Genomic DNA, 47962 nt, shown 5'->3' on the forward strand with positions numbered 1-47962 from the left:
ACCCCGGGGGGTGTTGCCCACCCCCGGCGGTGGGGGTACCACCCCGGGCCGGCGGGCCCCGGGGGGCCCCGCACGCCTGTTTCGTTGCGGACCGGTTAGTGGCTGCGCAGCACGGCGACGGCGTTATGCCCGCCGAAGCCGAAGGAGTTGCTCAGCGCCACAATATCGCCGCCGCGCAGCTGACGGCTGGAGGTTACGACGTCGAGCGGGATCTCCGGATCCTGGTTGTCCAGGTTGATGGTTGCCGGTGCCTGGCGTTCGTAGACCGCCAAAGCCGTCAGAACGGCTTCGACTGCACCGGAGGCACCCAGGAGGTGTCCCATCTGTGACTTGGTGGCGGATACGGCCACACCGTCGAGGGCACTGCCCAGGGCGGCCTTGAGTGCCGTGTATTCCGGCTTGTCGCCTACCGGGGTGGACGTAGCGTGCGCGTTCACGTGGACAACGTCCTCGGCCTGTGCCCGCGCATCAAAGAGGGCGGCTTTCAGGGCACGGGTGGCGCCGAGGCCCTCGGGGTCCGGCGCGGTGATGTGGTACGCGTCGGCGGTGACGGCAGTGCCGGCCAGCTCGGCGTAGATCCGGGCACCGCGGGCCAGGGCGTGCTCTTCGCTTTCGAGTACCAGTGCGCCGGCGCCCTCACCCATCACGAAGCCGTCGCGGTCCTTGTCATACGGGCGGGAGGCACGCTGGGGATCATCGTTGCGCTTGGACAGTGCCTGCATGGAGGCGAAGGAGGCAAGCGGCATCGGGTGGATGCAGGCCTCTGCACCGCCGGCCACCACAATGTCAGCCTTGCCGGAGCGGATCATCTCGAGGCCCTGGTGGAGTGCCTCGGTTCCGGAGGCACAGGCGGACACGGGCGTGTGGGCACCGGCACGGGCACCCAGGTCGAGGCTGACCGCGGCGGACGGGCCGTTGGGCATCAGCATGGGAACGGTCATGGGGAGCACGCGCCGGGGTCCCTTTTCGCGCAGGGTGTCCCACGCATCAAGGAGGGTCCAGATGCCGCCAATGCCGGTGGCAAAGGACACGGCGAGCCGGTCGTGGTCAATGTCAGAGAGGCCGGAATCGGCCCAGGCCTCGCGGGCCGCGACGACGGCAAACTGGGTGGAGGGGTCCATCCGCTTGGCTTCGACGCGGGAAAGGACTTCCGAAGCGGGAGTGGTGACCCGCGCGGCGAAGGTGACGGGCAGCGAATACTTCTCCACCCATTCGTCTTCCAGCGTGCGGGCGCCGGAGACACCCTGCAGTGCGTTCTTCCACATGGTGGGAACGTCCCCGCCGATCGGCGTGGTCGCTCCGAGTCCTGTGATGACTACTTTGCGGGCCATGATTCACTCTCTTGAAGCAGTTGCTGGTGCTGGTGCCGGCGGCGCCGGGCGGCCGCCGCCTGGCAGCGGCCGCCGTGGGGTTAAGCCTGGGCGTTGGAGATGAAGTCCACGGCGTCGCCGACGGTCTTCAGGTTCTTGACCTCTTCGTCCGGGATGCGCACGCCGAACTTCTCTTCGGCGTTGACGACGATGGTCATCATGGAAATGGAGTCGATGTCCAGGTCATCGGTGAAGGACTTGTCCAGCTCGACGGCCTCGGGGGCCAGGCCCGTCTCTTCGTTGACGATCTCGGCGAGGCCGGCCAGGATTTCTTCGTTGCTAGCCATGTTGGCTCCTTTTCTTGTAGTGCCGGTACGGGACCGGTCCGGTATTCCAACCGCCGGGGCGGTGTGGTTCTGTGGGCTGCGCCGGTGTCCCCGGAGCAGCGGGCAATGCGGCTAGGGGAGGACAACAACCTGCGCGCCGAACACCAGGCCGGCACCGAAGCCGATCTGCAGCGACAGCTTGCCGCTCAGTTCCGGATGCTCCTGCAGCAGGCGGTAGGTGGCCAGGGGAATGGATGCGGCGGAGGTGTTTCCGGCATCGGCGATGTCCCGGGCAATGATGACCGACTCGGGCAGCTTCAACTGCTTAGCCATCTCGTCGATGATGCGCATGTTGGCCTGGTGCGGCACGAAGGCGGAGAGATCCTCAGCGGTAATCCCGGCGGCGTCGAGCGCCTGCTGGGCCGCCTTGGCCATTTCCCATACGGCCCAGCGGAACACCGTCTGGCCGTCCTGTCGAAGGGTGGGCCAGAGTTTGGTCTCCCGGGCGGAGAGGTCCGCGGGGGCCAGGCCGCCGTCGGCTTCGGCGGCGAGCGAGAGTTCACGCACGTCCAGCATCGAGTGGGTCATGCCGATGGCACCTGACTTGCTGCCGTCCGAGCCCCAGACGGACGGCGCAATGCCGGGGGTGTCGGAGGGACCGACGACGACGGCGCCGGCACCGTCTCCGAGCAGGAAGGAGATGGTGCGCTCGGTGTTGTCGATGAAGTCGGAAAGCTTTTCCACGCCGATGACCAGCACATAGTCGGCGGCACCGGAGCGGACCAGTGCGTCGGCCTGGGCAATGCCGTAGCAGTACCCGGCGCAGGCAGCCGAGACGTCGTAGGCCGGTGCCGGCGTTGCTCCCAGCCGTTCGGTGATCTGGGTGGCGGCGGACGGCGTGGCGAAGGGATGGGTCACCGTGGAGACGATCACCGCACCCAGCTGGGATCCGTCAATGCCGGCGTTCTCCAAAGCCTCTCGGCCTGCGGCTTCGGCCATGTCCACCACGGACGTGCCCTTGTCCGCACGGTGCCGCGTCACGATCCCCGTGCGCTGGCGGATCCACTCATCGGAGGAATCGATCCACTGGCAGACATCCTCATTGCTGACAATGACGTCGGGGCGGAAGGCTCCGATGCCGTGGATCCGGCTGAATTCGTTGACGGGTGACTGTTTCAGGGTGGGCGTGCTCACGCGTTACCTTCTCCGGTTGTTGCCGGCGTTCCGGAATGCTCACGGATGAACTCCCGGGCCGCGGTTAGATCTTCTGGGGATTTGAGGGCCAGCGTCGGAATGCCCTTCATGCCGCGGCGCGCCAGCCCGGTGAGGGTGCCGGCAGGCGGCAGCTCCAGCAGCCCGGTCACGCCCATGGCGATCATGTTTTCCATGCAGAGGTCCCACCGCACCGGGCGGGATACCTGGGCGATGAGGCTGTCCAGGTTGGCGTCGCCGGACACCACTGCCGCGCCGTCGCGGTTGGACAGCAGGGTGGCCAGGGGTGCCTGCGGGGTAAGGGAAGGGCGCAGGGCTTCCAGCACGGTGACTGCCGGGGCCATGTGGGAAGTGTGGAAGGCTCCGGCGACCTTGAGCGGAATAACCCGGGCCTTGGCCGGCGGGGCGGCAGTGAGGACTTCGAGCTGGTTGTGCGTTCCGGCCGCGACGATCTGCCCGCCGCCGTTGGCATTCGCCGCGGTGAGCCCGGCTGCCTCCAGCACGGCGGCGACGTCGTCGGGATCCCCGCCGAGGATGGCGCTCATGCCGGTGGGCTCGACGGCTGCGGCCAGTGCCATGGCATTGGCCCGTTCCCGGACGAAGACCAGGGCGTCCCGTTCCCCAAGCGCACCGGCGATGGCCGAGGCGGTGATCTCTCCGACGGAGTGGCCGGCCAGGACGGTGGAGGAAGTCAGTGCCGCCGGCTCCAGCAGCAACCGGGCGGCCATCAGTCCGGCAGCCACGATCAGGGGCTGGGCGACGGCGGTGTCCTTGATGGTTTCCTCGTCGGAGACCGTGCCGTGGGCAATCAGGTCCAGCCCGGCGACGTCGCTCAGTGCGGAAAGGTGATCCCGTACGCCGGGCAGTTCCAGCCACGGCGCGAGGAATCCTGGCGTTTGGGACCCCTGGCCGGGGCAGGCGATTGCAAGCACGTATACAGCTTTCCAAACATAGGGGACGGTACCGGGTGTTTGCGTAGACCAAGCTCCCCGGGCGGCTTTGTAGGAAGTCTACAAGCCGACGGCGGAACACGGACAGGGTTCAAAGCCGGGCGGCAGGCTTCTCGGGGGCTGCCTTTCCGGCGGGGGCCAGGCGTCCGACCACCAGCGCTGTCTGCAGCACGAAGGCTTCCCGGGGCAGCATCGGGTCCCAGCCGGTGACATCGCAGACGCGCCGCAGCCGGTACCGGACGGTATTGGCATGGACAAAGAGTTCGCGTGCCGTGGCCTCCAGCGAATGGCCCAGTGAAAGGTAGGCGCTGAGGGTTTCGGCCAGGCCGTTGGACGCACCAAGCAGCGGAGTATAGATGCTCTGCACCAGGGCCTTGCGCGCGGTGTCGTCTCCGGACATTACCCGTTCGGGCCACAGGTCGTCAGCGGCTACCGGGCGGGGGGCAGCGGGCCAGGCGCGGGCGGCGGTAAGCCCCGCGAACGCGGCCTGGGCCGACGGGCCGGCCTCGACCAGCGACAGTGCCGGCGGGCCGTACACCACCGGTCCCGGACCGAACAGCTCCGACAGGCGGGTGTAGGAGAACGCCTTGTCTTCCAGGCCGCCCAGGACCAGGATCAGCCGTTCGCCCTGGATGCCGACGAGGGTGTCTTCCGCCAGCCGGCCCGTGGCCCGGCGCAGTTCATTCACGAAGGTGGCATTGGCTTCGGCGGGGGAGCCGCCCACCATCACGGTGACGGGCGCCGTCGAGGTCCACCCGACGGCGGCGATCCTGGAGCGCAGCGCATCGGAACTCTCGCCGCGCAGGATGGCATCGACAACGAGTGCCTCCAGCCGGGTGTCCCACGCGCCGCGGGTTTCGGCCGCACGGGCATAGACGTCCGCAGCGGCAAACGCCACCTCGCGGGAGTAGCGGAGCACCGCTTCGCGCAGCTTGGACTGGACTTCGCTGCCGGCAAGCTCCGGCACCCGGTCCTCCACCACCTGGACCACCACCCGGATCAGCTGCAGGGCCTTCTGCAGGCTGATCGAACGGGTAAGTTCGGTCGGCGCGGTACCGAAGACATCGCTGAGGACCCAGGCGGGCGAGGCAGGACGCTGGTACCAGTTCACGAAGGACGCGATGCCCTTCTGCGCAACCATGCCCAGCGCCGAGCGCTCGTCCGGGCGCAGCCCCCGGTACCAGGGCAGGGAGATGTCCAGCTGCTGCAGGGTGGCGGTCGAAAGCTTGCCGATATTCGCTTTCAGTCGCTCGACTGTGGGTTGGTCTGCTTCGGGCGGCGCTGAGGCAGCGGACTTAGGGGGACGCACTGGCATACCTGCGAGCTTACGGCCTGCACCGTTCAACCGCTATTTTGTGTGAAGGCTACAACTTCGCTAGGCCGGCAGTATCGGCGGCACTACAGCGCCGACCCCAGCCGCTGGAACCGCCCGGTGCGCCGGGCCAGCCGCTCGGCCGCGGGGACGGTGCGCTGTGATGCCAGCTCGTATTCCACGGCCCGGGCCATCCGCCGGCAGAAGGCCGGGGCCTCGGCGGCGGCATCGGGAAGTTCGGCCACTGTATGGTCCACAATCCCGTGGGAGGCCAGCGCGAAGGCCGTCACTCCCTGCTGCTCGGCCATTTGGGCACCGTGCAGGGTGTCCCGGTACACGATGGCGCTGGCGCCCTCCGGCGGCAGCGAGGACAGCCAGGCATGCTGGGCGGCGACCGTGCGGTCCGCCGGCAGCAGCGCCAGCGCCCCGCCGCCCGCCCCCTGGCCCAGCAGCACGGAGACCGTGGGGCAGTCCAGACCGACCAGGTCATTGAGGCAGCGGGCGATTTCCGCGGCGAGGCCGCCTTCCTCGGCCTCCTTGGAGAGTGCCGCACCGGCAGTGTCGATCACCGTAAGCAGCGGAAGGTCCAGTTCTTCGGCCAGCCGCATGCCGCGGCGTGCCTCGCGCAGCGAAGCAGGTCCCAGGGCGGCCTGTTCCGGTCCGCGCTGCCGGTCCTGGCCCAGCACAACGCAGGACGTCCGGCCGAAACGGGCCAGGGCCAGGATCAGTCCGGGATCTTTTTCGCCCTGCCCCGTACTGTTCAGCGGCAACACATCCGCGGCCCCGAAGTGCAGGAGCTGGCGCACGCCGGGACGGTGCCGGTTGCGGGAAATGCTGATGGACTCCCAGGCCGGAACCCGTTCCGGGCTGGTGCGGAGGGAGGTGGGAGCGGGAACTGAGGGAGCCGGGCCGGGCATCAGCATGGACAGGGCGCGGTGGACGGTGCCGGCCAGTTCTTCCGGGGGCAGCACCGCATCCACCAGTCCGTGGTCCCTCAGGTTTTCTGCGGTCTGCACGCCCTCCGGGAACGGTTCCCCGTATAGCGCCGCATAGACCCGCGGTCCCAGGAAACCCAGGAGCGCCCCGGGTTCGGCCACGGTGATATGCCCCAGTGAGCCCCACGAAGCCATCACCCCGCCGGTGGTGGGGTGACGTAGGTAGACCAGGTAGGGCAGGCCTGCTTCCTTGTGACGGCGGACGGCGGCGGTGATCTTGACCATGGACAGGAAAGCCAGGGTGCCTTCCTGCATCCGGGTGCCGCCCGAAGCCGGTCCGGCCAGGAGCGGCAGCCCTTCCCGGGTGGCGCGTTCGACGGCTTCGGTCAGCCGGTCCGCCGCGGCTACTCCGATGGAGCCGCCCAGGAACCCGAACTCGCAGACAACCAGGGCCACACGCCGCCCCTGGACGAGGCCTTCACCGGTCAGCACGGATTCGTCCTCACCGGTCTTCCGCCGGGCCGCTTCCAGGTCCTTTTCGTACGCTTCGCTGTGCGGGGTGTAGGACACCGGGGCGTCCCAGGAGCTGAAGGACCCCGGATCAACAACCAGTTCGAGCAGCCCCCTGGCATCCAGCCGGCGGCGCTGCGCCTGCACGCTCACGTTTCACTTCCTTGCGGCCCGGCCAGCCAGCTGCGGATCCCGCTGCCATGTTGGTCGAGCAGGGGCGGGGCGGAGTGGGAGCGGTTAGTGGTTTCAGTGCCCTGACCGGCGTCGAAAAAGCGCAGCGGCGGGCCGGGGAGGGCCACGGTGCCCAGGACGGGATGCTCCACATGGACCACCAGCCCCTGCGAGTGGACCTGTTCCCAGCCATACACCTCGTCCAGGGTGCGCACTTTTCCGGCGGGGATGCCGGCGGCCCGGAGTTTTTCCAGCAGGGGTTCGGCCTCCATGTCAGCGAAGGCCTCCTCGATGGTGTCAATCACCGCCTGCCGGTTGCGTACCCGCTGCGCATTGCCGGCAAACTCCGGGCGGGAAGCATCGATACCGAATGCCGCGGCGAAGGTAGCCCACAGTTTTTCACTGCCGACGCTGATCTGGACCTTCCCGCCCCGGCAGGAGAAGAGGCCGTAGGGGGCAATCGACGGGTGGTGGTTGCCCTGGGCCGCGGGGACCTCGCCGGCTACGGTGTGCCGGGTGCCCTGGAAGGCATGCACGCCCACGACGGCGGCCAGCAGCGAAGTGCGGACCACCTGGCCCTTTCCGGTGCGCTCGCGTTCCAGCAGGGCTGCCAGCAGTCCGAAGGCACCATACATACCCGAGAGCAGGTCCGCGATGGGGACGCCCACCCGCTGCGGATCCTCCGCCCCGGACCCGGTCAGCGACATGAGCCCCGCCTCGCCCTGGACAATCTGGTCGTAGCCGCTGCGGGTGGCCTCGGGCCCGTCATGGCCGAAACCGCTGATGGAGAGGATAACCAGCCCGGGATTGAGCCCGTGCAGCCGGGCAGGAGAGAAGCCCAGCCGGTCCAGCACGCCGGGCCGGAAGTTCTCCACCAGCACGTCTGCCCGCAGGACCAGGTCCTGCAGGACGGCCGCGCCGTCATCGGACTTCAGGTCCAGGGCGATGGATTCCTTGTTCCGGTTGCAGGAAAGGAAGTAGGTGGCCTGCTGGTCATCGCCAGGACCGACGAAGGGCGGTCCCCAGCTGCGGGTATCGTCGCCGGTCCCGGGGGTTTCGACCTTGATGACGCGTGCGCCCAGGTCCGCGAGCATCATGCCGGCATGCGGCCCCGCGAGGGCGCGGCTGAGGTCGACGACCAGATATCCGTCGAGGGGACCGCGGGAAGCGGATTCGGTGCTCATGGGGAACTCTTTTCCTGATGAGTAGGGCTAGAGCCAGCCGGGGACCACCATGATCAGCCAGGCCACCAGCGGTCCCGCCACTACGACGATGCCGCTGTAGGCGAGGATCTGTTTGTAGAAGCGATCCTTGTCCAGCTCCTCCGGGGCGTTGGCCAGCACCAGGGCGCCGTTGGTGGAAAAGGGCGAAACATCCACGATGGTTGAGGAAACGGCCAGTGCGCAGATGAGGCCCACGGCACCGATCTCCCCGGAGGAAAGGAACGGCACGGCCAACGGAATCAGCGCCGCAAGAATGGCGGTTGAGGACGCGAAGGCGGACACGACGGCGCCGATGTAGCAGATGAGCAGCGCCGCCAGCAGCGGCATGCCCAGGCCGGCAACGCCGTCGGACACATACTCGATAGTGCCTGCCTCCTGCAGGACGCCGACGAAAGTGAGCATGCCGCAGATCAGCAGGACAGTGGTCCAGCTGATTTTGTTGACTGCCCCTTTCTGCGCCTGCGGGGAGACGAGGGCGAGGACCATGGCGATGGTGATGGACACGAAGCCCACATCCACCTTGAAGCCCAGTGCAACCACGGCCAGGGTGATCAGCCCGGCGATGGTGGCAATCTGGGGGAGGGTCTCGCTGCGTGTCTTCGTGGCGGTAAGCCCGTCACCGGCGGGATCCCGTGGACCGTAGATGCCGGAACCGGTTCCCTTGAAGGCGACGTCGGGACGGCCGGCCACACTGAGATTCATCCGGGCCTGCGCGACCTGCTCCGTGAAGGCACCCGCGGTGCTGCGGCGCAGCCTGCTGCCGCCGAGGACGAAGAACAGGATCAGCGCGATGAAGGTGTTGAAAAGCAGGCTCGACATAAAGACGGCAAAGGGGCTGGACTCCAGGTCCGTCTCCGCGATGATGCCGTTGACCGTGACGCCATAGACGGCGATCGGGGAAAATCCGCCGGCCTGCGCGCCGTGGATGACCATCATGCCCATCATCAACGGGTTGATCTTGTTCTTGGCGGCGAAACCCAGGGCGATCGGTGCCACGATCGCGACGGCGGCCGGGGACAGCGCGCCGACGGCTGTGATCACGGCGGTGACGGCGAACATGATCCAGGGAATCAGGGCCACCCGGTTGCCGACGAGCTTTACGGCACCGCGCACAAGCAGGTCGATGGTGCCGTTGTTCTGCGCAATGGCGAACAGATACGTCACCCCGACAATCGTCAGGAACAAACCGCCGGGAAAGTTGGCCAGGATGTCCTCGGTGCTCATGCCAAGGAACACGAAGCCCAGCAGGAAGGCCCCCACAAAGGCCAGCGCACCCATGTTCAGGGGCAACACGGTGGCCAGGATGAACATGGCCACCAAAATCAGGATGGAGAGGACTGGAGCGGACATCGTTGTCCCTTCGTCGACGGTCGCAGCCTGCCTGGACCGGCAGCCAAGACACCGTGGGCCGGGCCCCGGGTGCACTGGATCAGCCTGCGGGACTGCGTCCCTTTGTCAACGAGTGGTTTCCGAACTAACGGCACGAAATGTCTTCGCGTGCCGGGGCGGCAGCCAAAAAAGGAACCGCCGCAGATGCGGCGGTTCCTTTTTGGTTCCCGAGGGATGGAAAACCGGCAGGACGCCTAGGCGTCGCCCCCGGCGTTTCCGCTGGTGCCGGCGTTGACATCCAGCAGGTGGTACTTCTCGATTGCCTCCTTGGGGGCATTCGCATCGACTTCACCGCGGCGGGCGAGCATCTCAAGTGCCCGCACCACCATCGAGTGGCTGTCGATCTTGAAGTACCGGCGTGCAGCTGCACGGGTGTCCGCGAAACCGAAGTCATCGGCACCGAGGGTGGCGAACTCGTTCGGCAGGAACTGGCGGATCTGGTCCGGGACGGCCTTCATGTAGTCCGTGGAAGCGACAATCGGGCCGGTGGCGCCGGCCAGCTGCTGGGTCACGAACGGCACCCGCGGCTCGGAGCCGGGGTTAAGGAAGGCTTCCTCCTCGGCGGCAAGGCCGTCGCGGCGGAGCTCGTTCCAGGAAGTCACGGACCAGACATCGGCCGAGACACCCCAGTCCTCGGCCAGGAGCTTCTGGGCTTCCAGGGCCCACGGCACGGCAACGCCGGAGGCCAGCAGCTGCGTGCGCGGGCCGTCGATCTTTGCCGGTGCAAGCAGGTAGATGCCCTTGATGATGCCTTCCACGTCCAGGTCCTCGGGGGCCTTGGGCTGCTGGATCGGCTCGTTGTAGACCATGAGGTTGTAGATGACGTTCGGATCCTGGGAATCCGGGCCGTACATTTCCTCGAGGCCGTGCCGGACAATGTGTCCGATCTCGTAGCCGTACGCCGGATCGTAGGTCTTCACCGCGGGGTTGGTGGAGGCCAGGATCGGGGAGTGGCCGTCGGCGTGCTGCAGGCCTTCACCGGTCAGGGTGGTGCGGCCGGCAGTAGCCGAGATCAGGAACCCGCGTGCCATCTGGTCGGTTGCCGCCCAGATGTAGTCGGCGGTGCGCTGGAAACCGAACATCGAGTAGAACACGTAGACCGGAATCAGGGGCTCGCCGTGGGTGGCGTAGGAGGTGCCGGCCGCGGTGAAGGCCGCGATCGAGCCTGCCTCGTTGATACCCACGTGCACGATCTGGCCCTGCGGGGACTCCTTGTAGGCCAGGACGAGGTCCCGGTCCACGGACAGGTAGTTCTGGCCCTTGGGGTTGTAGATCTTAGCCGTGGGGAAGAACGAGTCCATGCCGAACGTGCGGGCCTCATCGGGAATGATCGGCACAATGCGCTTGCCGAATTCCTTGTCCCGCATCAGGTCCTTGAGCAGGCGGACGAACGCCATGGTGGTGGCTGCCATCTGCTTGCCGGAGCCGCGGTTGGCAACTTCGTAGGCCTTCTCGTCCGGAAGGTGGACCGGTTCGTGCTTCACCCGGCGCTCGGGGACGTTGCCGCCCAGTTCGCGCCGGCGTTCGAGCATGTACTTGATCTCGGGGGCGTCCGCTCCCGGGTTGTAGTACGGAGGCTGGTACGGGTCGGCTTCGAGCTGCTCGTCGCTGATCGGAATCCGCAGGTGGTCGCGGAAGGCCTTCAGGTCGTCCAGGGTCAGCTTCTTCATCTGGTGGGTCGCGTTGCGGCCCTCGAAGTGCGTACCCAGGCCGTAGCCCTTGACCGTGTGGGCCAGGATGACCGTCGGAGCGCCCTTGAATTCCATGGCGGCCTTGTACGCGGCGTAGACCTTGCGGTAGTCATGGCCGCCGCGCTTGAGGTTCCAGATCTCCTCGTCCGTCAGGTTGGCAACCAGTTCCTTGGTCTCCGGGCTCTTGCCGAAGAAGTGCTCGCGCACGAACCCGCCGGACTCTGCCTTGTACGTCTGGTAGTCGCCGTCGGGGGTGGCATTCATGATGTCCACCAGCGAGCCGTCCTTGTCACGGCTGAGCAGGTCATCCCACTCGCGGCCCCAGACAACCTTGATGACGTTCCAGCCGGCACCGCGGAAGAAGGCTTCCAGTTCCTGCATGATCTTGCCGTTGCCGCGGACCGGGCCGTCGAGGCGCTGCAGGTTGCAGTTGATCACGAACGTCAGGTTGTCGAGCTTGTCATTGGCTGCAAGCTGCAGCAGGCCGCGCGATTCCGGCTCGTCCATTTCGCCGTCGCCAAGGAACGCCCACACGTGCTGATCGGAGGTGTCCTTGATGCCGCGGTTCTGCAGGTAGCGGTTGGACTGTGCCTGGTAAATGGCGTTCATGGGACCGATGCCCATGGAAACCGTCGGGAACTCCCAGAAATCCGGCATGCTGCGCGGATGCGGGTAGGAGGACAGGGCATGCCCCTCGCGGGACTTCTCCTGGCGGAAGCCGTCCATGTCCTCTTCGGACAGGCGGCCTTCGAGGAAGGCGCGGGCGTACATGCCGGGGGAGGCGTGACCCTGGAAGTAAATCTGGTCTCCGCCGCCCGGATGGTCCTTGCCCCGGAAGAAGTGGTTCATGCCCACCTCGTACAGGGTCGCCGCTCCGGCGTACGTAGAAATGTGCCCGCCGACGCCGATCCCCGGGCGCTGGGCCCGGTGCACCATGATGGCCGCGTTCCAACGCAGCCAGGCACGGTATCGCCGTTCGGTTTCCTCGTCGCCGGGGAATTCAGGTTCCTGATCAACCGGGATCGTGTTGACGTAGTCGGTGGTGGTTACCATCGGCACGCCCACGCTTTGGGAACCGGCACGCTGGAGCAGTGAACGCATGATGTACTGCGCACGTTCTGTGCCCTGCGAACGGATCAGCTCATCGAGCGATTCGATCCATTCTGCGGTTTCCTCGGGATCACGGTCCGGCAGCTGGTTTGTTAACCCGCTCAGGATGTCCGTTGTGTCTTCTGCGGCCACGGCCAACCTCTCTCATGTACAGATTGTGTCTGCGACATTGTTCTGTGGAATCCGGCCGGTGTCCGCCGGATCTTCGCTTGCGCGTATGCGCGCCAGCACGCCCCTTGTATTCCACTCTAGTCCCGAGCCGCCGTCGATGCGTAGCCTGCACAGCAGTCATCGCTGACGGCGTACAGTCCCCGAACCCTTGAAGCCTGCGGGTTTTAGGTGTTTCGTTGAGACTGAGACCGCGCAGATCAGGCAAATGTGTGATTCCCTTGTATTTATGCAGTCAACCAGGAGGAGTGAAGTGAGCGAGGCCGAGGCCGTCACTGAGGAAAACGTGGCGAGCAGATTGGGTTTCAAGGACGGTGACCTGGTCCAGGAGTACGGCTACGACGAGGATGTGGACTTCGACTTCCGCGAGGACCTTGAGGACCTCATCGGCGGCGAGCTCCTGACCGAAGAGGACCACGACGTTGTGGACGGGGTCATCCTCTGGTGGCGGGCCGACGACGGAGACCTCGTGGATGCGCTGGTGGACTCGCTGACCACGCTCGACGACGGCGGCGTGGTCTGGGTCCTGACTCCGAAGTCCGGACGGGACGGCTACGTTCCTCCGGCCGACATCGAGGAAGCGGCCCCCACGGCGGGGCTGCACGTCACCACGTCCCCCGGCGTCACCGATGATTGGGCGGCCACCCGCCTGGTGAGCCGGCGCAAGAAGTGACTGCGCACCTGCCCATGGCAGGTGCTGCGGTCCCGGATTTCCGCCTCCCCAACCAGTTCGGCGAAGAGGTCCGGCTGGACGGTCTGCGGGGCTCCGGCGTCGTGCTGGTCTTTTTTCCGTTCGCGTTCTCTTCGGTCTGCCGCGGTGAACTCGCGGAACTGCAGGCGGAACGTGCGTTGTTCGACGACGCCGGAGTGCGCCTGCTGGCCGTTTCGTGTGATTCGAAATACACCCTGCGAGCCTGGGCGGAGCAGGAAGGGTTCGGCTTTGACCTGCTTTCGGATTTCTGGCCGCACGGGGCGGCGGCCCGCGCCTTTGGTGTCTTTGATGCCCGGCGGGGGCTCGCATCACGGGCCAGCTTCGTTATAGACGGGGAAGGCGTTCTCCGCGCCTGCATCCGTTCCGAGCCGGGGGCCGCGCGCCCGCTCGAGCAGTACCGCACCGCTTTGGAGGAACTGTGAGCGAACAGCCGGAGCCGAAGAACTCCCGCCCGGGCCTCGGACTCACGGGCTTTGCAAGCGGCGGCGCCCTCGAATCCGTCCCCGCGCCCACGGAGGCTGAACTGCGGCTCCTCGAGCGCGCCGTCGACTACCTGGGCGGGCGGCGCCTGGCACTGTTGACCGGTGCCGGGCTGAGTACGGACTCCGGCATTCCCGATTACCGGGGGCCCGACGCGCCGCCGCGCAACCCCCTTACCTACCAGCAGTTCGTCGGGGACCAGGACCTGCGCCGGCGGTACTGGGCCCGCAACCACGTAGGCTGGCACCACCTGCGCCATGCCGAGCCCAACCCCGGCCACGCGGCAGTCGTGGACCTGGAACGGCGGGGACTGCTCTCGGGCCTGATCACCCAGAACGTGGACCGGCTGCACACGGACGCCGGCAGCGTCAACGTCATCGACCTGCATGGACGTTACGACCGCGTGGTCTGCCTGGACTGCCGCTCGGGCTTTTCCCGGTCGGAGGTTGCCGGGCTGCTGCAGGAACTGAACCCCGGCTATCTCGAGCGGGCGCGGCTCGGCGGTGGGATCGCCCCGGACGCCGATGCCGATATTGCCGATACCGAAGACTTCGTGGTGGCGGACTGCCCCGTCTGCGGCGGAATGCTCAAACCGGACTTTGTGTACTTCGGGGAGAACGTCCCCAAGGATCGCGTGGCCCGGGCCTTCGCCATGGTGGACGACGCCGGGGCCCTGCTGGTCGCGGGCTCCTCACTGACCGTGATGAGCGGGCTGCGGTTCGTCCGGTACGCGGTGAAGGCCGGCAAACCGGTGGTCATCATCAACCGGGGGACCACCCGGGGGGACCCGCTGGCAACCCTCAAGTTGGATATGGGGGTCAGTACGGCCCTGACCTGGCTGGCGGCAAACCTTCCGGACCTGCCGGCCGGGGCGCAGGAAACCGCCGATTAGGCATCCGCCGCGGTTTTGCGGTAACGTAGTTCCTCGTGATGCAGGGCCTGCGGAAAACTTTTCCCCCGGCCGGGCAACATGTTTCGGGTCTTTAGCTCAGCTGGTAGAGCGCCACGTTTACACCGTGGATGTCATCGGTTCGATCCCGGTAGGACCCACAAGACAGGCCGCCGTTATTTTCCGCACATGCGGGAGGTAACGGCGGTTTTTTGTCGTTTAACCCAGAGGACCTCCACTCGAGGAGGGAAACGGAAGAAGGCAAAACAGGACAAAGGGGGAAATGGCTGAGTCATTGAAGGGGCAAAAGACCGTCTGCTCGGTGCTGGCCGGACTGCTCCTGCTGGCGGGCTGCGCCGGGCCGGAGGAGGCACCGGTGGCGGAGTCCGCCGGCCCGGACCCGGAGGGCATTGCTGCCACACCGGCGGCTCCGCCCGAGACGGTTGCCGCCGAGCTTGAACAGCTGGCCGCGGACACCGGGGCGGACTTCTCCGTCGCCGTCCAGGATAACCGTACCGGCGCTTCCTGGAGCTATAACCCGGACGGCCGCTACCTTGAAGCGAGCCTGGTCAAGGTTCCCATCCTCCTCACACTGGTCCGGCAGGCGACCGCGGAACAGCGCAGCCTCACGGCGGAGGAAGAGAACCTGGCAGCGATGATGATCGAATACAGCGACAACGGCGCCACCAGCGAGCTATACCGCCGGGTGGGAGGCCGGACGGAGCTGAACCGAACCTACGAACTCATCGGCGTTTCGGATACGGAAGCCGGTGAAACCTGGGGCGCCAATGAAACCACGGCTCAGGACCAGCTGCGGATCGCCCGGACCGCCGCACAGGGTGCCGACTGGCTGGACGCGGACCTGCTGGAGTTCGCCGTCGGACTGATGGAAAACGTCTGCCCGGAGCAGAACTGGGGTATCAGTGCAGGGGTTCAGGATTACGGTGCCGAAGTGGCACTGAAGAACGGCTGGCTGCAGGACGACGACGCCGCGTGGAACGTGGGCAGCGCCGGTTTTGTCCGCACCGGCGGCAGCGACTACAGCATCGTTGTGCTCAGCTCCCGGAATTCCACCCTCCCGGAAGGGATCGAGGCCGTGGAGGGTGTTGCCTCAACGGTCAACGGCTACGAAGCCGGCGGGTGAGCCCCGTGCCAATGTGGCGGCAGGCAGGCGAAGAAGCATAGGCTGGAGCGTGAACACGGCGCGCTTCTTCTGCGCCGGCCCCGTGCCCACCGGGCACCCGACCATCCCTGGAGAGAACTTGAGTGCACAAATTGGTGTAACCGGCCTTGCCGTCATGGGTGCGAACCTCGCCCGCAATCTCGCCCGCAACGGTTACACGGTGGCCCTGCACAACCGTTCCATCGAGAAAACGGACGCCCTGCTTTCCGCGCATGGTGACGAGGGAGACTTCATCCGTACCGAGACGCTGCAGGAACTGGTCGACTCGCTGGAGAAGCCGCGCCGCGTCCTGATCATGGTCAAGGCCGGCGCGCCCGTGGACTCGGTCATCAGCCAGCTCGTGCCGCTGCTGGAGCCGGGCGACATCGTGATCGACGGCGGCAATTCGCACTTCGAAGACACCCGCCGCCGCGAGGCCGCACTGGCCGAAAAGGACCTGCACTTCGTGGGCGTCGGCGTTTCCGGCGGTGAAGAGGGCGCCCTCCTGGGCCCCTCGATCATGCCCGGAGGCTCCCGTGAGTCCTACGACTCCCTGGGTCCGATGCTGGAGAAGATCGCAGCAAAGTACGACGGCGAGCCCTGCTGCACCTGGATCGGCACCGACGGCGCCGGCCACTTCGTCAAGATGGTGCACAACGGCATCGAGTACGCAGACATGCAGGTGATCGGCGAGGCCTATGACCTGCTGCGCTCTGCCGCGGGCATCGAGCCCGCCGAGCAGGCCGGGATTTTCAACGAGTGGAACACGGGCCAGCTCAGTTCCTTCCTGATTGAAATCACGGCCGAGGTCCTGGGCCACGTGGATGCCCGGACCGGAAAGCCCTTTGTGGACGTAGTGGTGGACTCCGCCGGACAGAAGGGCACCGGACGCTGGACGGTCGTGTCGGGCCTGGACCTGGGCTCCCCGGTCTCGGCGATTGCCGAGTCCGTCTTCGCACGCGCGCTGTCCTCCCAGCGCGGCCAGCGCCAGGTGGCACAGGAAACACTCCAGGGCGCGGAATCCGCCGTCGAGCTTCCCGCTACGTTCGTGGACGACGTGCGCCAGGCGCTCTACGCGTCCAAGCTGGTCAGCTACGCGCAGGGCATCGACATGCTTAACGCTGCCGCGAAGGAATACGGCTGGGAACTGAAGCTGGATGAAATCGCCTCGCTCTGGCGGGCGGGCTGCATCATCCGCGCCGAACTGCTCGATGACATCATGAAGGCCTACGCAGGCAGCGAAGCCCCCGCCAATCTGCTGTTCGCCCCGGCCTTCGCGGAGTCCATCGCCGCCGCCGTGCCGGCCTGGCGCCGCGTGGTGTCCGTAGCCGTGCAGCTGGGTATCCCCGTTCCGGTGTTCTCCTCCTCGCTGGCCTACTACGACGGCCTGCGCCGCAAGCGCCTTCCGGCGGCACTCACCCAGGGTCTGCGCGACCTGTTCGGCGCGCACACGTACAACCGGGTTGATGCCGAAGGAACGTTCCACACCATGTGGGGCGAGGACCGCGCCGAAGTCGAGGCAGTGGACACACACTAAGGTCCACCGGCACGAAAAAGGCCCGCAGCGGATGCTGCGGGCCTTTCCTTTGCCGAGTCCGGCCGGATACCGTCCGGCTAAATGTAGATGGCCGGGTCGATGTACTCGGCGGGATCGACCGCGGGCTGGGTCATCTTGGTGTCGCGGTGCCGCCACTTGGCGGGGATGCCGGTGATGATCGAATCCGCCGGAGCGTCCTTGACCACCACGGCGTTGGCACCCACCGCGCTATTGGCGCCGATGGTCACCGGTCCCAGGATTTTTGCTCCTGCGCCCACGGTGACGCCGTCGCAGATGGTCGGATGCCGCTTGACCTTGGCCAGTGACCGCCCGCCCAGCGTCACCCCGTGGTAGAGCATCACGTCGTCGCCGATCTCGGCGGTTTCGCCGATGACCACGCCCATGCCGTGGTCAATGAAGAACCGGCGGCCGATGGTCGCACCCGGGTGGATCTCGATGCCGGTGGCGAAGCGTGTCACCTGCGACAGCACTCGGGCCGGGAACCGCAGCGCCGGACGGGCCCACATGCGGTGCGTCAGCCGGTGCATCCAGATTGCGTGCAGGCCGGAGTAGACAACGAGGTTTTCGAGCGAGCCCCGGGCCGCCGGATCGTGCGATGCGGCGGCGTCGAGGTCTTCACGCAGTCGGGCTAACAGACTCACAGAGAACTTTCTGCTCGGATGATCCGTCCGGCAAGGGGCGGAACGCGGACTATCCGCGGATGTCGTCGTAGAGGACGGTAGAGATGTAGCGCTCTCCGAAGTCGCAGACGGTGGCAACAATCAGCTTACCGGCGTTCTCTTCGCGCTTGGCGAGTTCCAGCGCCGCCCAGACAATGGCTCCCGAGGAAATGCCGCCCAGGATGCCTTCCTGGGTGCCCAGTGCACGGGCCGTCGCGACGGAATCCTCGATGGAGGCATCGAAGACCTCGTCATAGACGGTGGTGTCGAGGATTTCGGGTACGAAGTTCGCACCGATGCCCTGGATCTTGTGGGGGCCGGGGGAGCCGCCGTTGAGGATGGCGGAGTCCTTGGGCTCCACCGCCACGATCTTCACGTCCGGCTTGCGTTCCTTGAGGACCTGACCGACGCCGGTGATGGTTCCGCCGGTGCCGATGCCGGCAACGAAGATGTCCACCCTGCCGTCGGTATCGGCCCAGATCTCTTCAGCCGTGGTGGCGCGGTGTACCGCCGGGTTTGCTTCATTGGCGAACTGCTGGGCCCAGATGGCGTTTTCAGTGGTGGCCACGATTTCCTTGGCCTTTTCCACCGCGCCGCGCATGCCCTCGGCGCCCGGGGTAAGGACAATTTCGGCACCGTAGGCGCGCAGCATGACCCGGCGCTCGGTGGACATGGTCTCCGGCATGGTCAGGATCACCTTGTAGCCGCGGGCGGCGCCCACCATGGCCAGGGCAATGCCGGTGTTGCCGGAGGTACCCTCCACAATGGTGCCGCCGGGCTGAAGCGCGCCGGCCTTCTCGGCGGCGTCGACAATGGCCACGCCGATCCGGTCCTTGACGCTGTTGGCGGGGTTGTAGAACTCCAGCTTTACGGCCACCTGGGCGGGGAGCCCGGCGGCGAGCCGGTTCAGGCGGACCAGCGGGGTGCCGCCTACGAGCTGGGTTACATCGTCATAAATACGAGCCATGGTTTCCTCTATTCCTTCAACGTTGCTCAAAAAGCCGGACTTAAAAAGCCGAACTCAGTTCTGCCTTCCAGCCTATCGGGGCGGCTGCACGGCCCTAGTCCTGAAGCCATTCGGAGTAATACTTGCGGGCCTTCGCCAGTTTCGGATTAATAATCACCTGGCAGTACCCCTGGCCGGGGTGTTTTGCATAGAAATCCTGATGGAAGTCCTCCGCCGGGTAGAACCGGGGAAGGGGTACGATCTCGGTCACAATGGGGTCCTTCCAGTTCTCCCGGGCCCGCTCCAGCGCAGCTTCGAATTCCTTGCGCTGGTCCTCGTCCCGGTAGAACATGGACGACCGGTACTGGGTGCCCACATCGTAGCCCTGGCGGTTCAGGGTAGTGGGATCATGCTGGGAAAAGAACATGTCCAGGATGACTTCCGGGGGGATGACATCCTCGTCAAAGGTCACCGCCACCACCTCCGCGTGTCCGGTGATCCCGGCGCTCACACTGTCGTAGTCGGGATTGTCCGCAGCTCCGCCGGTATAGCCGGAAACTACGTCGGTTACGCCGCGGACCTTGCGGTAGAGGGCATCGAGGCACCAAAAGCAGCCTCCGCCTAGTACATACGTCTTCATGCCCTTAACAAGGCGCCCGGGCCCGCTTTGATTCCCGGTGCCCGGCAACGGGGTCCGGTGGTGTTCCCTCCGTCACGGCAGGCGCGGCGGAATTGAGCCCGGCAACAGCCGCAGGGTAGAACTAAAGTTATGGAAGCCGATCACCCCCACGAGCCCGCCGGCGCGGACACTGACCAGGCGCCGGAAACCGACGTTCCCACCCTCGGCGACATACTGCTGGCAGCAGAAGAATTATGGCCCGAATCGCTGGCCGAGGACTGGGATGCCCCCGGCCTCGTGGCCGGCCGCGCCGACCGTGAGGTCCGGCGGATCCTGTTCGCGGTCGATCCCACGCGCGAAGTCATCGACGAGGCCCTTGAATGGGGCGCCGATCTGCTCGTCACCCATCATCCGCTGCTGCTGAAGCCGGTCAATTCCGTGGCCGCCACAACGTTCAAGGGCGACACCGTGCACCGCCTGATCGAGGGCGGCTGCGCCCTGCTGACCGTGCACACCAACGGTGACAGTGCCGTTGGCGGAGTGTCCGACGTCCTTGCCGACGCCTTCGGGCTCCGGGATGTCACCCCGCTGGTTCCCGCCGGCGATGGCCTGCCGGAAGAAGGAATCGGCAGGGTGGGAGATCTTCCCGAGATGCTTTCCCTGGCGGACTTTGCCGAGCGTGTGTTCGCCCTCATGCCGGCCGTCGCGGGCGGCGTCCGTGTGGCCGGGGACGCCCAGGGCCTGATCCGCAGGGTGGCCGTGTGCGGAGGAGCCGGCGACAGCCTGTTCGACGCCGTCCGTGCCCAGCGCGCCGACGTCTACGTCACCGCGGACCTGCGCCACCACCCGGCGTCGGAACTTCGGGAACGCGCCGTCACCGGGAACGGCCGTCCCTACCTTATTGACGTCTCCCACTTTGGCAGCGAGTGGCTGTGGCTGACGCCGGCCGCGAACGCCCTCGAAAACGTCCTGACAGACCAGGGTTTCGCCGCTGACGTGCGCGTCAGCGGGGTGAACACCGATCCGTGGGACTTCGTACTGACTCCCTAGGCTGAAGTGATCCCCCGCGGTGGCATAGGCTTAGGAGAGCCGGGCCAGGCAGGCCCGGATATACACGGAGGTAACCGGTGGCAAAAGCATCGCCCGCGGAGCAGCTGAGGCTGCTGGATCTGCAGGCCCTGGACAGCAGGATCAAGTCCCTGCGGAACCAGGCCCGCAACGTTAGCAACAATCCCGAGATCGCGTCCCTTGCCGGTGCAGTTGCCGCCGCCGAGAGCGCACGTGTGTCGGCCGGCACGGAAGTGGCGGACATCGAACGTGAGCTCACCCGCGCCGAAGCGGACGTAGCGTCGGTTGTTGCGCGCATGGCCCGTGACCAGCAGCACCTGGACAGCGGTAAGGGCGGCTCCAAGGAGCTCACCGCCCTGCAGGCGGAAATCGTTTCCCTGGAACGCCGCCGGTCCGACCTCGAAGACGTTGAACTCGACGTGATGGAACGGCTGGAAGCTGCCCGCACCCGCGAAGGCGAAGCCGGCGCAGCGCTGGCCGCCCTGCACGAGAAACGCCGGGAACTGGAGGAGAAGCGCGACGCCGAACTCGCCGTCATTGCTGCGGACAGCTCCGACGCCGAAGCCCGCCGTGAAGAGCTTGCCGACAGCTTCGACCGGGCACTGCTCGCGGTGTACGAAAAGACCCTGTCCAAGCACGGCATCGGCGCCGCCCGGCTGTTCCACGGCACCTCGGAAGGATCGGGGATGCAGCTGAGCCCCGGTGACCTGGCGGATATCCGCAAGGCAGCGGATGACGAGATTGTGTTCTGCCCGGATTCGGGCTGCATCCTGGTCCGCTCTGCCGAGTGGGGCAGCTGAGCAGTGACATTGTTTGACCCGGAGCCGGACTCCGGCGAGGAACCCCCGGCTGCCCGCATCCCGGCCGGCGGATCCCGCCGCACCCTGATTGTGGAAGCCGACGGCGGCTCGCGCGGCAACCCGGGTATCGCCGGCTACGGGGCACTGGTCCGCGATCCCGACACCGGGCGCATCCTGGCGGAGAAGGCCGAATACGTGGGCCGGGTGTCCAATAATGTCGCGGAGTATTCCGGCCTTATCGCAGCGCTGGAACTGGCCCACAGCATCGATCCCGACTGCTGGATCCTGGCCAAGATGGACTCCAAGCTGGTGGTCGAGCAGATGAGCGGCCGCTGGAAGATCAAGCATGCAGACATGCAGAAGCTGGCGGCAAAGGCCCGGTCCATCGTTAATCCGCAGCGGGTGAAATACCAGTGGATTCCGCGGGAACTGAACAAGGACGCCGACCGGCTGTCCAATGAGGCGATGGACGCCGGAACCGCGGGAGTCCCGTGGAAGCCGCGCGCCGGTGCCGACATGAAGGCAGCGGCTGCCGCGGCGGTGCTGGAAGCAGCCTCGTCTCCCGCTCCTGCGGCCGTACCCACGGGGCGCCTGCATCACGCGGAGATCTGGGTCAACGACTTCGCCGCGGCGGAAAAGTCCCTTGGCTGGCTGCTTGAGCGGCTCGGCTACGTCCGGAAGGACACCTGGACCACCGGCGCCAGCTGGCAGGGCGCCGAGGGGTACATCGTCCTGGAGGAAGGCCCCGACGTCGAACGGGGTCCCTATTCCCGCATGCGGGCAGGCCTTAACCACCTGGCGTTCCGCGCCGGTTCGGAGGCCGACGTCGAGCTTCTGGCACGGCGGGCAGCCAGCCACGGCTGGACCCTGCTGTTCGCGGACCGGCATCCCCACGCCGGGGGAGAAGAGCACTACGCCGCCTACCTCGAAAACGACGAAGGTTTCGAAGTGGAACTGGTGGCGGGCTAGCGTCTACTCCGCCAGGATGAGGTTGAGCTGGTATGGCTTCCGGCCTACCGGGGGTACCAGTTCGGCCTCCCATTTTTCCTGTGCGGCGGCCAGGAGCTCCTGCGGCGTTGCCGGCTCGGTGCCGGCGCGCAGGAGCAGATGCCGGGCGAGCTCGCCGCGGGTGTGCTTGGCGAAGTGCGAAACCACTTTGCGCTGGCCGTTGCGGACGGAAAAGACGTTCACTGCGGCAGTGTGCTGCGGGTTCGGCGTCCAGGCAGCGGCGTAGGTGCTGGAGCGGCAGTCCACCACCAGCGAATCGCCGGCGTAGTCATCGAGCGGACCCGTCAGGTGCTGCTTCCAGAACGCAGCCAGGCGTCCGGTTTCCGGAAGCCGCACCGACATCGAGAGCCGGTACGCCGGAATCGGGTCTGCAAAGCCCAGGGCGCCCCACAGGGCGGACATCACCAGCACGGTATCGTCTGCGCGCCGCTGCACCTCGGCCGGCAGGGAAGGGTAGCCCAGCGCGTCGTACAGGACCCCCGTGTAGACCCGGTGTGCTGGGGCGCAGGGCTCGGTGGCCAGGGCGGTGTTGCGCCGCACTTCCGGAGCGAGGGTCGCACCCACCCCCAGGACCGCCAGGGCATCCCCGGAACTGCTGGCTTCCGCCAGGGCCTTGAGTACCAGCGCGCGGGGTTCGCCAAGCAGCGGGAAATGCAGCCGGGAGGCGTCAAGAACCGGCCCGGACGCGGCGGGGGTTTTTCCTTCGGAGGGCGGGAGCAGAATCAGCACCGGTTAATCCTACGCGAGTCGGCTGTCGCCGGTGCGGGACCGGGCAGCGCCCGCGGGACGGTAGAGTTGACCGTGGACGGGTTGGCCAGGCAATCGCGTCGGCGCGGGTTCCTTTTGGGGAAACCGCTGCCGCCGAGGAAAGTCCGGGCTCCGCAGGGCAGGGTGGTGGGTAACGCCCACTCGGGGAAACCCGCAGGCCAGTGCCACAGAAAAGAAACCGCCGGCGGCTGCTTTTCGCAGTCCGCAGGTAAGGGTGAAAAGGCGGTGTAAGAGACCACCAGCGTCCCGGGTGACCGGGACGGCTAGGTAAACCCCACCCGGAGCAAGGCCATACAGGACACGTTTGAGGGCTGCCCGCCCGATGTGTCCGGGTAGGCCGCTTGAGGACGCCGGCAACGGCGCCCCTAGATGGATGATTGCCGCTCCCGGTCCGGTAACGGTCCGGGCGTACAAAACCCGGCTTATCGGCCAGCCCGTCCACATACTTCCGCATAAAGACCGCGGTGCCGTACCGCAGCCAAAGAATTACGCAGCACCGGCTCAGCTTTGGCGCAATATCCCGGATTCGGTTCGCGCCCGGTTATATTTCGCCGGTGCTGGGCTAATCTGTGGCAATGTCCCAAACCGAGGCGGCAAAGAAGCCATTGGTTCTGCGAAACACCAATTTTCGCCGACTGTGGTTCTCGTCAACCGCCGGAATATTCGGCACTGCCGTCACCAGCGTTGCCCTGCCCGTCATCGCTGTGACGGAACTGGATGCCTCGAACGCCACGGTTGCCGTCCTCTCCGGCATGACCTTCCTTCCCTGGCTCCTGTTCGCCCTGCCCATCGGCGTACTGGTGGACCGCCACCGGCGCCGGCCCCTGATAGTCGTTTCGCTTACTGTGCGGACGTTGTTGCTCGCGAGCCTGCCCGTGGCCTGGTGGCTTGGGGTCCTTACGGTTGCCCAATTGTTTGCTGTGTCTTTCTGCGCCGGACTCGCAGCAGTGTTTTTCGCCCTCGCCGAGCAGGCACTCCTGCCCGCCGCCGTGGACCGCGAGGAGCTGGCGGAAGGGAACGGACTGATGACGGCCTCCGGTGCCCTCGGCGACGCCGGCGGCCGCGCCGTGGGCGGCTGGGTGATGGACGCCTGGGGGGCATCCAACGCGCTGCTGCTGCAGGTGGCGGCCTCCCTTGCCTCCCTGGGGGCGATCCTGCGGCTGGACATCACCGAGACCCGCCCCGACAGGCCGAAGGACCGGAGGGTTCTGCGGGAAATGGGGGAGGGGCTGCGGTACACCTTCAGCACCGTCCCCCTGCGGATGCTGCTGATCACCGGGGCGCTCTGGAACCTTGGCGGCAATATTGTGGTGTCACTGCTGGTCCTTCTGGTTCTCCGCTCCCTCGGGGAGTCCCCCGGAATGCTGGGCCTGCTTACGGCTGCTACGGCCGTGGGCGGAACCATCGGCGGCTTGTCCGCCAAGTGGATCACGGGCCGTCTCGGCTCCGGTCGGGTGTGGCGGTATTCGATGTTTCCGGTAGTGGCCGGATATGCGACCCTGCTGTTCATTACGCCGGGGTGGGGAATGACCGCCGGCTTTATCGGCCTTTTCATCGCGGGCTTTTCCATTGCCTTGAACATTGTCGTCTCCACCACCTTCCGGCAGCGGGTGTGCCCGCCGCAGATGCTCGGCCGCCTCGGGTCCGCCCAGCGGATGGTGACCTGGGGCATGCTCGCCGTCGCCGCTTTTGCCGCCGGCCTGCTGGTTGAGGTGATGGATATCCGCGGGGCCATCCTGACCGGGATCCTGGTGGCCGCGCTGGCCCCGTTGGCGGCTGCCTTCGGTCCGCTGCGCCGGGTCCGGGAGCTTGCGGACCTGGAACCCCCGCGTACGGAAGCGCCGGCAGGCAACCGGGCCATCCCAGCGAATGGGGCGTGAGGGACTCCTGTGGTCCCACTGATAACACGGGCACCACGTGGTGGGACCCTGTGCTGGGACCGCCCCACCTCCCGGACAGCTAAGGGGCTTCAGTCCCCGTGCAGGCCGCCTTACCTGTCCGCAAGCGGTCGGTGCAGACGCATCCGGGACCGGCCTGCACACCTCCTGAATGTGACAGATCTCTCAGCGCCGGAGCGGGTGGGGTTGATGTGTCCTAATACACTTGTAGGGATTACCACCAACCGGCACAACGCAGTGCCGGCTGAGAAAAGGATGTGAAGTTCTGTGAGCTCCAATTCGGATACCTGCCTTGACGCCTGGATGGACCGGGAGGCCCTCGCCGAGGCCATGATTCCGCTCATCGGGCGGCTCTACCGGGAAAACAGCGTGGTCACCTCGGTTTACGGGCGTCCACTCGTGAACAAGTCGGTTATCGACATTCTGAAGGCGCACCGGTTCGCCCGCCAGATCGACGAAACCGAACTGCCGGTTGCGGAGACGTACCCCTTGCTCCTGGCCTTGACTGAACTGGAACTGGGTGCCGCGTCCGTGGACCTGGCCAGGCTGAGCAACAAGTACAAGGAGCAGGGCGGGGACCTCAGCGAGTTCCTGCGGACCGAACTGGCCGACGTCGCCGGTAAGCGCGGGGCGGATGAGCGGACGAGCACCGACGTCGTCCTCTACGGCTTCGGCCGCATCGGACGCCTCCTCGCCCGGATCCTCGTGGAGAAGGCGGGCGGCGGGCAGGGCCTGCGGCTGCGCGCCATCGTGGTGCGGAAGGGATCCGAAAACGATCTCGTCAAGCGTGCCAGCCTGCTGCGCCGGGATTCGGTGCACGGGGCCTTCAACGGCACCATTACGGTGGACGAGGAAAAAAACACGATCCTCGCCAACGGCACCCTGATCCAGGTCATTTACTCCAATGATCCGGCCACCGTGGACTACACCTCCTACGGCATCAGCAACGCGGTGGTGGTGGACAACACCGGCCGCTGGCGCGATGAGAAGGGCCTGTCCCAGCACCTCGCCGCCAAGGGCGTATCCCGGGTGCTGCTGACCGCGCCGGGGAAGGGCAGCCTGAAGAACATCGTGCACGGGATCAACCACGGTTCCATCACTGATGAGGACCGCATCGTCACTGCCGCATCCTGCACCACCAACGCCATCACGCCCGTGCTCAAGGTCCTCAACGACAAGTACGGCATTGTGAACGGGCACGTGGAAACGGTGCATTCCTTCACCAATGACCAGAACCTGATCGATAATTTCCACAACGGCGACCGGCGCGGACGTTCGGCCGCGCTGAACATGGTCATCACGGAAACCGGTGCCGCGAAGGCGGTTGCCAAGGCACTGCCGGAACTGGAAGGCAGGCTCAGCGGCAACGCGATCCGCGTTCCCACCCCGGACGTATCGATGGCCATCCTCAACCTGAACCTGGAGAGCGCCACGACCAGGGACGAAGTGAACGCCTTCCTGCGCGAAACCTCGTTGAACTCGCCGCTGCACAAGCAGATCGACTACATCGCCTCACCCGAGGTGGTCTCCAGCGACTTCGTGGGCTCCAAGCGGGCCGGGATCGTGGACGGCCTGGCGACCATTTCCAACGGGAAGAACCTCGTGCTGTACGTCTGGTACGACAACGAATTCGGCTACAGCTGCCAGGTGGTCCGTGTATTGGAGGAGATGGCGCACGTCAACCCGCCGGCCTTCCCCAAGGCACAGTCGCTGGCCGCCATCGCCGGCTAGCAGCGCGCAGCGCGGCTCACGCGCGAAGGGCCCGCAGGATGATCTCCTGCGGGCCCTTCGCCCGTTAACGGCGGGTCGGTACGGAGGAACTCAGTGGCCGAACGGGTCCGGGTCCACACCCGGCATCCAGGAATGCCCCGGGACGGTCCAGCCCTGCGCCTTCATCACCTTCCGCGCCTTGCGGCTCCACCGGTCGGTAAGCCGGTCCACGTAGAGCTTGCCGTCGAGGTGGTCGTACTCGTGCTGCAGGACCCGGGCAAACCAGTCGGTCGCCTCGAACTGCACGGGCGCCCCGAACTCGTCGAAGCCGCTGATCTTCACCCATTCGGCCCGGTTCACCGGGAAGTTCTCGCCGGGTACGGAGAGGCAGCCTTCGGAGGTCTCGTCCGGATCGGGAGCGGAGCCCGGGATCTTGGACGTGATCAGGACCGGGTTGATAACGACGCCGCGGTCGGGGGCGTCGTCGTCGTTCTCATACGCGAACGTAAACAGGCGCAGGCCGACGCCGATCTGCGGTGCCGCCAGGCCCACGCCGTTGGCGACGTCCATGGTTTCGAACATGTCGGCAACCAGGGTGCGCAGTTCATCGTTGAACTCTTCCACCTCGGCCGCCCTGCGGTGCAGTACGGGTTCTCCGTGGATGACGATGGGACGAACGGTCATTACTGTCTTTCTCTCGTGGTCGTGGTGCCGGGAAGCCGGGCTCAGCGGACGATGCCGCGCCCGATGACTTCCCGCATGATTTCGCTGGTGCCGCCGAAGATGGTCAGCAGGCGGGCCGCCAGGAAGGCCTGGGCAACCGGGTATTCCAGGATGTAGCCGTAGCCGCCGTGCAGCTGCAGGCAGCGGTCGGTGATGGACTTGGCGCGTTCGCTGGCCCAGAGCTTGGCCTTGGCGGCCGAAACGGCGTCGAGCTTTCCTTCATTGAAGGCGAGGACGGCGGAATCGACGTAGGATTCGGTGACTTCAACCTCAGTGAGGATGTCGGCCAGGGCGAACCGGCTGTTCTGGAAGTCGGCGATCCGGTCCCCGAAGGCATTGCGGTTCCTGGTGTATTCCACCGTGGCTTCGTAGATCTGCCGGGCGACGGCGGAGGAGGCGACGGCGATGGCCAGCCGGCCCTGGGGGAGCTGTCCCTCGGCGTACTCCAGCCCGCGGCCGACTTCGCCCACGAGGTTTGCCGCCGGGACATGCACATCGTCGAAGAACAGTTCAGCGGTGTCGGAAGCCTTCAGGCCCATCTTGTCCAGCTGGCGGCCGGTGCTGTAGCCCTCGGTTTTCTCCACCATGAACATGCTGAAGGAATCGCGCTGTCCGCGCCCGGTGCTGCCGTCCGTGCGGGCAAGGACCAGGGACGCATCGCCGCTGATGCCGTTGCCGATGAAGGTCTTCTGGCCGCTGAGGCGCCAGTCGCCGTCGTCGGTGCGGACCGCCTTGGTGCGGATGCCGCGCAGGTCGCTGCCCGCCCCGGGCTCGGTCCAGGCCACCGAGGTGACCAGGTCTCCGGACACCATGCCGGGCAACCAGTGTTCCTTGAGCTCATCGGAGCCGTAGGCCAGCAGGTGGGGGAGGACCATGTCGTCATGCAGATGGAAGGCGAGGCCGACGGCGAGGTGGTTGGAGCGGGCAAATTCCTCGTCCATCACGGCGCGGAAGCGGTAATCCGGCATGCCGGCACCGCCGAACTCTTCGGGGACGGCCAGACCGAGCAGGCCCTGTTCGCCGGCGGCTTTCCAAAGCCGGCGGGGCATCATGTGCGCGGCGTCCCAGTCCGGGTACCCGGGGGCTACTTCACGGGAATCGAATTCCCGGACGACTTCCCGGAACAGCTCATGGTCCTCTTCGAACAGTCTGCGCTCCAAGGCGGCGCCTCCTCATTGATAAGCCACGCATAGGCGTAAGGGGTTCAGTGCGGGCCATTGCCCGCGGGCGCCGTGCGTCAGGCACTGCACCGCTAACAGTGAAACACAAACATAAAAGGCCGCCCCGGACTAATCCGAGGCGGCCTTTCGAAGCTGGAACCGCCAGCCTCATTGGGGTGAGTAACGGGGGTTGAACCCGCGACCTCCTGGACCACAACCAGGCGCTCTGCCAACTGAGCTATACCCACCATGTGCCTCAAACGTTCATCCGCGAAGTCCAGGCGAGTGGTCTTGCGGACTCATTTATCTGAGGCAGCGGAATCAAGCTTACACGGTTTTTGGAGTGCTTTTGACACGTCCGGGGCCGGGCAGCTGTTTTGTGATGGAGCTAACTCGAAATCCCTGCCGCAATCTTCTTGGCAGTCGCGGAATCCGGCCCGGGTGCGGGGACGAAAACAGCCTCGCGGTAGTAGCGCAGCTCATTGATGGAATCACGGATGTCGCCGAGGGCACGGTGTCCGCCGCTCTTCGCCGGAGCCTGGAAGTAGGCCCTCGGATACCAGCGGCGGGCCAGCTCCTTGATCGTGGACACATCGATGATCCGGTAGTGCAGGTAATCGATCACCTCGGGCATGTCGCGGGCCAGGAACATCTTGTCCGTCCCCACGGAGTTGCCGGCGAGCTGCGCCTTCTTGGGCTCGGGCACCCACTTGGTGATGTATTCGACGACGGCGGCCTCGGCTTCCGCCATGGTGATGCCGTTGGGCAGTTCATCCAGGAGCCTGGAGGTGGTGTGCATCTGGCGCACAAAGTCACCCATCTGCGCCAGTGAGGCGTCATCGGGCTTGATGACCACGTCCACGCCGTCGCCGAGGATGTTCAGCTCGGAATCCGTGACGAGGACGGCCACTTCGATCAGGGCGTCGTTCTTGATGTCCAGGCCGGTCATTTCGCAGTCGATCCAGACCATACGTTCATTTGTTATTGGCACTTCTCCAATGTACCGCTTTCGACCACCTGGTCCCTGGAAAGGGTACGGGGCTAAAGGCTGGAGTGGCTGCGCTGGCGCCGGTCCGGAAGATCGTTGTCAGCAGTGGCGTAGCTTGCCGGCACACCGGACAGGTAGGGCTGCAGGGGGATCTGGCCGGTGTCGGGCGGTCCGAAGGTGCGGGTCCAGCGGCTCGGTTCGGCGGGCGTCACCACCGGAGCCCCGGCAGCCCGACGTCCGTGCGGTGCGTTTCGGGTCCGGGCTGCGGGGCGGGCGCCGGGATGGGTGGAGGCCGGGCGGGCAGCAACTGCGTCTGCAGCCGTATGCGGGACGGGGGCGACAGGAGCGGGTGCCGGGGCTGCCGGAGCCGGAGCCGGCGGGGCCGGAGCGGGAACCGGGGAGGTCGCCGCCGTCGTCGTGCGCGGCGGCGCGAAGAACCAGCTGAGCCCAAAAGCCAGGAACAGAAGGGCCGACGACGCCGCTAAGGTGCCGTGGGGCACCTCGACCCACAGCATCCCGCCGGCGGCAACGGCAGTAAGGAAGACGCCCCACGCCAGAAGCTCCGGGCTGCGCCGCTGCGGCAGTGCGGGCCGCGTTGCAGCTTTCCCTTCGGGTTTGCTTGTCTTTATTGGTTCTGCCCGGTGGCGCCCCACAGCCAATACCGCCTTGCCTCGTTTGTCACAACAGAAACATCAGTGTAAGCGACCGTGGGCCGGCTCACAGGATTGACAGCGGCCGCGTCGCCTTGCGGCCCGGGCAGACGCAGGGGCCGGTGCTAATATCAGCCTGTTACGGTACCCGGGCATTCTTGTGCCCGTATTCGAAACCGGTACCGGACCCTGACTGCCGACGGGCCCGCAGGACTAAGTTTTCACCCAGAGATTGGAACCACGAAGATGACCGCCCAGGTCCCCGCGACCGAGCCTTCGTCTCCGGGCACGGAGATAGCGAAAGCCGACCGCCCCAACATCGCGATCCTGCAGGGGTTCATCGGTTCCCTTTTGATCCTCTTCGGATCATTCGGCGTGGGCTGGCTGTCGCTCGATTCCGCGGATCTCCGGAGCAATCCGCTGATTATCTGGATGCGCTTCGATCAGCCCATCGGTGCCGTTGCCGCTGTCCTGATGCTGGCAACGGGCGGGATGCTCCTCGTGCGGTCCTGGCTTCGCCTGGGCCAGCGGATGAAGGGCTGCTGGGGTCCGGAGTCCCGGCCGGTGGTCCTGCGTGCCGTGATCGCCTGGTCGGCACCCATGTGCTTTGCCCTGCCGCTGTTCAGCCGCGATGTCTTCGCCTACATCGCCCAGGGACTGGTTATGGTCAGCGGGTTGAACCCGTACAAGGACGGCTACTCCCAGATCTCCAACTACCTGCAGCTCGGCGCGGATGATCTTTGGGCACAAAGCCCCACCCCGTACGGGCCGGTCTTCCTCTGGATCGAAGAACTCGTGGTCCGGATTACCGGCGGGCAGCCTGAGTTCTCGATCCTGTTGTTCCGGCTGATAGCACTGATCGGCGTCGCGCTCTGCGTTTACTACGTGCCGAAGCTGGCCGAGCTGCACGGCATCAACCCGAACCGCGCGCTCTGGCTGACCGCAGCCAACCCGTTGTTCCTGGTCAATTTCATTGCCGCCGTCCACAACGATGCCCTGATGATCGGCCTCGCGCTGGCCGGGCTGTACCTGGCCGCGACCAACCGGGCCCTGGCCGGCATCCTCCTCGTGACCCTGTCCATCGGGATCAAGCCGATCACCGTCATTTTCCTTCCGTTTATCGGCCTGCTGTGGGCCGGAAAGAACGCGTCGTGGCGGCGGAAGTTCGGCTACTGGTTCATGACGGCGGGTATTTCCCTGGGCCTGCTGTGGATCATGGGGCTGATCAACGGATTCGGTTTCGGCTGGGTGGGCGCCCTGAGCACCCCCGGCAGCGTCTGGATCTGGTACGCGCCGGTGGGCTTCGCCGGCATGCTGGTGGCAACGCTGGGCAATGCCCTGGGGCTGCCGGGCTGGACCCTGGCCGACATAGTGCACACCATCGGACGCGTGGCCTCCGTGGCCATTGTGCTGTGGCAGATGTTCGTTGGACAGTACAGCCGCATGATCCGCCGGCTGGCGCTGGCCTTCGCCGCCATCGTGATGCTGGCACCGATGATCCAGTCCTGGTACGTCGTGTGGCTCATCCCGCTGTTCGCGGTCACGGGCCTGCGGGATGACTGGCAGGCGAAAACGCTGTACCTGTTCGTTTCGTTCTTTATGGTCTATGCCATCAGCGACCAGCTGGATATCTGGCCCTACTTCGAGCTCAGCCTCAGCGCGGCCCGCCAGATCGCCGCCGTCATTGCGCTGGCCTTTGCCCTCTACCTGATTTTCCTGGATCCCAAGACCAAGGTCCTGTTCCGCAAGAAGCTTACGGAGCCTGCTCCGGGCGAACTGCGGATGCGCTGAGCCTGCCGCCGCCGGCCCGGGTCAGACGGATGACCCGGGCCAGCGACCAGCCGAAGAGCACCAGCAGCAGGATGTTGCGGGCGGTCAGGAGCAGGGCCACGGCAATGTTCAGGTCGTTGTACAGCGCGGAGTAGAACATCGGATAGACCAGCGTCGTCAGCGCCGCAATCACAGGCATAAGTATCCCGGGGACCTTCCAGGCCGTGCCTTCCCAGGCCAGTCCGACGGCGACCACGGCGCCCAGCCAGAGCATGAACTGCGGCGATCCCACCTTGTTGAACACAATGAACGCGCTCACCAGTGCCAGCGAGCCGGAGATCAGCAGGGCACGGGAATCGGCTCCGCGGCGCAGCGCCCAGATCAGCAGTCCGACGACGGCGAGGGCGGCCAGCGCCAGCAGCGGCGTCATCAGCGCGGCCACGGGCTCGCCCAGGGCTCCGCGGACTTCGCGGGTGTTGATGACCTTGTCTTCGAAAATGTACGCGTCTGAGGATCCGAGGATCGCCTGCCAGAGCCCCGGCGTGGTGAACGGCGCTTCCATCTGCATACCGCGGGCGCCCTGTTCACCGATGAAGCTCAGCAGGTGGGCAAGGCCGCCGGACAGTGCCACGGCGGCGGCAATGACCGCCGAGACAACGGCACCGGTGGCCAGCAGGGTGAGGCGTTTCTTCCACGCTACGAGCACCGCGAGGATGACGGCGGCGGGCCAGACCTTGATCCAGGTGGCCAGCGACAGCAGGGCCGATGCCAGGACGGGACGGGTGGCAAGGAAGAGCAGGCCCATAATCACCAGGGGTGCGGTGAGTCCGTCCACGCGTCCCACGGCAACCGGGCCGAGCAGTGCCGTGACGGCCAGCCACCAGTAGGCGGCCGCGATGCCCCGGGTCCCGGCACGCCGTGCGAGGACCGCGACGCCGCCCGCATTCAGGGCGGTAAAGAGCAGGAACCACGTGAACTGGTAGGCACCGTAGCCAAAGACCGCTGCCAGGACCATCGGTACCAGCGCAGCAATGGGATAGACCCAGCCGCCGTCAATCCCGACCCAGTAGCCGTTCTCGATTCCCGAGAACGCCCAGAGCCGGTAGAAGCCCACGTCGCTAAGGACATCGCCGCCGAGGATACGGGTCGCGAGGGCGGCAAGGAAGCCCAGATGGACCACGGCAAATACCGTCCAGAGGGTGGCGGGACGGAGTAACCGATGGTGCTGGAAGGCCAATTTCCGGGTCATGCGAGGGTGGTGCTCCTTAGGTAAATCCGTTGCCGTGCCGCGTCCGTGCACAGCGATAAGGCTACCCAAGCGCGGCACCCGGCATGCAATCCGCCGCCGGACACGGGATACTGGAGTAATGACCGACCTAACTGAAGAAGTGATTGTGGCGGATTTCGACGTTTCGGAGTGGGAACCCACCCCGTACCAGGTGGAGGGAACCAACAGCGAACTCTCCACGGTTCGGGCGGTGAAGATCTACGAGGGCGACATCACCGGAACTTCCGTCGCGGACCTGATTATGGCCGGTAATTCCGTGGGGGCGGGCTATGTCGGTTCCGAGGTCTTCGCCGGGACCATAGCGGGCCGTTCCGGAACCATGGTTATCCAGCACTGGGGGCTGGCCGAGGGAACGGCGACGGCTAGCTCCGGGCACATTATTCCCGGCTCCGGCACCGACGACCTCGCCGGCATCTCCGGCAAGGCCATCTACACCCAGGAAGAGGACGGCCAGCATCGGCTCGAACTGCGGGTGACCTTCCCCGCTCCCCAGAGCTAGGCCCCCGGGCGGAACCAGCTGCCCAGCGCGGCGAACACCGCAGCCGCCAGCGAAGCGGCGATCACAAGGGCAAATCCCGCCAGCCACAGCGCAGCGGGAACCCCGGTACGCCGGGAGAGGATGTAGGCGTCGGAGCTTTCCAGGTTCCGGCGCCGGCGTGTGTGGACGCTCAGCACGTTGAACCAGTCCCGGACAGCGCCCACCAGGAGCGCAATGCCCGTGCACATCGCCACGTAGCCTGCAACGGGCGGGGCAGCGAACCAGACCAGCAGCACCGAAACTCCTGCACAGCCGAAAGCAATCACGAACCCCTGGCCGTTTCGGATGAACAGCAGCGCAGCCAGCAGCACCAGCGCGCTAAGCGACAGTGCCGCACCGGCCCAGCCGCCCAGCGCCGCCAGCACCAGCACGGCACCCACCACTGCCGGCACCGGGTATCCCCAGAATCCGGCCCAGGCTGCGGGGAAACCACCCCGGCCCAGGGACCGCATGTCACCGGAGTGGTCAAAGCGCAGGCGAATGCCCTTGAGCACCTGCCCGGTCATCAATGCCGCGAACGCATGGCCGAGTTCATGGACGAACGTCACGAACAACCCGAACCACCGCCACGTTCCCCGGGGGATGCTGAGCAGGGCGGCGACGGCGGCAATCATCAGCAGCACCCCCGGATCGGGTTCCACCGCCGGAACGCGGTCGAAGCCGGCCAGGACCCGGGACCACCACTCGGCGGCCACAGCCAGCGGCTCAGCCACGGCCGGCCGGTCCCGGGCGCCGGCAGCAACGGGTGGCCTTACGGGTCGAGGACTCCGCGCAGGATCGAATCCCCCGAATGGGTGGGGTTGCCGTCAAACGGCTCGTCCGAGATATCAACAATTGGGTACTCATCGAGGTCAAGGTTAGCCGGGATGGTGAACCGGCCTTCCGTGCCCTCCATCGTGCCGAGGCTGACCATGCGCTGCACGTCCGGGGCGATCAGCCAGACCTCGCGGAAGCCCCGGGCCCCGGATCCGCTCGCCGTCACTACCAGCTCGCGTCCGCCGTCGGAGCGCTGGTCCACCTCGGCGCGGCCGGTGTCCGAGTAGGCAGGCAGGGGGGCCAGCTCCACCGCCGCAATGACCTCGCTGCGGTCGGCCAGGATCCGGGAAATGCCCCAGACACCGGCGGCAGCCAGCACCACGGCCGCTGCGGCTGCGCCGAGGACCTGCGGGAGCCGGCGCCGTGCACGCCGCTTCCGGGCGTCCTCCAGCGGCACCGGGGATGACCCCGCGGGGGAGACCCGCTGTGCCGGGGACGGGGCATCCACCGCTGCCGGGGGCGTATCAACTGCGTCAAAGGGATCGGCGCGTACCGCATCGCTGAGCCCGAGCCGGGCGTGGATTGAGTCCCAGACCGACGACGGCGGCCGGGGGAGTCCCTCAGATTCGCCGGCGTTCCGTCCGGCCGTTACGACGCGCCGGAGCGCGGTGACCTCGGCGGCGCATTCGGCGCAGTCCGCGAGATGGGCAGTGTCGCCGGGTTCGGCCTCGCCCAGGGCGCACAGGGCCAGCGTCTCAGGTGGCAGATGCTGCATCGCTGACCTCCAATCGCTGGCGGAGTTGGACAAGGCTTCTTCGGATGTGGCTCTTTACGGTACCCAACGGCAGCTTCAGTGTTTCCGATATCTGTTGATGTGTCAGGTCTTCATGGAAGGCCAGGCGGAGGATGGAACCCTGCGGCTCGCCGAGCCGGGCCAGCTCGGCGTCGAGCACCACGCGGTCCGCTACGCCGTCAGGATCCGGACCGGCAGGCGGACCCGGGTTCCTGCCCGGCTCCGGACTTTCCATCAGGGTTTCCGAGGAGCGGACCCGGGAGGTGGCCATGCCGGCCGCCACATTGCGGCCAATCCCGACCAGCCAGGCGGCGAGGGTGGAACGTTCAGGGGCGTAGCTGCCGCGGTATTTCCAGGCCCGGATGAATACTTCCTGCACGGCGTCGTCGGCCGCGCCCTGATCGAGCAGCCTGCGCAGCGCCAGGGCACGGATCAGGGGCGAGAAGCGGCGGTACGCCTCCGCCAGCGCCGCTTCGTCCCCCGCCGCGAAGGCATGGTCCATCGCGGCGTCGTGATCTGGGGCGCCCGTGGGCATCAGTGGCGCTCTCCTGCCGTGCGGGGCTGCATCCGGTATCCGGCAGCTCTCTGGGGTAGCCACTATGGTACGGGTACGGCGGTGAGCACAACGTTGTCCTCATAGTCACCTGCGGTTTCCAGCCATTTACCGCCGCAGGTTACCAGTTGCAGCCGCGGCGCACCGTCGCGGTCGAAAAGATTAAAGTCGTCGAGTGCGGCCTTGGGGATGTTCTGCACGTTCTCCGTGGCGTAGCGCAGGACGCTTCCGTCGCTGCGCGTCACGGTCACGGGGGTGCCTGCAGGCACCTCGTCCAGCCCCGCGATGGGAAGTGCCTCGGTGCGGGAGTCCACGTGGGCCGCGAGCACCGCCGCTCCGCGGGAAGATCCGGGTGCAGGCCCGTAGCGGTACCAGCCGGCCTGGTAATGGTTGTCCGGCAGGGTCATGGCGCCGTCGGCTTCCTGGCCCACCGGGACCACCTCCAGTTCGATGCCGGTCCCCTCCACACTGACGCGCACGGGTTCGGGAACGGTTTCGGGCGGCGTCGGTGCTGCCGGCCGAACCGGGATCCCGGTGGCGGGCGCCGCGGGGGCCGCGGTCGACGTCGGTGAGGGTACCGCCGAAACGGACTCGGACGGGGAAACGGCCTCGGGCGCACCGCTGCAGGCTGACGTGCCGGCAAGGACGGCGGCGGAGAGGCAGGCCGCTGCCGCGAACCGTCGCAGGGGAACAACGGGCATGGATGGAACCTCCGGGAAAGGGTGGCCCCGGTGCTGCGGCGCGGAAAGGGGTGTCGGGAGCGCCGCAGCACCGGGGGGATCGGGTGGGTGCTGCTTAGCTGTCGCTGACCGTGGACCGGCGGCGCAGCAGGACGGCACCCAGGGCGAGCAGCGCGACGCCGCCGGTGGCGGCAGCCGCCGTCAGGGCCGAGTCGTCCCCGGACCCGGCAACCTGCTCCAATGCGCCCGGAACCGCGTGCGGCGCGGAGTGCAGCCCCTCAATGGTCTGAGTGGCGAGGGCCAGGTTCCCTGCTTCGAGCGAACCCCACGCGTAGACAATCGTGTTCGTCCCCTCGGCCAGGGCAAGGTCCGCCGGGCCGATCACCGGCGTGGTGGTACCGGCTGCAGCCACAGAAGCGGAGACCGTTCCGGCATCCACGGTCAGCGCCTTCTCGTTGGGGTTGGTGAGGCCCTCGATTACGGGCGTACCGCCTGCCAGGACGTCAACGGCAGGTGCGGCTGCCACATGGCGGACGGTCAGGCGGGACTTTCCAGCCTCGACGGGGGCCGTGTCATTGGTGAACAGGTTCGCCGTCGGCGTGCCCGAGGCATCCAGGTTGGCGGTTGCAGTGTAGTTGCCGCCTGCTGCCAGGTCCGCGGAGACCGGGCCGATGATCGGGGCGGAGGCGTCGACGGCGTCGGCGGCAGTGATTGCCAACTGATAGTTGCCGCCGGGCAGGTCCAGCGGTCCGGCAAGCTCGCCGGGCATGAAGTCATCCAGGGTAAGCGTGCCGTTGACGTAGACGTCCACCGGAGTGTCCGGAACGCCGTGCAGTACCGACAGTTTTGCCGTGTCGGAATCAGCGGCGGATGCCGGTACAGCCGAGAAGGCTGCGGCGGCACCCAGTCCGAGGGTCGCGAGAGCGGTAGCGGTCTTGCGCATGGTCTGAGCTCCTTGATCTGCCGCACCTTCCGGGTACGGGTTTGTGACTTACACCCCTATTACTTCCGGGATGTCTGTCTTGGATGCAGACCGGCGGTATTTTCCAAAAAGATCCGGGAGGCCCGGGACGGCTGCGGCAGGCGTTTGCCGGGAGACGGCGGCCCGTAGCGGCGGGGTGCCGCGGAACGGCTGCCCGTGCCGTCCGTAGTATCATCGTGTGGTTGCCCCCGTAGCTCAATGGATAGAGCAACGGCCTTCTAATCCGTAGGTTGCGCGTTCGAGTCGCGCCGGGGGCACTCAAAAGGACTGTCTCAGGGCAGGTCCAGGCGGCGCATGGCGCCTACCTCCGGCCGGGAGCTTCACAGGCCTTCCTCCACAGGGCCGGCAGCGGCGTTTCGGGTCCGGACTGATCCACAGAATCCCCGGTGGCGCGGCCTCGGGGATGCAGGCCGGTGGATGCTTGCCTGACCGGCGGACCAGCCGGAACCCGTGCGGTTTGACACTGCACCTTTGACTTTGCTGACTCTGCGCAGTGTCAAAGGTGCAGGCACCGCGGTACCGAGCCGAAGGCAGGAAACCATGAGTGACACCATTACGCTCCGGGGCTACGTAGCCACCGACCTCCGCCGGAACACCACTGACAACGGACTCGCAGTGGCCAGCTTCCGGATGTGCACCACCGAGCGCCGTTATGACCGGGACACCGGCGGCTGGCTGGACGGGCAGACAAATTGGTACGCCGTCAGTTTGTTTCGGCAGCTGGCCACCAACGCCGCGTTCAGCATCCACAAGGGGGACCGGGTAGTGGTTACCGGCCGGCTGCGCCTGCGGCAATGGGTCACGGAAGACGGCCGCAGCGGCACCAGCGCCGATATTGACGCGGACACGGTGGGCCATGACCTGATGTGGGGGACCGCAAGCTTCCGGCGCACCACGTCTGCGGGTACCGACGGATCCGCGGGCGGGGACCGTACCGGGGTTAGGCCGGACGACGCCGACGGGACCGGCTCCAACGGCGATCCGGATCTCATGGAGGCCCTGGGCCGGGTTGATCCGCTGACCGGCGAGCTGCTTGAAACGTCCGGGGACGACAGCGCCGGGACGGAGGACGAGGAGGCAGTGACAACGCAGGGAGCCCGCGAAGGGGCGGCCGCACCCTTTTGACCGTGCCCCTGATTCATCCGGTGACCCTTTTGTCCCGGGGGTATGGCCCATGGCACAATCGCCGCATGAGCCCCCGCCGCAGAGCCCGACAGACTCCGCCCGCCGCTGCCATGGCGGCGGTGTTCCTGGCGCTCGCCGTCGGGCTTTCCGGCTGCGGATCATCGGGGGATCGCAGCACGGAATCCGCGCCGGCGGAACCCGGTGCAGCGGAGTCAGCGCCGGCGGAACCCGGTGCAGCGGAGTCAGCCCCGGGGGAACCCGGTGCAGCGGAGTCAGCCCCGGGGGATGCTCCCGCCGCCCATGCCGCCGTCATCGATGCACTGGAATCCGAGCTGGGGAAGCTGGCCGATTCGGATTCGCTGCCGGACGGGGAAGCCGTGGCGGCGGCGTTTGCCGCTGCCGGCTTCCCGGCAGGATCCGTGGAGGTATCGGCCGACCGCACGCCCACCGGACTGGAGGTTGACTCGATCCAGGCTGCGTCCGTGAAGGACGGGGACTGCATTTTCGGGGAGGTCCGGGACGGGTCGGCCTACGTCACGGTGTTGCCGGTGCTGTCCGGCGGGGGATGCTTCGTCGGCAACTGAGCGGGACGAAAGGGTCGGGAACGGGGCTGGAACTGAAAGCCCTTCGGTTTGTCGCGATCCCAGCGGTTTGTGACAGTTCCTGCGCCGCGCGGTGCAGGAACCCGGACAAACTGCAGGAACCCGGACATACCGCAGGGATCCGGACACCTGGCGGGGACAATCTGCAGGGAGCCGGACCACGTGAACCCGGTATCCCAAGCCTCCGCGTAGGAGTAGCTGCCGGGGCCGAAAGCCGGAAAATGGTATATATCGGCGCTGACACACTAGCCTTGTAGCTATGGCGGAATTTATCTACACGATGACCAAGGCCCGCAAGGCCGTTGGCGACAAAGTTATCCTCGACGACGTAAGCATGTCCTTCTACCCCGGTGCCAAGATCGGCGTGGTGGGTCCCAACGGTGCGGGTAAGTCCACCATCCTCAAGATCATGGCCGGACTGGACACCCCCTCAAACGGCGAGGCCCGGCTCAGCGCCGGCTACACCGTGGGCATCCTGCTCCAGGAACCGCCGCTGAATGAGGAAAAGACCGTACTCGGCAACGTCCAGGAGGGCGTCGGCGAGATCTACGGCAAGATCCAGCGGTTCAACGAAATTTCAGAAGAGATGTCGCAGCCGGACGCGGACTTCGACAGCCTGCTCGAGGAAATGGGCAAGCTGCAGGAAGCCATCGACGCCGCCGATGCCTGGGACATTGATTCCCAGCTCGAACAGGCCATGGACGCCCTGCGCTGCCCGCCGCCCGAATCCGACGTCACCCTCCTCTCCGGCGGTGAGCGCCGCCGCGTGGCCCTGTGCAAGCTGCTGCTGCAGAAGCCGGACCTGCTGCTTCTCGATGAGCCCACCAACCACCTGGATGCCGAGAGCGTGCTCTGGCTTGAGCAGCACCTCTCCGCCTACCACGGCGCCGTCCTGGCCGTGACCCACGACCGGTACTTCCTGGACCACGTGGCCCAGTGGATCGCCGAAGTGGACCGCGGACACCTGTACCCGTACGAGGGCAACTACTCCACGTACCTGGAAAAGAAGCGCGCGCGCCTGGAAGTCCAGGGCAAAAAGGACCAGAAGCTGGCCAAGCGCCTCACTGACGAGCTGGACTGGGTCCGTTCCAATGCCAAGGGACGCCAGACGAAATCCAAGGCCCGCCTGGCCCGCTACGAGGAAATGGCAGCCGAAGCGGACCGCACCCGCAAACTGGACTTCGAAGAAATCCAGATCCCGCCGGGCCCGCGCCTGGGTTCCCTGGTGCTGGAGGCCAAGGGCCTGCAGAAGGGCTTCGGCGACCGGCAGCTGATCGACGGACTGTCCTTCTCCCTGCCGCGCAACGGCATTGTCGGCGTCATCGGCCCCAACGGCGTGGGTAAGTCCACGCTGTTCAAGACCATCGTCGGGTTGGAAGAGCTCGACGGCGGCGAGCTGAAGATCGGTGATTCCGTAAAGATCTCCTACGTGGACCAGTCCCGCGGCGGCATCGACCCGGAGAAGAGCCTGTGGGAGGTCGTGTCCGAGGGGCACGACTGGATCCAGGTCGGCCAGGTCGAAATGCCGTCCCGTGCCTACGTCTCCGCATTCGGTTTCAAGGGCCCGGACCAGCAGAAGAAGGCCGGTGTGCTCTCCGGCGGTGAGCGCAACCGCCTGAACCTGGCCATGACCCTGAAGCAGGGCGGCAACCTGCTCCTGCTTGATGAGCCCACTAACGACCTGGATGTGGAGACCCTGTCCAGCCTGGAAAACGCCCTGCTGGAATTCCCCGGCTGCGCCGTGGTGGTCTCCCACGACCGTTGGTTCCTCGACCGGGTGGCCACCCACATCCTGGCCTTCGAAGGCACCGAGGAAAACCCGGCGAACTGGTACTGGTTCGAGGGCAACTTCGAGTCCTACGAGCAGAACAAGATCGAACGCCTCGGCCCGGACGCAGCCAAGCCGCACCGGGTGACGCACCGCCGCCTGACGCGTGACTAAGGGCGACTGCTGAATAACTGAATCAACGAAAAGAGCTCCGCTTCCCCGAATGGGAGGCGGAGCTCTTTTTGGTCAGGCGTGCGGGTCCGTTACTGCGGTACGCGGACCATGCCCTCCTGGGCGACGGTGGCAACCAGTTCCCCGCTGCGGTTGAAGATCCGTCCGGTGGACAGTCCCCGCGCGGCGGAGGCGCTGGGGGATTCCTGCACATAGAGCAGCCAGTCATCCACCCGGACCGGGCGGTGCCACCACATGGCGTGGTCCAGGCTGGCGATGCTCATGCCCGGCGTGGTCCAGGAAAGTCCGTGCCCCCGCAGCACCGGTTCCAGCAGCGTGTAGTCGCTCGCATACGCGAGGGCCGCGCGGTGGAGGTTCTCGCCGTCGGGCATGGGCTTGAAGGTTTTCATCCAGACCGCGTTGTGCGGTGTCTTTTCCCGTCCGGCGCGGACATACACCGGGTCCATTACGTGGCGGATATCCAGGGGGCGCCGGTGGGACCAGGCCTCGGCCACCGGGTGGTCGAAGTCCTTCAGCAGTTCGGCAGTGGTCGGCAGGTCCTCCGGTTCGGGAATGCCCGCGGGCATCTCCTCCTGGTGGTCCAGCCCCGAATCCGGGACCTGGAAGGACGCAATCATGGACAGGATCGGTTTGCCGTTCTGGTAGGCGTGGCTGCGCCGGGCGGAGAAGGAGCGGCCGTCCCGCAGCCGTTCCACGCCGAAGGTAATGGGCACCTCGGTGTCGCCCGGGCGCAGGAAATACCCGTGCATGGAATGCATCACCCGGTCTTCGGGAACGGTCCGGGAAGCGGCGACGAGGGACTGGCCCAGCACCTGCCCGCCGAACACCCGCTTGCGTGGCTCCGGCTGGGAGCCCCCAACGAAAATGTCCTCATCGGTCTTCGCGCCGTCGGCCCAGCTTAGGTTCAGCAGTTCCAGCAGGGACGCTGTCGGATCGAAGGATTCATCAATGGACATCTGGGACTATCTCCTAGCAGGAAGGGCGGTGCCGCCGGAGGCGGGGACCGCGGAACACTCTTATCTTAAACGTACCGGCCAGTAACAAGTCCGGCGGCCGGGCGGCGCCGTTTTAGGGCAAAGCTCACTCTCTGGGAAGATGGAGGGCATGTCTGTGCATCGTTTTCCCGTCCAGCTTCGGTTCGGCGACCAAGATCCCAACGGCCACATCAACAACGTTAAGTTTGTTCAGTTCCTGGAGGAAGCGCGGGTCCAGCTGGGCCTGCTGCCGCTTCCGGCAGGGGCAGGCGGGCCGGGCAGCTTCCGCGACCTGACCGGTGGGCGCACGGCGACCTATGTGGCCCGGCAGGAAATCGAGTACCGGGAGCCGCTGCTTCACCGGAAGGATCCGGTCTGGGTGGACGTCTGGGTCACCCGGATCGGTTCCAGCTCCCTCTCCTACGGTTTCCGGCTCGCGGATGAAGACGGGGAGACCGTGTATGCCCACGCAGAAGCGGCAATGGTGCAGGTAGAGGCCGCCACCGGCAAGCCGACTCCGCTGACGGACGAACAGCGGCTGGTACTCCAGGAGTGGATGGGCGAACCCGTTCCGTTCCGGGCCGCCGCAGCTGCCGGACAGGGCAAGTAGATGGACACCGAGCTGCGGCTGGCGGATCCGCAGGTCACTGCCGATCTGCGCAACTTCATTGCCCGCGCGCGAACGGCCGACGACGGCGCGGTGCGCCTGCAGGCGGTGGGCAGTGTCCTGGCTGCCTACGTCTGCATCCTGAGGCCGAGGATTCTCGGGGAAGACACCCCGACCGTACTGGGACTGCGGACCATGCCCCTGGCGGCGCCGGCCGAGGTGGACACCACGGTCCAGTTGTCGGCAGTGGGGGACCGGCTGGCCCGGATGGGAACCGCAGACACGGTGCTGCCCGTACCGCCGATGACGGTCCGGGAGACCTGGGCCGGCATCCTGGCACCGCGTACCGGCTGGCAGCCCGCCGGCCGGGTTCCGGTGCAGCTCCTGGAGCAGACGGCGCACCGAGGGATCCGAGAGGTCGCTGCGATGCTGCCCCAGAGCCCGGGAGCCGCCGTCGTCCACAGCGCCCGCACGCGGGTCTGGGCGCAGCCGATGGGGGGAACCGAGGTTCCGGTGCCCGCGGGTGCTGCCTTCGCGGCGCTTTCCCTGGGTTTCCTGCCGGCGGAGGGACCCGAAAAGGACGCCGCCCTGTTCAGCAACGGGCGCTGGCTGCGGCTGAGCACGTCCCGCGGGCACGTCCTGACCAGGTCACCGGCGGTTCTGTAGGCGCAGCCCCCTTCTGCTGGCGCAGCCCCCGGCGGTGGCTCAGGCCGAGTTGACCATGGAGTGGGCGGCGCGTTCCAGATAATCCCAGAGGGTCCCCTCGTGCAGAGGAGAGAGGTCGAGGGAGTCGACGGCGGCGCGCATGTGCCGCAGCCACGCGTCCCGGGCCGCGGGAGTGACGATGAAGGGCATGTGCCGCATCCGCAGCCGGGGGTGCCCGCGCTGCTCGCCGTAGGTCTTGGGTCCGCCCCAGTACTGCTCGAGGAACAGCAGCAGGCGTTCCTTGGCCGGGCCCAGGTCCTCTTCGGGATACATCGGGCGCATCAGAGGATCATCCGCCACGCCTTCGTAGAACACGTCCACGAGCTTCACGAAGGTCGGATGCCCGCCCACGGCCTCGTAAAAGTTGTCCGTGTACTGCGGCTGCTGGAAGGCCCGGGGCTGCTGCGTGGGCTGTTGCGCCGGACGCAGCGGCAGGGACGCCGCGCTCGGCGGCGCCTCCGGAACAGGTGCCGGTTCAGTCATTGGCAGCCATCCCGTCTTTGAGCGCGTCGGCCTTTGCCGTTTCCGCCGGAGCTTCGCCCAGGTACGTGCCCTGGGACCGGTTGCCGATCTTGGCGATTTCGCCGTTGCGGATGTACCAGATGACGCCGCGGTCATCGATGATCCGCGTGATCCGGATACCCACGGACTGCACCGTTCCGGCGGTGTCGCCGACTTCGATGACGTCGCCGATTCCGTATTGGTCCTCAATGGTGATGAAGAATCCGGCCAGGGCGTCGCGGATAAGTTCCCGGGCACCGAAGCCGAGGGCGATGCCGACAATGCCGACGCTGGCCAGCAGCGGGGCGATATTGATGCCGACGGCGTCCAGCACCATGATGATCGCAACGGTCCAGATGGAAACGTTGACGGCGCTGCGCAGCAGGGCGCCGATGGTGTCGGCCCGCTGGGCGCGGCGTTTCTTATCCAGGTTGCGCATCACCGGCTGCGGCCACTTGATCTTGGAGGAGTGCAGCAGCGAGTAGCCCTTCTGGGCACGCGCCACCAGCCGGTTGATCAGGAAACGTGCAACGAACCAGACGCCGGTCGCGGCCAGGACGATAAAGGCGGCCTCGACCAGGCCGGAAAAGTCAAAATCATTGATGGTCACTGAAGAGAGGTCAATTTCGGAAGCGGAGAGCACGGGCTGCTGTTCATCCTTTGTATTGCCGGACAGGGGTCTGCGGTTAAGGCTACCCGTGCCGGGGGTGCCGGGACCGCATTTAGGACCCGGCCAGCATTTAGGACCCGGCCAGCGTCACCGGTTGGTGCTCCACCGGGAAGTTCACGCTCCGGGCGATGAAGCACAGCCGGTTGGCCTCGGCATGCATCGGCCCGGCTGCGAGGTCGACGGCGGCGGGCCCGCCGGCCTCGTCGATTCTCACTTTGGGACGCAGCACCGCGGAGGTGAATTCACCGCTGCCGTCACGGTTGAGCCGCAGCAGCCCCTCGGGGGAGTCCTGGTAGGCAAGCACCCGGATGCCGTTCCGGACGGCCACGTGCAGGTAGGAAAGCATGTGGCACTGCGACAGTGCGGCAAGCAGCAGCTGTTCGGGGTTCCAGCGGTCCCGGTCGCCGTGGAAGGTGGGATCGGCGGTCCCGGGGAGGTCGGGCAGCCCGGCCGCCCGGATGATGTGGTCGCGGCCGTAGCCGCGGTAGGACGCAGTGCCCTGGCCGCGGTTTCCCGTCCATTCCAGATCGAGCGTGTAACGGTGTTCGGAGAGATTCACGCTCTCCAAGCTACCGTCTCCGCTCCCCGGTGGAAGGGAAACCGCGGCGGTAAGGTGCTACCGGTCGGCTTCCTGGGCCTTCAGGGCGCGAACCACGCCGTCGCGGTTTTCCAGGATCAGCCGGCGCAGCGAGGGGAAGTCCCCGCCCAGCTCGGACAGGAAGGCATCAGTGGTGTCCACCGTGTCCCGGCGGGTCAGCCGGGACGGGTAGAGGCCCACCGCAATCTGCTGGGCGATCTCATGGGTGCGGCTGGCCCATACGTCGCGGATGGTGTCGAAGTACTTCTGCGCATACGGCTCCAGCAGCGCGGTGTCATGAACGCGCATGAATCCGGCGATGGCCGAACGCTGGGCAGCGTTGGGCATATCCGAACGCTCCACGATGGCTTCCCAGGCAGCTGCCTTGGCCTCGGCCGTGGGGAGGGCAGCACGTGCCATGGCGCCGGCCAGGGCACCGGTGGCGGTGGCATCGCGCTCGAGTTCGGCGTCGATGTCCTCTGCTCCGAGCCGGCCGCCCGCGACCAGGCCGGTGAGCAGTTCCCAGCGCAGGTCCGCGTCAATGGCCAGCCCCTCAAGGGACTGGTCGCCGGTGAACAGGCCCGCCAGCGCGTCCAGCTGCTCGTCGGACGAGGCGTGGGCTGCGAAGGCCTTTACGAACTGCAGCTGGGAATCCGAGCCCGGTTCCGCCGCGGAGGCCAGCTCCCAGAGGCTTTCGGCAGCGGCAACCGTCATGGGCTCCCGGTCCCGGGGGCTGACATAGAACGTCAGGGTGGTAGCCAGCTGGCGCAGCAGTACCTGGACCACGGTGGAGTCGGACTCGGACGCGATGTTCTGCAAAACCAGTTCCACATAGTTGCGGGCGGGAATCTCCGCATCCCGGGCGGCGTCCCAAGCGGAGGCCCAAACGAGGGTCCGGGGCAGTGAGTCCGCAATGCTGCGCAGGCTTCGGGTGGCGGTGTGCTGCGAGGCAGCGTCCAGACGGATCTTCGCGTAGGCAAGGTCGTCGTCGTTGAGCAGCAGCAGGGCCGGGCGCGGCTGGCCGGTGAGTTCGGGTACCTCGGTGCGTTCGCCGTCGACGTCGAGCTCCACCCGGTGCGTGCGCTGCAGCCTGCCCGCCTCGTCCGGGTTGTAGAAGCCGATGGCCAGGCGGTGCGGGCGCAGCGTGGGGTAGTCCTCAATAGCGCTCTGCAGCACGGCGAAGGAGGTAATGGTGCCGTCTTCGTCCGTGTCGAACTCGGGCCGCAGCGTGTTCACGCCGGCGGTTTCCAGCCACTTGGCGGACCACTCCGACAGGTCCCGGCCGCTGGCAGTTTCCAGCTCGGACAGCAGGTCCGACAGTTCCGTGTTCCGCCAGGCGTGCTTGCCGAAGTACTCCCGCACACCGGCCATGAACTTGTCCTGCCCGACCCAGGCCACCAGCTGCTTCAGCACGGAAGCGCCCTTGGCGTAGGTAATGCCGTCGAAGTTCACCTGGACGTCTTCCAGGTCGCGGATTTCGGCGACGATGGGGTGCGTGGTGGGCAGCTGGTCCTGGCGGTAGGCCCAGGCCTTTTCCAGCGAGGCGAAGGTGGTCCACGCCTGCCGGAACTCGGTGGCCTCGGCGGCGGCGAGGGTGGACATGAACTCGGCAAAGGACTCGTTCAGCCACAGGTCATTCCACCAGCGCATAGTGACCAGGTCGCCGAACCACATGTGTGCCAGCTCATGCAGGATCGTCACGGCACGGCGTTCCACGGTGGCGTCCGTGACCCGGGAGCGGAAAACGTAGCTCTCGAGGAAGGTCACCGCACCGGCGTTTTCCATGGCCCCCGCGTTGAACTCGGGCACGAACAGCTGGTCATACTTCGCAAACGGGTACGGGGTGCCGAACTGCTCTTCGTAGAAGGCAAAGCCCTGGCGGGTCAGTTCAAAGATATTCTCCGCGTCCATGAACTGCATCAGGGACCGGCGGGCAAAAACGCCCAGCGGGATGGTACGCCCGTCGGAGCTGGTCAGTTCGCTGCGGACGGACTGGTACGGGCCGGCGATCAGCGCGGTGATGTAGGAGGAAATCCGCGGCGTCGGTTCGAAGGACCAGGTGGAGCGGGGGCTGGAGTCGGTCAGGTCCCCGGCGGCGACGGGCTCCGGGGTGGGGGAGTTGGAGATGACGTCCCAGTACGACGGCGCGGTGACGGTAAAGCGGAAGGTGGCCTTCAGGTCCGGCTGCTCGAAGACGGCGAACATCCGGCGGGAATCCGGAACCTCAAACTGCGAATAAAGGTAGACCTCGTTGTCCACTGGGTCCACGAAGCGGTGCAGGCCTTCGCCGGTGTTCATGTAGCGGGCGTCCGCATCCACCACCAGTTCATTGGACTCGGCCAGGTTGGGCAGGGAGATGCGGACGCCGTCGGACACCTCCGCCGGATCGAGGGACACGCCGTTCAGCGTGATCCGGTGCACCGTGTCGGTGACCGCGTCAATGAAGGTCGACGTGCCGGGGCGGGCGGAGAACCGGACGACAGTCGTGCTGCCGAACACCTTCTCTCCCCGGGTCAGGTCAAGGTTGATGTCATAGGACTCCACGTCAAGGAGTTCTGCGCGTTCACGGGCTTCGGACCGCGTGAGATTCATACCTGGCAAGGTGGGGCCTTTCTCAAGGACAAGGAGAGCCGGCGTTTCACAGGATCCGCCTGATGTTAGTGATCTTCTGCAACAGTCTCTCACTGCTAAGCACCCTGCCAAAGCACGGGAGGGGGGGGGGGGGCACCCCCCACCCCCCGGCCGGAACTCCCCCCGGGGGTGGGGTACGGGAGTT

General features: G+C 66.4%; 45 protein-coding genes, 3 tRNA genes and 1 other RNA gene. 20 read left to right on the top strand and 29 right to left on the bottom strand.

The window, feature by feature from the left end:
- Positions 1 to 95: 95 nt before the first annotated feature.
- The 9 genes from fabF to aceE all read right to left on the bottom strand — a co-directional run bounded on the left by fabF (position 96) and on the right by aceE (position 12277).
- Positions 96 to 1331: a beta-ketoacyl-ACP synthase II gene (fabF, locus tag LOC60_RS05195; protein ID WP_230023083.1), complete on the bottom strand. Its 1236-nt coding sequence runs from the start codon at positions 1329 to 1331 to the stop codon at positions 96 to 98.
- Positions 1332 to 1411: 80 nt separating this feature from the next.
- Positions 1412 to 1657 carry an acyl carrier protein gene (locus LOC60_RS05200; protein ID WP_055240832.1) on the bottom strand — a complete coding sequence of 82 codons (246 nt, stop codon included), beginning with the start codon at positions 1655 to 1657 and terminating at the stop codon, positions 1412 to 1414.
- 111 nt (positions 1658 to 1768) lie between these two features.
- Positions 1769 to 2830, bottom strand: coding sequence for a beta-ketoacyl-ACP synthase III (locus tag LOC60_RS05205; protein ID WP_230023085.1), 1062 nt, complete (start codon positions 2828 to 2830; stop codon positions 1769 to 1771).
- The gene (locus LOC60_RS05210) at positions 2827 to 3780 is read right to left on the bottom strand and encodes an ACP S-malonyltransferase (RefSeq protein ID WP_230023087.1); all 954 of its coding nucleotides are present in this window, start codon (positions 3778 to 3780) and stop codon (positions 2827 to 2829) included. The genes LOC60_RS05205 and LOC60_RS05210 overlap by 4 nt, the downstream gene beginning before the upstream one ends.
- Positions 3781 to 3889: 109 nt before the next feature.
- The gene (locus tag LOC60_RS05215) at positions 3890 to 5113 is read right to left on the bottom strand and encodes a PucR family transcriptional regulator (RefSeq protein WP_230023089.1); all 1224 of its coding nucleotides are present in this window, start codon (positions 5111 to 5113) and stop codon (positions 3890 to 3892) included.
- 83 nt (positions 5114 to 5196) lie between these two features.
- On the bottom strand, positions 5197 to 6708 hold the full coding sequence (locus tag LOC60_RS05220; RefSeq protein ID WP_230023091.1) for an acetyl-CoA carboxylase carboxyltransferase subunit alpha/beta: 1512 nt from the start codon (positions 6706 to 6708) through the stop codon (positions 5197 to 5199).
- Positions 6705 to 7910, bottom strand: a complete 1206-nt coding sequence (locus LOC60_RS05225; RefSeq protein ID WP_230023099.1) for a CaiB/BaiF CoA transferase family protein — start codon at positions 7908 to 7910, stop codon at positions 6705 to 6707. Before LOC60_RS05225 ends, LOC60_RS05220 begins: the two co-directional genes overlap by 4 nt.
- Positions 7911 to 7937: 27 nt before the next feature.
- Positions 7938 to 9299 (bottom strand): SLC13 family permease, encoded by a 1362-nt coding sequence (locus LOC60_RS05230; RefSeq protein ID WP_230023101.1) that lies wholly within the window; start codon positions 9297 to 9299, stop codon positions 7938 to 7940.
- A gap of 233 nt (positions 9300 to 9532) precedes the next feature.
- Positions 9533 to 12277: a pyruvate dehydrogenase (acetyl-transferring), homodimeric type gene (aceE, locus tag LOC60_RS05235; protein ID WP_231713195.1), complete on the bottom strand. Its 2745-nt coding sequence runs from the start codon at positions 12275 to 12277 to the stop codon at positions 9533 to 9535.
- A 283-nt stretch (positions 12278 to 12560) separates the two neighbouring features.
- Here aceE and LOC60_RS05240 point away from each other — a divergent pair, with 283 nt between their 5' ends.
- The 6 genes from LOC60_RS05240 (at position 12561) to gndA (ending at position 17087) form a co-directional block, all read left to right on the top strand.
- On the top strand, positions 12561 to 12980 hold the full coding sequence (locus LOC60_RS05240; RefSeq protein ID WP_230023107.1) for a DUF3052 domain-containing protein: 420 nt from the start codon (positions 12561 to 12563) through the stop codon (positions 12978 to 12980).
- Positions 12977 to 13441 (top strand): peroxiredoxin, encoded by a 465-nt coding sequence (locus LOC60_RS05245; RefSeq protein ID WP_442860378.1) that lies wholly within the window; start codon positions 12977 to 12979, stop codon positions 13439 to 13441. Before LOC60_RS05240 ends, LOC60_RS05245 begins: the two co-directional genes overlap by 4 nt.
- On the top strand, positions 13438 to 14391 hold the full coding sequence (locus tag LOC60_RS05250; RefSeq protein WP_230023110.1) for an NAD-dependent protein deacetylase: 954 nt from the start codon (positions 13438 to 13440) through the stop codon (positions 14389 to 14391). The genes LOC60_RS05245 and LOC60_RS05250 overlap by 4 nt, the downstream gene beginning before the upstream one ends.
- Positions 14392 to 14476: 85 nt before the next feature.
- Positions 14477 to 14549: transfer RNA gene (locus tag LOC60_RS05255), tRNA-Val, on the top strand.
- Between the two features lie 122 nt (positions 14550 to 14671).
- A complete protein-coding gene (locus tag LOC60_RS05260) occupies positions 14672 to 15532 on the top strand; it encodes a serine hydrolase (protein WP_230023125.1) in 861 nt (286 codons plus the stop codon).
- A gap of 118 nt (positions 15533 to 15650) precedes the next feature.
- Positions 15651 to 17087 carry an NADP-dependent phosphogluconate dehydrogenase gene (gene gndA, locus LOC60_RS05265; protein WP_230023128.1) on the top strand — a complete coding sequence of 479 codons (1437 nt, stop codon included), beginning with the start codon at positions 15651 to 15653 and terminating at the stop codon, positions 17085 to 17087.
- A gap of 77 nt (positions 17088 to 17164) precedes the next feature.
- Here gndA and epsC read toward each other — a convergent pair whose 3' ends face one another.
- From epsC to msrA, 3 genes are all read right to left on the bottom strand, one after another.
- Positions 17165 to 17749 (bottom strand): serine O-acetyltransferase EpsC, encoded by a 585-nt coding sequence (gene epsC, locus LOC60_RS05270; RefSeq protein ID WP_230023130.1) that lies wholly within the window; start codon positions 17747 to 17749, stop codon positions 17165 to 17167.
- Between the two features lie 49 nt (positions 17750 to 17798).
- Complete coding sequence (cysK, locus tag LOC60_RS05275; RefSeq protein WP_230023134.1) at positions 17799 to 18734, bottom strand: cysteine synthase A; 936 nt, start codon at positions 18732 to 18734, stop codon at positions 17799 to 17801.
- A gap of 94 nt (positions 18735 to 18828) precedes the next feature.
- Positions 18829 to 19353 (bottom strand): peptide-methionine (S)-S-oxide reductase MsrA, encoded by a 525-nt coding sequence (msrA, locus tag LOC60_RS05280; protein WP_230023136.1) that lies wholly within the window; start codon positions 19351 to 19353, stop codon positions 18829 to 18831.
- 129 nt (positions 19354 to 19482) lie between these two features.
- On the opposite strand from msrA, the gene LOC60_RS05285 reads away from it, so the two are divergent.
- From LOC60_RS05285 to LOC60_RS05295, 3 genes are all read left to right on the top strand, one after another.
- Positions 19483 to 20382, top strand: a complete 900-nt coding sequence (locus tag LOC60_RS05285) for a Nif3-like dinuclear metal center hexameric protein (RefSeq protein ID WP_230023150.1) — start codon at positions 19483 to 19485, stop codon at positions 20380 to 20382.
- A gap of 77 nt (positions 20383 to 20459) precedes the next feature.
- Complete coding sequence (locus LOC60_RS05290; RefSeq protein WP_230023153.1) at positions 20460 to 21200, top strand: zinc ribbon domain-containing protein; 741 nt, start codon at positions 20460 to 20462, stop codon at positions 21198 to 21200.
- Between the two features lie 3 nt (positions 21201 to 21203).
- Positions 21204 to 22169: a reverse transcriptase-like protein gene (locus tag LOC60_RS05295; RefSeq protein WP_230023156.1), complete on the top strand. Its 966-nt coding sequence runs from the start codon at positions 21204 to 21206 to the stop codon at positions 22167 to 22169.
- A gap of 3 nt (positions 22170 to 22172) precedes the next feature.
- Here LOC60_RS05295 and LOC60_RS05300 read toward each other — a convergent pair whose 3' ends face one another.
- Positions 22173 to 22937 carry a YaaA family protein gene (locus LOC60_RS05300; RefSeq protein ID WP_230023159.1) on the bottom strand — a complete coding sequence of 255 codons (765 nt, stop codon included), beginning with the start codon at positions 22935 to 22937 and terminating at the stop codon, positions 22173 to 22175.
- A gap of 77 nt (positions 22938 to 23014) precedes the next feature.
- Between LOC60_RS05300 and rnpB the strand changes: the two genes are divergently transcribed.
- The 3 genes from rnpB to LOC60_RS05315 all read left to right on the top strand — a co-directional run bounded on the left by rnpB (position 23015) and on the right by LOC60_RS05315 (position 26605).
- Positions 23015 to 23417, top strand: an RNA gene (gene rnpB, locus LOC60_RS05305) — RNase P RNA component class A.
- Between the two features lie 134 nt (positions 23418 to 23551).
- Positions 23552 to 24856 (top strand): MFS transporter, encoded by a 1305-nt coding sequence (locus LOC60_RS05310; RefSeq protein ID WP_230023163.1) that lies wholly within the window; start codon positions 23552 to 23554, stop codon positions 24854 to 24856.
- Positions 24857 to 25141: 285 nt separating this feature from the next.
- The gene (locus LOC60_RS05315; protein ID WP_331460781.1) at positions 25142 to 26605 is read left to right on the top strand and encodes a glyceraldehyde-3-phosphate dehydrogenase; all 1464 of its coding nucleotides are present in this window, start codon (positions 25142 to 25144) and stop codon (positions 26603 to 26605) included.
- Positions 26606 to 26695: 90 nt separating this feature from the next.
- Here the strand turns inward: LOC60_RS05315 and def are convergent, their stop codons facing one another.
- The 5 genes from def to LOC60_RS05340 all read right to left on the bottom strand — a co-directional run bounded on the left by def (position 26696) and on the right by LOC60_RS05340 (position 30108).
- Positions 26696 to 27268, bottom strand: coding sequence for a peptide deformylase (gene def, locus LOC60_RS05320; RefSeq protein ID WP_230023167.1), 573 nt, complete (start codon positions 27266 to 27268; stop codon positions 26696 to 26698).
- Between the two features lie 41 nt (positions 27269 to 27309).
- Positions 27310 to 28467 (bottom strand): acyl-CoA dehydrogenase family protein, encoded by a 1158-nt coding sequence (locus LOC60_RS05325; protein ID WP_230023169.1) that lies wholly within the window; start codon positions 28465 to 28467, stop codon positions 27310 to 27312.
- Positions 28468 to 28639: 172 nt separating this feature from the next.
- Positions 28640 to 28715: transfer RNA gene (locus tag LOC60_RS05330), tRNA-His, on the bottom strand.
- Between the two features lie 140 nt (positions 28716 to 28855).
- Positions 28856 to 29458 carry an oligoribonuclease gene (orn, locus tag LOC60_RS05335; protein WP_442860379.1) on the bottom strand — a complete coding sequence of 201 codons (603 nt, stop codon included), beginning with the start codon at positions 29456 to 29458 and terminating at the stop codon, positions 28856 to 28858.
- A 50-nt stretch (positions 29459 to 29508) separates the two neighbouring features.
- Positions 29509 to 30108 carry a hypothetical protein gene (locus LOC60_RS05340; protein ID WP_230023172.1) on the bottom strand — a complete coding sequence of 200 codons (600 nt, stop codon included), beginning with the start codon at positions 30106 to 30108 and terminating at the stop codon, positions 29509 to 29511.
- Between the two features lie 243 nt (positions 30109 to 30351).
- Between LOC60_RS05340 and mptB the strand changes: the two genes are divergently transcribed.
- Positions 30352 to 31896: a polyprenol phosphomannose-dependent alpha 1,6 mannosyltransferase MptB gene (gene mptB / locus LOC60_RS05345; protein ID WP_230023174.1), complete on the top strand. Its 1545-nt coding sequence runs from the start codon at positions 30352 to 30354 to the stop codon at positions 31894 to 31896.
- Here mptB and LOC60_RS05350 read toward each other — a convergent pair.
- The gene (locus LOC60_RS05350; protein ID WP_230023177.1) at positions 31859 to 33124 is read right to left on the bottom strand and encodes a glycosyltransferase family 87 protein; all 1266 of its coding nucleotides are present in this window, start codon (positions 33122 to 33124) and stop codon (positions 31859 to 31861) included. The genes mptB and LOC60_RS05350 overlap by 38 nt on opposite strands.
- A 118-nt stretch (positions 33125 to 33242) precedes the next feature.
- On the opposite strand from LOC60_RS05350, the gene LOC60_RS05355 reads away from it, so the two are divergent.
- Positions 33243 to 33662 (top strand): DUF3224 domain-containing protein, encoded by a 420-nt coding sequence (locus tag LOC60_RS05355; RefSeq protein WP_230023179.1) that lies wholly within the window; start codon positions 33243 to 33245, stop codon positions 33660 to 33662.
- Here the strand turns inward: LOC60_RS05355 and LOC60_RS05360 are convergent.
- The 5 genes from LOC60_RS05360 to LOC60_RS05380 all read right to left on the bottom strand — a co-directional run bounded on the left by LOC60_RS05360 (position 33659) and on the right by LOC60_RS05380 (position 37426).
- Positions 33659 to 34414: a M50 family metallopeptidase gene (locus LOC60_RS05360; protein ID WP_230023181.1), complete on the bottom strand. Its 756-nt coding sequence runs from the start codon at positions 34412 to 34414 to the stop codon at positions 33659 to 33661. The genes LOC60_RS05355 and LOC60_RS05360 overlap by 4 nt on opposite strands.
- A gap of 38 nt (positions 34415 to 34452) precedes the next feature.
- On the bottom strand, positions 34453 to 35232 hold the full coding sequence (locus tag LOC60_RS05365) for an anti-sigma factor (RefSeq protein ID WP_230023184.1): 780 nt from the start codon (positions 35230 to 35232) through the stop codon (positions 34453 to 34455).
- A complete protein-coding gene (locus LOC60_RS05370) occupies positions 35213 to 35785 on the bottom strand; it encodes an RNA polymerase sigma factor (protein WP_230023186.1) in 573 nt (190 codons plus the stop codon). The genes LOC60_RS05365 and LOC60_RS05370 overlap by 20 nt, the downstream gene beginning before the upstream one ends.
- Positions 35786 to 35847: 62 nt before the next feature.
- Positions 35848 to 36504 carry a class F sortase gene (locus tag LOC60_RS05375; RefSeq protein ID WP_230023189.1) on the bottom strand — a complete coding sequence of 219 codons (657 nt, stop codon included), beginning with the start codon at positions 36502 to 36504 and terminating at the stop codon, positions 35848 to 35850.
- A gap of 94 nt (positions 36505 to 36598) precedes the next feature.
- On the bottom strand, positions 36599 to 37426 hold the full coding sequence (locus tag LOC60_RS05380; protein WP_230023191.1) for a DUF4397 domain-containing protein: 828 nt from the start codon (positions 37424 to 37426) through the stop codon (positions 36599 to 36601).
- Positions 37427 to 37649: 223 nt separating this feature from the next.
- Between LOC60_RS05380 and LOC60_RS05385 the strand changes: the two genes are divergently transcribed.
- From LOC60_RS05385 to ettA, 4 genes are all read left to right on the top strand, one after another.
- Positions 37650 to 37722: transfer RNA gene (locus tag LOC60_RS05385), tRNA-Arg, on the top strand.
- Between the two features lie 283 nt (positions 37723 to 38005).
- On the top strand, positions 38006 to 38590 hold the full coding sequence (ssb, locus tag LOC60_RS05390; protein WP_230023194.1) for a single-stranded DNA-binding protein: 585 nt from the start codon (positions 38006 to 38008) through the stop codon (positions 38588 to 38590).
- A 65-nt stretch (positions 38591 to 38655) separates the two neighbouring features.
- Positions 38656 to 39174 (top strand): DUF6993 domain-containing protein, encoded by a 519-nt coding sequence (locus LOC60_RS05395; protein ID WP_230023195.1) that lies wholly within the window; start codon positions 38656 to 38658, stop codon positions 39172 to 39174.
- Positions 39175 to 39451: 277 nt separating this feature from the next.
- Positions 39452 to 41134, top strand: coding sequence for an energy-dependent translational throttle protein EttA (ettA, locus tag LOC60_RS05400; protein WP_230023198.1), 1683 nt, complete (start codon positions 39452 to 39454; stop codon positions 41132 to 41134).
- An 89-nt stretch (positions 41135 to 41223) separates the two neighbouring features.
- On the opposite strand, the gene LOC60_RS05405 is transcribed toward ettA, so the two are convergent.
- Entirely contained in the window at positions 41224 to 42108 is an 885-nt protein-coding gene (locus LOC60_RS05405) for an acyl-CoA thioesterase (RefSeq protein WP_230023201.1), read from the bottom strand.
- Positions 42109 to 42256: 148 nt separating this feature from the next.
- Between LOC60_RS05405 and LOC60_RS05410 the strand changes: the two genes are divergently transcribed.
- Both LOC60_RS05410 and LOC60_RS05415 read left to right on the top strand, forming a co-directional pair.
- Entirely contained in the window at positions 42257 to 42736 is a 480-nt protein-coding gene (locus LOC60_RS05410) for an acyl-CoA thioesterase (RefSeq protein ID WP_230023204.1), read from the top strand.
- On the top strand, positions 42737 to 43399 hold the full coding sequence (locus LOC60_RS05415; protein WP_230023207.1) for a hypothetical protein: 663 nt from the start codon (positions 42737 to 42739) through the stop codon (positions 43397 to 43399).
- A 39-nt stretch (positions 43400 to 43438) separates the two neighbouring features.
- Here LOC60_RS05415 and LOC60_RS05420 read toward each other — a convergent pair whose 3' ends face one another.
- The 4 genes from LOC60_RS05420 to pepN form a co-directional block, all read right to left on the bottom strand.
- Positions 43439 to 43921, bottom strand: coding sequence for a globin (locus tag LOC60_RS05420; protein WP_230023210.1), 483 nt, complete (start codon positions 43919 to 43921; stop codon positions 43439 to 43441).
- The gene (locus LOC60_RS05425) at positions 43914 to 44582 is read right to left on the bottom strand and encodes a mechanosensitive ion channel family protein (protein WP_230023213.1); all 669 of its coding nucleotides are present in this window, start codon (positions 44580 to 44582) and stop codon (positions 43914 to 43916) included. The genes LOC60_RS05420 and LOC60_RS05425 overlap by 8 nt, the downstream gene beginning before the upstream one ends.
- A gap of 97 nt (positions 44583 to 44679) precedes the next feature.
- Entirely contained in the window at positions 44680 to 45168 is a 489-nt protein-coding gene (locus tag LOC60_RS05430) for an OsmC family protein (protein ID WP_230023215.1), read from the bottom strand.
- A 57-nt stretch (positions 45169 to 45225) separates the two neighbouring features.
- On the bottom strand, positions 45226 to 47778 hold the full coding sequence (gene pepN / locus LOC60_RS05435; protein WP_230023217.1) for an aminopeptidase N: 2553 nt from the start codon (positions 47776 to 47778) through the stop codon (positions 45226 to 45228).
- Between the last annotated feature and the right edge of the window lie 184 nt (positions 47779 to 47962).

This window comes from Arthrobacter sp. zg-Y769 (assembly GCF_020907405.1).
In the GTDB taxonomy this organism is placed as follows: Bacteria; Actinomycetota; Actinomycetes; order Actinomycetales; family Micrococcaceae; genus Arthrobacter_B.

Coding starts and splice junctions, on each gene's coding strand:
- LOC60_RS05200 (WP_055240832.1), bottom strand. CDS start 1,657: ATGGCTAGCAACGAAGAAATCCTGGCCGGCCTCGCCGAGATCGTCAAC.
- LOC60_RS05215 (WP_230023089.1), bottom strand. CDS start 5,113: ATGCCAGTGCGTCCCCCTAAGTCCGCTGCCTCAGCGCCGCCCGAAGCA.
- LOC60_RS05410 (WP_230023204.1), top strand. CDS start 42,257: ATGTCTGTGCATCGTTTTCCCGTCCAGCTTCGGTTCGGCGACCAAGAT.
- def (WP_230023167.1), bottom strand. CDS start 27,268: ATGACCGTTCGTCCCATCGTCATCCACGGAGAACCCGTACTGCACCGC.
- LOC60_RS05350 (WP_230023177.1), bottom strand. CDS start 33,124: ATGACCCGGAAATTGGCCTTCCAGCACCATCGGTTACTCCGTCCCGCC.
- LOC60_RS05405 (WP_230023201.1), bottom strand. CDS start 42,108: ATGTCCATTGATGAATCCTTCGATCCGACAGCGTCCCTGCTGGAACTG.
- fabF (WP_230023083.1), bottom strand. CDS start 1,331: ATGGCCCGCAAAGTAGTCATCACAGGACTCGGAGCGACCACGCCGATC.
- LOC60_RS05310 (WP_230023163.1), top strand. CDS start 23,552: ATGTCCCAAACCGAGGCGGCAAAGAAGCCATTGGTTCTGCGAAACACC.
- LOC60_RS05285 (WP_230023150.1), top strand. CDS start 19,483: ATGGAAGCCGATCACCCCCACGAGCCCGCCGGCGCGGACACTGACCAG.
- LOC60_RS05230 (WP_230023101.1), bottom strand. CDS start 9,299: ATGTCCGCTCCAGTCCTCTCCATCCTGATTTTGGTGGCCATGTTCATC.
- LOC60_RS05380 (WP_230023191.1), bottom strand. CDS start 37,426: ATGCGCAAGACCGCTACCGCTCTCGCGACCCTCGGACTGGGTGCCGCC.
- LOC60_RS05225 (WP_230023099.1), bottom strand. CDS start 7,910: ATGAGCACCGAATCCGCTTCCCGCGGTCCCCTCGACGGATATCTGGTC.
- LOC60_RS05370 (WP_230023186.1), bottom strand. CDS start 35,785: ATGCCCACGGGCGCCCCAGATCACGACGCCGCGATGGACCATGCCTTC.
- LOC60_RS05415 (WP_230023207.1), top strand. CDS start 42,737: ATGGACACCGAGCTGCGGCTGGCGGATCCGCAGGTCACTGCCGATCTG.
- mptB (WP_230023174.1), top strand. CDS start 30,352: ATGACCGCCCAGGTCCCCGCGACCGAGCCTTCGTCTCCGGGCACGGAG.
- LOC60_RS05365 (WP_230023184.1), bottom strand. CDS start 35,232: ATGCAGCATCTGCCACCTGAGACGCTGGCCCTGTGCGCCCTGGGCGAG.
- LOC60_RS05260 (WP_230023125.1), top strand. CDS start 14,672: ATGGCTGAGTCATTGAAGGGGCAAAAGACCGTCTGCTCGGTGCTGGCC.
- LOC60_RS05420 (WP_230023210.1), bottom strand. CDS start 43,921: ATGACTGAACCGGCACCTGTTCCGGAGGCGCCGCCGAGCGCGGCGTCC.
- ssb (WP_230023194.1), top strand. CDS start 38,006: ATGAGTGACACCATTACGCTCCGGGGCTACGTAGCCACCGACCTCCGC.
- ettA (WP_230023198.1), top strand. CDS start 39,452: ATGGCGGAATTTATCTACACGATGACCAAGGCCCGCAAGGCCGTTGGC.
- LOC60_RS05395 (WP_230023195.1), top strand. CDS start 38,656: ATGAGCCCCCGCCGCAGAGCCCGACAGACTCCGCCCGCCGCTGCCATG.
- pepN (WP_230023217.1), bottom strand. CDS start 47,778: ATGAATCTCACGCGGTCCGAAGCCCGTGAACGCGCAGAACTCCTTGAC.
- cysK (WP_230023134.1), bottom strand. CDS start 18,734: ATGGCTCGTATTTATGACGATGTAACCCAGCTCGTAGGCGGCACCCCG.
- msrA (WP_230023136.1), bottom strand. CDS start 19,353: ATGAAGACGTATGTACTAGGCGGAGGCTGCTTTTGGTGCCTCGATGCC.
- LOC60_RS05375 (WP_230023189.1), bottom strand. CDS start 36,504: ATGCCCGTTGTTCCCCTGCGACGGTTCGCGGCAGCGGCCTGCCTCTCC.
- LOC60_RS05355 (WP_230023179.1), top strand. CDS start 33,243: ATGACCGACCTAACTGAAGAAGTGATTGTGGCGGATTTCGACGTTTCG.